The 57,016-nt window shown below is 63.1% G+C and carries 55 protein-coding genes, 2 tRNA genes and 1 riboswitch (1 of these 58 cut by a window edge); of the genes, 50 read left to right on the top strand and 7 right to left on the bottom strand.

Annotated features, from left to right (window positions below; all coding sequences use genetic code 11):
- Window positions 1-201 precede the first annotated feature (201 nt).
- The 5 genes from ACX80Q_RS05045 to ndk all read left to right on the top strand — a co-directional run bounded on the left by ACX80Q_RS05045 (window position 202) and on the right by ndk (window position 6,788).
- Complete coding sequence (locus ACX80Q_RS05045; protein ID WP_459329434.1) at window positions 202-957, top strand: SDR family oxidoreductase; 756 nt, start codon at window positions 202-204, stop codon at window positions 955-957.
- Between the two features lie 239 nt (window positions 958-1,196).
- Entirely contained in the window at window positions 1,197-4,487 is a 3,291-nt protein-coding gene (gene ileS / locus ACX80Q_RS05050; protein ID WP_459329568.1) for an isoleucine--tRNA ligase, read from the top strand.
- The gene (locus ACX80Q_RS05055; protein ID WP_459329435.1) at window positions 4,487-5,869 is read left to right on the top strand and encodes a bifunctional folylpolyglutamate synthase/dihydrofolate synthase; all 1,383 of its coding nucleotides are present in this window, start codon (window positions 4,487-4,489) and stop codon (window positions 5,867-5,869) included. The genes ileS and ACX80Q_RS05055 overlap by 1 nt, the downstream gene beginning before the upstream one ends.
- Before the next feature lie 3 nt (window positions 5,870-5,872).
- On the top strand, window positions 5,873-6,328 hold the full coding sequence (locus ACX80Q_RS05060) for a DUF4233 domain-containing protein (protein WP_459329436.1): 456 nt from the start codon (window positions 5,873-5,875) through the stop codon (window positions 6,326-6,328).
- Between the two features lie 43 nt (window positions 6,329-6,371).
- Window positions 6,372-6,788 carry a nucleoside-diphosphate kinase gene (ndk, locus tag ACX80Q_RS05065; protein WP_459329437.1) on the top strand — a complete coding sequence of 139 codons (417 nt, stop codon included), beginning with the start codon at window positions 6,372-6,374 and terminating at the stop codon, window positions 6,786-6,788.
- A 161-nt stretch (window positions 6,789-6,949) separates the two neighbouring features.
- Here ndk and ACX80Q_RS05070 read toward each other — a convergent pair whose 3' ends face one another.
- Window positions 6,950-7,585 carry a vitamin K epoxide reductase family protein gene (locus tag ACX80Q_RS05070; protein ID WP_459329438.1) on the bottom strand — a complete coding sequence of 212 codons (636 nt, stop codon included), beginning with the start codon at window positions 7,583-7,585 and terminating at the stop codon, window positions 6,950-6,952.
- Window positions 7,586-7,954: 369 nt separating this feature from the next.
- On the opposite strand from ACX80Q_RS05070, the gene ACX80Q_RS05075 reads away from it, so the two are divergent.
- The 18 genes from ACX80Q_RS05075 to ACX80Q_RS05160 all read left to right on the top strand — a co-directional run bounded on the left by ACX80Q_RS05075 (window position 7,955) and on the right by ACX80Q_RS05160 (window position 26,319).
- Complete coding sequence (locus tag ACX80Q_RS05075) at window positions 7,955-11,224, top strand: Rne/Rng family ribonuclease (protein ID WP_459329439.1); 3,270 nt, start codon at window positions 7,955-7,957, stop codon at window positions 11,222-11,224.
- A gap of 109 nt (window positions 11,225-11,333) precedes the next feature.
- Window positions 11,334-11,432, top strand: a riboswitch (TPP riboswitch).
- The gene (gene thiD / locus ACX80Q_RS05080; RefSeq protein WP_459329440.1) at window positions 11,415-13,019 is read left to right on the top strand and encodes a bifunctional hydroxymethylpyrimidine kinase/phosphomethylpyrimidine kinase; all 1,605 of its coding nucleotides are present in this window, start codon (window positions 11,415-11,417) and stop codon (window positions 13,017-13,019) included. It overlaps the preceding riboswitch by 18 nt.
- 397 nt (window positions 13,020-13,416) lie before the next feature.
- Window positions 13,417-13,725 (top strand): 50S ribosomal protein L21, encoded by a 309-nt coding sequence (rplU, locus tag ACX80Q_RS05085; RefSeq protein ID WP_044573640.1) that lies wholly within the window; start codon window positions 13,417-13,419, stop codon window positions 13,723-13,725.
- A 62-nt stretch (window positions 13,726-13,787) separates the two neighbouring features.
- Window positions 13,788-14,042, top strand: coding sequence for a 50S ribosomal protein L27 (gene rpmA / locus ACX80Q_RS05090; protein WP_103465521.1), 255 nt, complete (start codon window positions 13,788-13,790; stop codon window positions 14,040-14,042).
- A 146-nt stretch (window positions 14,043-14,188) separates the two neighbouring features.
- Window positions 14,189-15,802: a GTPase ObgE gene (gene obgE, locus ACX80Q_RS05095; RefSeq protein ID WP_459329441.1), complete on the top strand. Its 1,614-nt coding sequence runs from the start codon at window positions 14,189-14,191 to the stop codon at window positions 15,800-15,802.
- Window positions 15,802-16,953: a glutamate 5-kinase gene (proB, locus tag ACX80Q_RS05100; RefSeq protein ID WP_459329442.1), complete on the top strand. Its 1,152-nt coding sequence runs from the start codon at window positions 15,802-15,804 to the stop codon at window positions 16,951-16,953. The genes obgE and proB overlap by 1 nt, the downstream gene beginning before the upstream one ends.
- Window positions 16,954-16,992: 39 nt before the next feature.
- Window positions 16,993-18,273, top strand: coding sequence for a glutamate-5-semialdehyde dehydrogenase (locus ACX80Q_RS05105; protein WP_459329443.1), 1,281 nt, complete (start codon window positions 16,993-16,995; stop codon window positions 18,271-18,273).
- 170 nt (window positions 18,274-18,443) lie between these two features.
- Entirely contained in the window at window positions 18,444-18,695 is a 252-nt protein-coding gene (locus ACX80Q_RS05110) for a hypothetical protein (RefSeq protein ID WP_459329444.1), read from the top strand.
- 13 nt (window positions 18,696-18,708) lie between these two features.
- The gene (gene nadD, locus ACX80Q_RS05115; RefSeq protein WP_459329445.1) at window positions 18,709-19,362 is read left to right on the top strand and encodes a nicotinate-nucleotide adenylyltransferase; all 654 of its coding nucleotides are present in this window, start codon (window positions 18,709-18,711) and stop codon (window positions 19,360-19,362) included.
- Window positions 19,363-19,369: 7 nt separating this feature from the next.
- Window positions 19,370-20,881, top strand: a complete 1,512-nt coding sequence (locus ACX80Q_RS05120; protein WP_459329446.1) for a hypothetical protein — start codon at window positions 19,370-19,372, stop codon at window positions 20,879-20,881.
- A gap of 26 nt (window positions 20,882-20,907) precedes the next feature.
- Complete coding sequence (rsfS, locus tag ACX80Q_RS05125) at window positions 20,908-21,333, top strand: ribosome silencing factor (RefSeq protein ID WP_459329447.1); 426 nt, start codon at window positions 20,908-20,910, stop codon at window positions 21,331-21,333.
- Window positions 21,334-21,369: 36 nt separating this feature from the next.
- The gene (locus ACX80Q_RS05130) at window positions 21,370-22,131 is read left to right on the top strand and encodes a histidine phosphatase family protein (RefSeq protein ID WP_459329448.1); all 762 of its coding nucleotides are present in this window, start codon (window positions 21,370-21,372) and stop codon (window positions 22,129-22,131) included.
- A 99-nt stretch (window positions 22,132-22,230) separates the two neighbouring features.
- A tRNA-Ala gene (locus ACX80Q_RS05135) sits at window positions 22,231-22,303 on the top strand.
- A 52-nt stretch (window positions 22,304-22,355) separates the two neighbouring features.
- Window positions 22,356-22,431 (top strand) — tRNA-Ala (locus tag ACX80Q_RS05140).
- Between the two features lie 117 nt (window positions 22,432-22,548).
- Complete coding sequence (locus ACX80Q_RS05145) at window positions 22,549-23,277, top strand: FadR/GntR family transcriptional regulator (RefSeq protein ID WP_459329449.1); 729 nt, start codon at window positions 22,549-22,551, stop codon at window positions 23,275-23,277.
- Window positions 23,274-23,672 carry a YchJ family protein gene (locus tag ACX80Q_RS05150; protein ID WP_459329450.1) on the top strand — a complete coding sequence of 133 codons (399 nt, stop codon included), beginning with the start codon at window positions 23,274-23,276 and terminating at the stop codon, window positions 23,670-23,672. Before ACX80Q_RS05145 ends, ACX80Q_RS05150 begins: the two co-directional genes overlap by 4 nt.
- A gap of 75 nt (window positions 23,673-23,747) precedes the next feature.
- The gene (locus ACX80Q_RS05155; RefSeq protein ID WP_459329451.1) at window positions 23,748-24,932 is read left to right on the top strand and encodes a class I SAM-dependent methyltransferase; all 1,185 of its coding nucleotides are present in this window, start codon (window positions 23,748-23,750) and stop codon (window positions 24,930-24,932) included.
- Between the two features lie 121 nt (window positions 24,933-25,053).
- Window positions 25,054-26,319, top strand: a complete 1,266-nt coding sequence (locus ACX80Q_RS05160; protein ID WP_459329452.1) for an ROK family protein — start codon at window positions 25,054-25,056, stop codon at window positions 26,317-26,319.
- Window positions 26,320-26,345: 26 nt separating this feature from the next.
- Here the strand turns inward: ACX80Q_RS05160 and ACX80Q_RS05165 are convergent, their stop codons facing one another.
- Window positions 26,346-26,543 carry a hypothetical protein gene (locus ACX80Q_RS05165; protein ID WP_459329453.1) on the bottom strand — a complete coding sequence of 66 codons (198 nt, stop codon included), beginning with the start codon at window positions 26,541-26,543 and terminating at the stop codon, window positions 26,346-26,348.
- Window positions 26,544-26,680: 137 nt separating this feature from the next.
- Here ACX80Q_RS05165 and ACX80Q_RS05170 point away from each other — a divergent pair, with 137 nt between their 5' ends.
- The 10 genes from ACX80Q_RS05170 (at window position 26,681) to ACX80Q_RS05215 (ending at window position 38,849) form a co-directional block, all read left to right on the top strand.
- Window positions 26,681-27,688, top strand: a complete 1,008-nt coding sequence (locus ACX80Q_RS05170) for an AAA family ATPase (protein WP_459329454.1) — start codon at window positions 26,681-26,683, stop codon at window positions 27,686-27,688.
- A 6-nt stretch (window positions 27,689-27,694) separates the two neighbouring features.
- Window positions 27,695-28,576, top strand: a complete 882-nt coding sequence (locus ACX80Q_RS05175) for a DUF58 domain-containing protein (RefSeq protein WP_459329455.1) — start codon at window positions 27,695-27,697, stop codon at window positions 28,574-28,576.
- Window positions 28,566-29,036, top strand: coding sequence for a hypothetical protein (locus ACX80Q_RS05180; RefSeq protein ID WP_459329456.1), 471 nt, complete (start codon window positions 28,566-28,568; stop codon window positions 29,034-29,036). The genes ACX80Q_RS05175 and ACX80Q_RS05180 overlap by 11 nt, the downstream gene beginning before the upstream one ends.
- Complete coding sequence (locus ACX80Q_RS05185) at window positions 29,027-30,010, top strand: vWA domain-containing protein (protein ID WP_459329457.1); 984 nt, start codon at window positions 29,027-29,029, stop codon at window positions 30,008-30,010. Before ACX80Q_RS05180 ends, ACX80Q_RS05185 begins: the two co-directional genes overlap by 10 nt.
- Window positions 30,007-31,005 (top strand): VWA domain-containing protein, encoded by a 999-nt coding sequence (locus tag ACX80Q_RS05190; RefSeq protein ID WP_459329458.1) that lies wholly within the window; start codon window positions 30,007-30,009, stop codon window positions 31,003-31,005. The genes ACX80Q_RS05185 and ACX80Q_RS05190 overlap by 4 nt, the downstream gene beginning before the upstream one ends.
- A complete protein-coding gene (locus ACX80Q_RS05195) occupies window positions 31,002-31,754 on the top strand; it encodes a hypothetical protein (protein ID WP_459329459.1) in 753 nt (250 codons plus the stop codon). Before ACX80Q_RS05190 ends, ACX80Q_RS05195 begins: the two co-directional genes overlap by 4 nt.
- Window positions 31,755-32,124: 370 nt before the next feature.
- On the top strand, window positions 32,125-33,111 hold the full coding sequence (locus tag ACX80Q_RS05200) for a methylenetetrahydrofolate reductase (protein WP_459329460.1): 987 nt from the start codon (window positions 32,125-32,127) through the stop codon (window positions 33,109-33,111).
- A 60-nt stretch (window positions 33,112-33,171) separates the two neighbouring features.
- Complete coding sequence (gene metE, locus ACX80Q_RS05205) at window positions 33,172-35,487, top strand: 5-methyltetrahydropteroyltriglutamate--homocysteine S-methyltransferase (RefSeq protein ID WP_459329461.1); 2,316 nt, start codon at window positions 33,172-33,174, stop codon at window positions 35,485-35,487.
- A 263-nt stretch (window positions 35,488-35,750) separates the two neighbouring features.
- Complete coding sequence (locus ACX80Q_RS05210; RefSeq protein ID WP_459329462.1) at window positions 35,751-37,379, top strand: HNH endonuclease; 1,629 nt, start codon at window positions 35,751-35,753, stop codon at window positions 37,377-37,379.
- Window positions 37,380-37,388: 9 nt separating this feature from the next.
- Window positions 37,389-38,849 (top strand): aldehyde dehydrogenase family protein, encoded by a 1,461-nt coding sequence (locus ACX80Q_RS05215; RefSeq protein WP_459329463.1) that lies wholly within the window; start codon window positions 37,389-37,391, stop codon window positions 38,847-38,849.
- Here ACX80Q_RS05215 and ACX80Q_RS05220 read toward each other — a convergent pair.
- Entirely contained in the window at window positions 38,846-39,790 is a 945-nt protein-coding gene (locus ACX80Q_RS05220; protein ID WP_459329464.1) for a LysR family transcriptional regulator, read from the bottom strand. The genes ACX80Q_RS05215 and ACX80Q_RS05220 overlap by 4 nt on opposite strands.
- A gap of 139 nt (window positions 39,791-39,929) precedes the next feature.
- Between ACX80Q_RS05220 and ACX80Q_RS05225 the strand changes: the two genes are divergently transcribed.
- From ACX80Q_RS05225 to ACX80Q_RS05285, 13 genes are all read left to right on the top strand, one after another.
- A complete protein-coding gene (locus ACX80Q_RS05225) occupies window positions 39,930-40,514 on the top strand; it encodes a sugar O-acetyltransferase (protein WP_459329465.1) in 585 nt (194 codons plus the stop codon).
- The gene (locus ACX80Q_RS05230; RefSeq protein ID WP_459329466.1) at window positions 40,511-41,086 is read left to right on the top strand and encodes a TetR/AcrR family transcriptional regulator; all 576 of its coding nucleotides are present in this window, start codon (window positions 40,511-40,513) and stop codon (window positions 41,084-41,086) included. Before ACX80Q_RS05225 ends, ACX80Q_RS05230 begins: the two co-directional genes overlap by 4 nt.
- A gap of 412 nt (window positions 41,087-41,498) precedes the next feature.
- Window positions 41,499-41,945 carry a hypothetical protein gene (locus ACX80Q_RS05235; protein ID WP_459329467.1) on the top strand — a complete coding sequence of 149 codons (447 nt, stop codon included), beginning with the start codon at window positions 41,499-41,501 and terminating at the stop codon, window positions 41,943-41,945.
- A complete protein-coding gene (locus ACX80Q_RS05240; protein WP_459329468.1) occupies window positions 41,929-42,321 on the top strand; it encodes a hypothetical protein in 393 nt (130 codons plus the stop codon). Before ACX80Q_RS05235 ends, ACX80Q_RS05240 begins: the two co-directional genes overlap by 17 nt.
- 420 nt (window positions 42,322-42,741) lie before the next feature.
- On the top strand, window positions 42,742-42,987 hold the full coding sequence (nrdH, locus tag ACX80Q_RS05245; RefSeq protein ID WP_459329469.1) for a glutaredoxin-like protein NrdH: 246 nt from the start codon (window positions 42,742-42,744) through the stop codon (window positions 42,985-42,987).
- 114 nt (window positions 42,988-43,101) lie between these two features.
- Window positions 43,102-43,578 (top strand): class Ib ribonucleoside-diphosphate reductase assembly flavoprotein NrdI, encoded by a 477-nt coding sequence (gene nrdI / locus ACX80Q_RS05250; protein ID WP_459329470.1) that lies wholly within the window; start codon window positions 43,102-43,104, stop codon window positions 43,576-43,578.
- A 14-nt stretch (window positions 43,579-43,592) separates the two neighbouring features.
- Window positions 43,593-45,713 (top strand): class 1b ribonucleoside-diphosphate reductase subunit alpha, encoded by a 2,121-nt coding sequence (nrdE, locus tag ACX80Q_RS05255; protein ID WP_459329471.1) that lies wholly within the window; start codon window positions 43,593-43,595, stop codon window positions 45,711-45,713.
- Window positions 45,714-45,824: 111 nt separating this feature from the next.
- Complete coding sequence (gene nrdF, locus ACX80Q_RS05260) at window positions 45,825-46,802, top strand: class 1b ribonucleoside-diphosphate reductase subunit beta (RefSeq protein WP_459329472.1); 978 nt, start codon at window positions 45,825-45,827, stop codon at window positions 46,800-46,802.
- 232 nt (window positions 46,803-47,034) lie between these two features.
- Window positions 47,035-47,235, top strand: coding sequence for a helix-turn-helix transcriptional regulator (locus ACX80Q_RS05265; RefSeq protein ID WP_459329473.1), 201 nt, complete (start codon window positions 47,035-47,037; stop codon window positions 47,233-47,235).
- Window positions 47,232-48,428, top strand: a complete 1,197-nt coding sequence (locus tag ACX80Q_RS05270) for a type II toxin-antitoxin system HipA family toxin (RefSeq protein ID WP_459329474.1) — start codon at window positions 47,232-47,234, stop codon at window positions 48,426-48,428. Before ACX80Q_RS05265 ends, ACX80Q_RS05270 begins: the two co-directional genes overlap by 4 nt.
- A gap of 51 nt (window positions 48,429-48,479) precedes the next feature.
- On the top strand, window positions 48,480-49,031 hold the full coding sequence (locus tag ACX80Q_RS05275; protein ID WP_459329475.1) for an NUDIX domain-containing protein: 552 nt from the start codon (window positions 48,480-48,482) through the stop codon (window positions 49,029-49,031).
- Window positions 49,032-49,097: 66 nt separating this feature from the next.
- The gene (locus tag ACX80Q_RS05280; RefSeq protein WP_459329476.1) at window positions 49,098-49,406 is read left to right on the top strand and encodes a hypothetical protein; all 309 of its coding nucleotides are present in this window, start codon (window positions 49,098-49,100) and stop codon (window positions 49,404-49,406) included.
- 188 nt (window positions 49,407-49,594) lie between these two features.
- Window positions 49,595-50,260: a GNAT family N-acetyltransferase gene (locus ACX80Q_RS05285; RefSeq protein WP_459329477.1), complete on the top strand. Its 666-nt coding sequence runs from the start codon at window positions 49,595-49,597 to the stop codon at window positions 50,258-50,260.
- A 117-nt stretch (window positions 50,261-50,377) separates the two neighbouring features.
- On the opposite strand, the gene ACX80Q_RS05290 is transcribed toward ACX80Q_RS05285, so the two are convergent.
- Window positions 50,378-52,006 (bottom strand): AMP-binding protein, encoded by a 1,629-nt coding sequence (locus tag ACX80Q_RS05290; protein WP_459329478.1) that lies wholly within the window; start codon window positions 52,004-52,006, stop codon window positions 50,378-50,380.
- A 23-nt stretch (window positions 52,007-52,029) separates the two neighbouring features.
- Here ACX80Q_RS05290 and ACX80Q_RS05295 point away from each other — a divergent pair, with 23 nt between their 5' ends.
- The 4 genes from ACX80Q_RS05295 (at window position 52,030) to ACX80Q_RS05310 (ending at window position 54,890) form a co-directional block, all read left to right on the top strand.
- The gene (locus tag ACX80Q_RS05295) at window positions 52,030-52,662 is read left to right on the top strand and encodes a DUF6226 family protein (RefSeq protein ID WP_459329479.1); all 633 of its coding nucleotides are present in this window, start codon (window positions 52,030-52,032) and stop codon (window positions 52,660-52,662) included.
- A 107-nt stretch (window positions 52,663-52,769) separates the two neighbouring features.
- Complete coding sequence (locus ACX80Q_RS05300; RefSeq protein WP_459329480.1) at window positions 52,770-53,312, top strand: DedA family protein; 543 nt, start codon at window positions 52,770-52,772, stop codon at window positions 53,310-53,312.
- Between the two features lie 46 nt (window positions 53,313-53,358).
- Complete coding sequence (locus ACX80Q_RS05305) at window positions 53,359-54,180, top strand: thioesterase family protein (RefSeq protein ID WP_459329481.1); 822 nt, start codon at window positions 53,359-53,361, stop codon at window positions 54,178-54,180.
- Window positions 54,177-54,890 (top strand): lipoate--protein ligase family protein, encoded by a 714-nt coding sequence (locus ACX80Q_RS05310; RefSeq protein WP_459329482.1) that lies wholly within the window; start codon window positions 54,177-54,179, stop codon window positions 54,888-54,890. The genes ACX80Q_RS05305 and ACX80Q_RS05310 overlap by 4 nt, the downstream gene beginning before the upstream one ends.
- Window positions 54,891-54,984: 94 nt before the next feature.
- Here ACX80Q_RS05310 and ACX80Q_RS05315 read toward each other — a convergent pair whose 3' ends face one another.
- The 3 genes from ACX80Q_RS05315 to ACX80Q_RS05325 form a co-directional block, all read right to left on the bottom strand.
- Window positions 54,985-55,608 (bottom strand): MBL fold metallo-hydrolase, encoded by a 624-nt coding sequence (locus ACX80Q_RS05315; protein WP_459329483.1) that lies wholly within the window; start codon window positions 55,606-55,608, stop codon window positions 54,985-54,987.
- Window positions 55,605-56,693, bottom strand: coding sequence for an S-(hydroxymethyl)mycothiol dehydrogenase (locus ACX80Q_RS05320; protein ID WP_459329484.1), 1,089 nt, complete (start codon window positions 56,691-56,693; stop codon window positions 55,605-55,607). The genes ACX80Q_RS05315 and ACX80Q_RS05320 overlap by 4 nt, the downstream gene beginning before the upstream one ends.
- An 89-nt stretch (window positions 56,694-56,782) precedes the next feature.
- Window positions 56,783-57,016, bottom strand: partial view of a mycoredoxin gene (locus tag ACX80Q_RS05325; RefSeq protein ID WP_459329485.1) — the 3' portion only. Its footprint extends 24 nt past the window's final position; only the last 234 of its 258 coding nucleotides appear in the window; its start codon lies beyond the right edge, outside the window; it ends in the stop codon at window positions 56,783-56,785.

Below are 57,016 nucleotides of genomic sequence, written 5' to 3' on the forward strand. Positions count from 1 at the left end.
ACACCAGCCCCAGCCAAGCACGTCGGAATCAACCTGCCCAAACCAAAAACACCACAAAAACTAGCCAAGTGACTCAACACAGCTTGACAATTTTCGTGGCGCCACATACACGGCAAATGATGCGCAGGCGTCAGAGTATGGATATTGCGTGTTGATGAGGACCTGATCCGGGGGGAGCACAGTGCACGCTACATTTAATACATGGCTGAAAACACTTCCAAGCATGCAGTTGTCACCGGCGCCAGTTCCGGCATTGGCGAGGCAACCGTCCGTAAACTTCGCGCCGACGGCTGGACCGTGGTCGCGGTGGCCCGCCGCGCCGACCGCCTTGAAAAGCTGGCCCAGGAAACTGGGGCCCTGGCTTTTGCCGCGGATGTGACCAAGGACCACGACGTTGCGGCCCTCGTGGACTTCGTGGCAGCCAACGGCGGCCTGGACACCCTGATCAACATTGCCGGCGGCGCCCGCGGTGCGGACCACGTGGCCAGCGCCAAGGCAGAAGACTGGGACTGGATGTACCAGGTCAACGTGCTGGGCACCATGAAAATGGTCCAAGCCTTCCTGCCGGCCCTGCGCGCCCACGGCAACGGCACGGTCTTGAATCTGACGTCCACCGCAGCACTGTCCGCCTACGAGGGCGGTGCCGGTTACAACGCTGCCAAGTTTGCCCAGCACGCCATCACGAGTGCCTTGCGTCTGGAGGAAGTGGCCAACAACCTGCGCGTCATCGAGGTGGTGCCCGGCCTGGTGCAGACCGAGGAATTCGCCCTCAACCGTTTGGCTGGCGACGCCGAGGCCGCCAAGAAAGTGTATGAAGGCGTGGCAGCGCCGCTGACGGGCGACGACGTGGCAGATGTGGTGAGCTACGCCGTCGGGCTTCCCCACCACATCAACCTGGACCAGATTGTGGTGCGTCCTGTGGCGCAGGCCGCCAACCACAAGCTGATCCGCAGCTAGGAAACACGCCAGGCGGCCGCATCTAGTAGACTTGCCAGCAAAGCGTTGACCCGGCCATCACCGGTGAGCTTCCGGAAGAACACCCCGCGCACCAGGGGGTTAGTAGAACCGGACGGGTAAGCCCGTCACAGCAGCTAATGAGCGGCCGTCTTTGGCAACAAATGCGGTAAGCGAGGTGGTACCGCGGCGCAAGCCGTCCTTGCATCCTGAACATGAACACCCACAACCAGGATGATGTGATGACCCACTTCCCGAAGGCCTCTGCAGCCGCCGGCCTCCACGCCGAATCCAAGCACGTTCCCTCCTCCGTGAATTTCCCGAAGGTGGAAGAACTCGTCCTGAAGTACTGGGATGAGGATGGCACCTTCCAGGCCAGCATTGATGCGCGCGACGCCGGCGAAAATGGGTCCAACGAGTTCGTCTTCTATGACGGCCCTCCCTTCGCCAACGGCCTGCCGCACTACGGCCACCTGCTCACCGGCTACGCCAAGGACCTGGTGGCCCGCTACCAGACCCAGCGCGGGCGCCGCGTTGAGCGCCGCTTCGGCTGGGACACGCACGGCCTGCCCGCCGAGCTGGAAGCCATGAAGCAGCTGGGCATGACGGACAAGGCCCAGATCGAGGCCATGGGCATCGACAAGTTCAACGACGCCTGCCGCTCCTCCGTCATGAAGTACGCCGGCGAATGGCAGGAATACGTCACCCGCCAGGCCCGCTGGGTTGACTTCGACAACGACTACAAGACCCTCAATGTTGAGTACATGGAGTCCGTTCTCTGGGCGTTCAAGCAGCTCCACACCAAGGGCCTGACGTACAACGGTTACCGCGTGCTGCCCTACTGCTGGAAGGATGAGACACCCCTCTCCAACCACGAGCTGCGCATGGATGACGACGTCTACAAGGACCGCCAGGACCAGACCGTCACTGTCACCTTCCCGATCCTCGCCGGCGAATCTGCACTGTCCCAGGAGCTGGCCGGCGTCGGCGCCATCGCCTGGACCACCACGCCCTGGACCCTGCCCACCAACCAGGCCCTCGCTGTGGGGCCGAAGGTGAGCTACGCCGTCGTGCCGGCGGGTCCCAACGGGGTCGCCACGGGCGCAACGACTGAGAAGTTCCTGCTGGCGGCTGACCTAGTGGGTGCCCACGCCAAGGACCTGGGGTACGACGACGCTGCTGCCGCGACGGCCGCCGTCACCGCCACGTACGCGGGCGCCGAGCTTGAGGGCCTGAAGTACGAGCCACTGTGGGACTACTTTGCCGACGATGAAAAGTACGGCACGGCCAAGTCCTGGCAGTTCCTGCTGGCCGATTACGTCACCACCACCGACGGTACCGGTATTGTCCACCAGGCCCCTGCCTATGGTGAGGAGGATCAAAAGGTCTGCGAGCAGTACGGCATCCCCGTGGTCCTCTCCGTCGATGAGGGCGCCAACTTCCTGCCGCTCTTTGCCGAAGGCCCGCTGAGCGAGATCGCCGGCGTGCAGGTCTTTGACGCCAACAAGGCCATCACCCGCGTAGTCAAGGACGCCGGCCGCCTGGTCCGCCAGGCCAGCTACGTGCACAGCTACCCGCATTGCTGGCGCTGCCGCACACCCCTGATCTACCGCGCCATCTCCTCCTGGTACGTGGAAGTCACAGCCTTCAAGGACCGCATGGTGGAACTGAACCAGGACATCAACTGGATCCCCGGCAACGTCAAGGACGGCCAGTTCGGCAAGTGGCTGGCCAACGCCCGCGACTGGTCCATCAGCCGCAACCGGTACTGGGGTTCACCCATCCCGGTATGGCAGTCCGATGACCCCGAGTACCCGCGCACCGACGTGTACGGCTCCATCGCTGAGATGCAGGCCGACTTTGGCCGCCTGCCACTGAACAACGAGGGCGAGGTGGACCTGCACCGCCCGTTCATCGACGAGCTGACCCGGCCCAACCCGGATGACCCGCGCACGCCTGAGCAGGGACAGTCCACCATGCGCCGCGTGGAGGACGTGCTGGATGTCTGGTTCGACTCCGGCTCCATGCCGTACGGCCAGGTTCACTACCCGTTCGAGAACGAGGAATGGTTCAACACCCACAACCCGGCGGACTTCATTGTCGAGTACATTGGGCAGACCCGTGGCTGGTTCTACATGCTGCACATCCTCTCCACGGCACTCTTTGACCGGCCGGCGTTCAGGAACGTCATCAGCCACGGCATTGTGTTGGGTTCCGACGGGCAGAAAATGTCCAAGAGCCTGCGCAACTACCCGGACGTGTCCGAGGTCCTGGACCGCGACGGCTCCGACGCCATGCGCTGGTTCCTGATGGCCAGCCCCATCCTGCGCGGCGGCAACCTGGTGGTGACCGAGCAGGGCATCCGTGACGGCGTTCGCCAGGTCATCCTGCCCCTGTGGAATGTGTACAGTTTCTTCACCCTGTATGCGAACACGGCCAACGGTGGCAAGGGCTACGACGCCAAGCTCCGCTACGACGACTACTCCGATCCCATGGACCAATACCTGCTGGCCAACACCGGCGACCTAGTCCGCGAACTGACAGCCAAGCTGGACGACTACGACGTCTCCGGCGCGTGTGAATCCCTGCGCGTCTACTTCGACATGCTCACCAACTGGTATGTCCGCCGCAGCCGCACCCGCTTCTTCGATGAGAACCAGGACGCCTTCGACGCCCTCTACACGGCGCTGGAAACCGTGTGCCGCGTGGCAGCGTCCCTGCTGCCGCTGGTCACCGAGGAAATCTGGCGCGGCCTGACGGGCGGGCGTTCCGTGCACCTGACCGACTGGCCCAACGCCGACCTCTTCGTGCCCAACGCCGACCTGGTGGAGCAGATGGACCGGATCCAGCAGATCTGCTCCACCGGTTCCAGCCTGCGCAAGGCCGCCAAGCTGCGCGTCCGCCTGCCCCTGCAGGAGCTGACGGTGGTGGCCCCCAACGCCGCCCTGCTCAACGACGGCGCCAACGTGGTGGCGGACGAACTGAACATCCGCTCGGTGCGCTTTGTTGATGCTGCGGACGCCACGCCGGAGGAATTTGGCATCTCGCAGAAGCTGGTTGTCAACGCCCGCGCCGCCGGCCCGCGTCTGGGCAAGAATGTCCAGCTCGCCATCAAGGGTTCCAAGTCCGGCGACTGGTCGGTCACCGACGGTGTTGTCACAGCCGGTGGGCTTGCGCTGGAACCGTCCGAGTACACGTTGGAGACTGTAGTTTCTGACGCGGTCGACGGCGGCGCCAGTGCCGTTGCGATGCTGCCGGGCGGCGGCTTCGTGGTGCTCAACACCGAGCTGACCGACGAGCTCGAGGCCGAAGGCACAGCCCGGGACATGGTCCGCGCCATCCAGCAGGCCCGCAAGGACACCGGCCTGCAGGTCAGCGACAGGATCCGTACCATTATCAGCGCCCCGCAGGACATTGTTGACGCCCTGCACGCGAACGCCGAACTGGTCAAGACCGAGACCCTGACGCTGAAGCTTGAACTCATCCCCGGTGACGTTGAAACCACCATCACTGTTGAACGGACCGTAGCCTAATGACTGCCAATCACGACGAATTCTCTGTGGAAAGTGTCTACGCCGAACTGCTGGGCCGCGCCCCGGAGAACAAGATGGAGCCGCGGCTTGCCCCGCTGTTCCGGGCCATGGACATCCTGGGTGAACCCAACAAGGCTTTCCCCATCATCCACATCACCGGCACCAATGGAAAAACCTCCACTGCCCGCATGATCGAGGCCGGCCTGCTGGCCCACGACCTGCGCACGGGCCGTTACACCAGCCCGCACCTGACCCGCGTGACCGAGCGCATCAGCATTGATGGCGCCCCCGTCAACGATGCCACGTTCGTGCGGATCTGGGACGAGATCCGCCCCTACCTGGACATTGTTGACGCCGAACTCACAGCTGCCGGTGAGCAGCGACTGACGTACTTTGAATGCCTCACCATCCTGGCGTTCGCCATTTTTGCCGACGAACCGGTGGATGTTGCCGTGATGGAAGTTGGCTTGGGCGGCATCACCGACGCCACCAATGTGGGCGACGGACAGGTAGCCGTGATCACGCCCATCTCGCTGGACCATGTGGAGTTGCTTGGTGACACCACTGCCCTCATCGCCACGGAAAAGGCCGGCATCATCAAGGAAGGCGCGTTCCTCATCAGTGCCGCCCAGCCGGCCGATGCCGCGCAGGTCCTGCTGGACAAGGCCCGCGAGATGCACGCCGACTTCCGCTTTGAGGGCATTGAATTTGGTGTTGAAGCACGCACCATCGCCGTGGGCGGCCAAATGCTGGACCTGCAGGGCCTGGCCGGCCGTTACCCAGGCATCCTGCTCCCGCTGCACGGCGAGCACCAGGCCCAGAATGCCGCCGTCGCACTTGCAGCGTTGGAGGCATTCCTTGGCGGGGGCGAGAAGGAGTTGAGCCACGAGCTGGTTCAGGAAGGCTTCGCCGCCGTCACGTCCCCGGGGCGTCTTGAAGTCATGCGCACCTCGCCCACCATTGTGGTGGATGCGGCCCACAACCCGGCGGGCATTGCCGCCAGTGCCAAATCCCTGCAGGAATCGTTTGCGTTCAGCAAGCTGGTGGTGGTCCTGGGCGTCCTGGTTGAAAAGGATGCGGAGGAGATTCTGCGCACCATCAAGGAGTCCTATGGCGATGAGGCTGCTGAGATTTGCCTGACCCAGTCCAATTCACCGCGCGCCATTCCGGCCGCCGAACTGGCGGAGATGGCAGCGGACCTGGGCTGGCTGGATGAGGACATCCACATTGCCGAGAAGCTCGACGACGCCATTGAGTGGGCTGTTGAACGCGCCGAGTCCAACAATGACCTGGCCGGCGGGGTGCTGATCACCGGATCCATCACACTGGTGGGGGAGGCCCGCATCCTGTTGGGCCGACCCGGTGAAAAGGAAGGTGCCTAAGCCATGGCGAAGTTGACCAAGGCGCAGCGCGAGTGGAAACCCAACACACCCAAAAAACTCCGCTCCACTCGCCTGATGTTTGCCTCTGTGGTGCTCATGCTGGAGGCCTTCGTGGCCCTCTTCCTCGGCTTGGGGCTGTTCGGGCTCAAGGATAAGAACCCCATCTATCTGCTGGTGGCGGCTGTCCTGGCCGTCCTGTTCATTGCGGCCTGCGGGGTGGTCCGCAAGCCGTGGGGGCCCGCCTTCGGCTGGGCCCTGCAGCTGGCGCTCATTGCCGGCGGCTTCTGGGAGCCGTCCATGTTTGTTGTGGGTGCCCTGTTCGCAGCCGCCTGGTGGTTCGCCCTGTACGCCGGTGCCAGGATTGACCGGGAAAACGTTCAGCGGGCCAAGGCCCAGGCCCGCTGGGACAGCGAACACCCCGAAGCCGGCGGCGACGGTTCCGCGGCTGCGGCCAAGTAAACTGAATCTGAAAACGCTTTTACCTATTTTATTTGGAGTTACTGTGAGCATTGAGCGCACTCTTGTCCTGGTCAAGCCCGACGGCGTGGCACGCAACCTCTCCGGTGCCATCCTGGCCCGCGTTGAGGCCAAGGGATACGCCCTGGCAGAACTGAAGAAGGTCACTGCCACCCGTGAGCAGCTCGAGGCGCACTACGCAGAGCACGAAGGCAAGCCGTTCTACGAGCCCCTGGTTGAATTCATGCTCTCCGGTCCCGTGGTGGCCGCCATCTTTGAAGGCAACCGTGTGATCGAGGGCTTCCGCGCCGTGGCCGGCACCACCGATCCCACCACCGCAGCTCCGGGCACCATCCGTGGCGATCTGGGCCGCGACTGGGGCCTGAAGGTTCAGCAGAACCTGGTCCACGGCTCCGATTCGGTGGAGTCCGCCGAGCGCGAGATCGGCATCTGGTTCGCCTAAGGCATAGTTCGCCGGTCGAGCTTGTCGAGACCAAGGTACTTACAACGAAGGGCACCTCCCAGCTGGGAGGTGCCCTTCGTCGCAAGTACTTGAAAATCTGTGGCGCAGTTGTTGCATCAAATGGCCCGGAAAGCGCATCTACTGCGTCATAGATGGGAGGGTTAGGCGTTGGAGGGGATGATCAGGTGCATGAACCGGAAGAAGATCGAGGCAATGACGGCCACGTAGAGCAGGCCCATAATCACCCAGGCCCACTCGTTGATGAACTTGGTCAGGGCCGGTGTCGCGGGAATGACCCCGGCATTGATGTTCCGCACTGTGGTCCAGACGAAGAGGGGGATCATCATGGCCCAGACGATCATGCAGTAGGGGCACAGGACTGCCAAGGTGTAGAGGGCCGTGAACCAGAACCAGCACACCAGTGCCATGCCGGCGGTGATGCCCACCTGTAGGCAGAGCCAAAACCAGCGCTGCATGTGTGCCCCGGCGAGCAGGACCACTCCCACGGTGATGACCACGGCAAAGGCCACGACGCCGATGAAGGGGTTGGGGAAGCCCAGAATGGCGGCTTCGGGGGTCTTCATGACGTCGCTGCAGGAGATCCATGCGTTGAAGTCGCAGCTGGCGTTGGCGTTGGGATTTTTGTAGAGCTCTAAGCGTTCAAGCACCAGGGTGAACGACGCCAGCCAGGCAATGGCACCGGTGATGATCAGGAACCATCCGAACGGTTTGGCACGTACCAAGGCGGGCTTGTCGATGTCCGCCGGATCGCCGGTGGAAACTTTGGTGCTAGGCATTGTGTCCTTTTCATCGAGATGAGGTGAATGTGTCCTGATTGTAGCTTGAGTTTCTTGGCGCGCCATGGAGGAAACTGCTCCATGACAGGGCTCGTATGAGACAATGGTTTCGGCTGACTGGCGATCCACATGCGTCTTTCAGTCCAATGGCACGCCCACGGGCTGCCGGTGACGACGCTGCCAGTGTGTGCAGCCATCCACCGGACAGTTTCCGTAAACCATTGGCTTATCAGAGCTTGCGCACCCAGAAGTTGGTGCCGCCTGAGAAGTAATTAGACGACTTCCGTCGACGCCTGCGGGTGTTGGCACATCAGCCGATTTCGGCGCTCGATGTGGGTGCGCTGTTTTGGCGCGAAAGTAACGCCCACTATGAATAATGAACAGCCCACATTTGATGCCACAGAGGCAGCGGCGGTCCCCGCCAAGGCCAAGGCTCCCCGTTCGCGCCGTGCCACGGCCGCAGTGACCAGCCCGGCAGAGGTTCCTGCCGTTGAAATGGCAGCGGAGTCAGCGCCGGCCAAGAAGGCGCCGGTCCGCCGCAGCCGTGCCAAAAAGGAAGCCGCTCCCGCCGAGCAGCCAGCCGCTCTGCTCGACGCCGTTGAGCTCGACTCCGTTGAAGCAGCAGCCCCCGAGGCGGCGCCCGTCAAAAAGGCTGCCCGCCGCCGTGCAACGGCACCTGTTACTGCACCCGCTGCTGTCCAGGGTGAATTGAACATTCCCGCCGAGGAAGCCGCCGAGGCCCCCGTGGCCAAGGCGCCCGCCCGGCGGACCCGCACCACCAAGGCAGCGCCCGCCAAGGCCGCCGAAGAAGTAGTTGCAGCAGACGTGGTTGACGCGGCAGAGCCCGCGCCCGCTGCCAAGGCCCCCCGCCGCGCCACCCGGAAGGCAGCAGCCCCGGCACCTGAGCTGCTCGAGGCAATTGTGGAGCCCGCAGCTGAGCCTGCGGCACAGGAAGCAGCAGCCGAGGCCGCCCCGAAGACCACGCGGAGCCGTCGCAAGCCCGCAGTAAAGAAGGATGTCCCCGCCGAAGCCCCGGCCGAGGAGGCAGCCGCAGCGCAGCCGGCGCCCGTCGAGGCGTCCGTGGCGGAGGAAGTGGCGGAGGCCCCCGCCGCACCCGAGGCCTTGTTCATGGCCCCGAGCAGCGGCATGTCCACGCTTTTCCTGGCTCCCGACATGAGCATGGCTGTGCCTGCCGTTGTTGCCCAGGATGACAACGACGACCGCGACGACGAGCAAGACGGCAACGACGGCGAACGCCGCGGCCGGAACCGCGGCCGCAACCGCCGCACCCGCCCCGCAGAGACCGAAGCCGCCCAGTCAGAGGACGAAGCGGACGCTGAGCAGGACAATGAGGTGCCCGACGACGGCGTGACCTCACGTCGCCGTCGTCGTCGCCGCCGTGGCGATGCCGATCTGGAGCTGACGGGCGGCAGCGACGAGGACCCGCCCAACACGGTGACCCGCGTCCGCGCCCCCCGCACCCCCGCCGAGCCCAGTGCCAGCGCCTCCAACCGCGTGACGAGCCTGCGCGGCTCCACCCGTTTGGAAGCGAAGAAGCAGCGCCGCCGCGACTCCCGTGACTCCGGCCGGCGCCGCACGGTCATCACGGAAGCCGAATTCCTGGCCCGCCGCGAATCCGTGGACCGGGTCATGGTTGTTCGCCAGTCGGACGACAGGATCCAGATCGGTGTCCTGGAGGACGGCATCTTGGCCGAGCACTTTGTTTCCAAGACGCAGCAGGATTCCCTCATTGGCAACGTGTACCTGGGCAAGGTCCAGAACGTGCTGCCCAGCATGGAAGCTGCCTTCGTTGACATTGGACGCGGCCGAAACGCCGTGCTGTACGCGGGTGAAGTTGATTGGGACGCCGCCAACCTCAACGGCCAGCCGCGCCGCATTGAGAACGCACTGAAGTCCGGCGATTCCGTCCTGGTGCAGGTGTCCAAGGACCCCGTGGGCCACAAGGGCGCCCGCCTGACGAGCCAGATTTCCCTGCCCGGGCGCTACCTGGTGTTTGTGCCGGGTGGTTCCATGACAGGCATCTCCCGCAAGCTGCCCGACGTCGAACGCAACCGCCTCAAGCGCGTCCTGAAGGACCACCTGCCCGAAAATGCTGGCGTCATTGTGCGCACGGCTGCCGAAGGTGCCTCCGAGGAGGAGCTCACCAATGACATCAACAGGCTCCGCGCCCAGTGGGAAGGCATCAACGACCGCGCATCCTCCCACAAGACGCTGGCCCCTGAGATGCTCTACGGCGAGCCCGATTTGACCATCAAGGTGGTCCGCGACGTCTTCAACGAGGACTTCTCCAAGCTGGTTGTTTCCGGCGAGGACGCCTGGGACACCATTGAGGCCTATGTGACCTATGTTGCCCCGGATCTGCTGGACCGCCTGGAAAAGTGGAGCAAGAGCGAGGACATCTTTGCCGCGCACAGGATCGACGAGCAAATCTCCAAGGCACTGGAACGCAAGGTCTTCCTGCCGTCGGGCGGTTCGCTGGTCATTGACCGCACCGAAGCCATGACTGTGGTTGACGTCAACACGGGCAAGTTCACCGGCTCCGGCGGCAACCTGGAAGAAACGGTCACCAAGAATAACCTGGAAGCTGCCGAAGAAGTGGTGCGCCAGCTGCGCCTGCGCGACATCGGCGGCATCATTGTCATTGACTTTATCGACATGGTGCTCGAATCCAACCGGGACTTGGTGCTACGCCGCCTGGTTGAGTGCCTGGGCCGTGACAGGACCAAGCATCAGGTTGCTGAAGTGACCAGCCTGGGCCTGGTGCAGATGACGCGCAAGCGCATGGGCACGGGCCTGCTGGAGGTCTTCGGCGAGCAGTGCGGCACCTGCCTGGGCCGCGGCATGGTCACGCATGAGATCCCGGTTGAGCACCGCCGCGTGCACACAGTTGCTGTGGAGTCCCCGCAGGCCCATGCGGCCAAGGTGGCGGCGGACCAGCGCGACGGCGACCGCACGGCCAACAGGTCCACGCGCAGCGAACGCAAGCGCAACCGCAACCGTTCCAAGCCCGAGTCGGAGCAGGCTGAGCACGCCCCGGTGGAGGCCCACCACGAGGAACCCACCGACGCCCAGAAGGCCCAAAAGGCCCATGAGGCCCGCGCTGCCTTGGCGAACATTGCCGCAGCCGCTGCAGCGTCGCACCATGAGCACGATGCTCCCGCAGCTCCCGTTGCTGAGCAGCGGGTGCAGCAAGACAATGATGCGTCCGACGCCGCAACACTCACCCTGGGCGGGGAAGCCATTGAGCTGCCCCGCGGCCACCGCAGCGAAAGCTCCGGATTCGCCGAGACCAGCAATGCCGACCAGGCTGCGGCCTTGGCCGGGCTGACTCAGGCGCTGGACCAGCTGGCCAGCCCGGGACAGGAGCAGTCGGCGCCGGACACCGCCGAGGCAGGCGGCAACAACCGCTCACGCTCACGCCGTGGACGCCGCAACCGCAGCGCCCGCAGCGCGCAGGGTGGGGCGGACATGGCAGTGGAAACCGGTGAGTCGCAGGCGCCCGCACAGGGTTCGGTGCAGCACAGCAGTGCTGCCGTGGACCTTCCGGTTGCTGCCAAGCCGGCCAGGAATTCCGAGCCGATCATCTTAGGTGTTGGAGTTCCCGCCTCGGAGCTGTAACCCTCATCAACTGACCCGCAGAAAACGCCGAAAAATCGCTCCTTGAGCCTGTTTTTCGCCGTTTATTGCGGGTCAGTTTCGTTTAAGCGGCAAGGCGGGGTTTAGGGTGGGGAGCGACACGGGGTGCCTGGACAAGAGGTCCGGCTGAGAAAAGACCCGTTGAACCTGCCCGGCTAGCACCGGCGAAGGGATGTCCATGGAAACCTTGCTTTCTGCCCCGCCATTTTTGGCTTCACCCACCCCGGACGCCAGGCCCGGCTCCCGGCAACCACTGGGCGTCAGGCACCCGCGCGTGCTCAGCATTGCCGGCTCAGACCCCTCAGGGGGTGCCGGCATCCAGGCGGACATCAAGGCCATCAGCGCCCACGGCGGCTACGCCATGGCGGCACTGACAGCCTTGACGGCCCAGAACACGCGCGGTGTGGGCAGCGTCCATGTGCCGCCGGTTGCTTTCCTGGTAGAACAGCTGGACGCCATTTCTGCCGACATTGTGATTGATGCCGTGAAGATCGGGATGCTCGGCACTGCCGAGGTCATGGCGGCCGTGGGCGCCTGGCTGGCCAGGACGCGGCCAGCCGTGGTGGTTCTGGATCCGGTCATGGTGGCCACCAGTGGCGATGCTCTCATGGCCCCGGCGGCCCGCCAGGCCCTGTTGGACTTGCTGGAAAGTACCCACCTGGTCACGCCCAACATTGTTGAATTGGCGGTTTTGTTGGGGCAGCCGGAGGCCAAGAACTTCAACGAAGCCCTGGCACAGGGCCGCCAACTGGCGGCTGCCTACAGTGTGGCCGTTCTAGTCAAGGGCGGGCACCTGCCGGGGGAGGAGTGCCTGGACGCACTCGTGCAAGGTGACGGCACCGTTGAAGTGTTCACGGCACCGCGAGTGGATACCACCAACACTCACGGCACAGGCTGTTCGCTTTCTGCCGCCGTGGCCACCCTACAGGCGCGGACGGGGGACTGGGCAGCCAGTGTGCGCCACGCCAAAGCCTGGCTAAGTGGCGCCCTGGAAACCGCCAACGAGTTGGCGGTGGGTGCCGGGGCGGGCCCCATTAACCACTTCCATGCCTTGTGGGACAGTGCGGCGCCGAGCCTGGATGCGTTCAGTCGGCAGCTCTGGCACGAATGCCAGGAGCAGCGAGAAGCCATTTTTGGCCTCGACTTCATCAAGGAGCTCGCCGCCGGCACCTTGCACCATGACCACTTTGCCTACTACCTTGCCCAGGACGCGCTGTACCTGAGCACCTATTCGCGTGTCCTTGCCCGGGCCAGCGCCCTGGCGCCCACCGAGGCGGAACAAAAGTTCTGGGCTGGCGGAGCGCAGAACTGCCTGGACGTTGAACTGGCCTTGCACCGCGACTGGCTCAGCCAGTACCCCACGGAGCTGCGTCAGGGCCCCGTCACCAAGCACTATGTTGACCATCTTCAAGGGGTGGCCTTCTCGGGCAGCTACGGCGAAGTGGTGGCAGCCGTGCTGCCCTGCTACTGGCTGTACGCAGAAGTTGGCCGGGTACTGCACCAGGACTACGTGTCCTTCCCGGGCAAGCACCCCTACGGGAGCTGGTTGGAGACCTATGCCGACGAAGCCTTTGCCGAGGCCACGGAAACTGCCTTAGCCATCATGGACGCAGCTGCGCGGCGCGGCTCGGCGCAGGAACGCGAAGGCATGCGGGCCGCTTTTGCCCACTCGGCCCAGTATGAGGTGGACTTTTTTGCCGCCCCACACAGCATCCTAGGTAGCACCGTGGACAGTTCAGCCCGCAAATCCGCGCCAATGGGGGCCTTGGGTGATTAACACCACCAGCTCTGGGGCACAATCGCGGCGAGTCTTGGGGCAAAATGGCAAAATCTCGCCACATCCACGCTAAAGTTGGTGAGTACGGTTTCCCGCTCCTCTATGGCAGGCGAACAAATTTAGCTTTGTTCTTTCGTCCACCAGAAATGCGGGTAATCAGTGTCATTTGCGCCCGGAGACAGAGTTAGCGTATTCTTGATCTTCGGTGCTTACGCCAACACCTAGGGCAACCACTCCATGGCAGAACTCCATTGAGGTCCACGGCGTTGAGGCACGTAGTATGCACCCCGTGCCCGTTCTATTCTGAACAGCGGGCGCATACGGTTGGTAGATGTCAATCATGATTCCTACCGGCACAAAAACTTTGTAATAAACGTCGAGAGAAGTGAGTTCCCCAGTGGTGTACGCGATTGTCCGCGCAGGCGGCCGTCAAGAAAAGGTTTCCGTCGGAGACCACGTGACCATGAACCGCGTCCCCGGTGGAGTTGGCAGCACGCTTGAGCTGCCCGCTTTGCTCTTGGTTGATGGTGACAAGCTCACCACAGCCGCGAAGGACCTGGCTAATGTGAAGGTTACGGCTGAGAAGTTGGAGGATCTTCGTGGACCGAAGATCGTCATCCAGAAGTTCAAGAACAAGACCGGCTACAAGAAGCGCCAGGGTCACCGTCAGGAACTGTCCAAGGTCAAGATCACTTCAATCGCTTAATCAAGCGCTTTTGAAGTTCGATCCACTTTAGAATCTTTTAGTAAAAAGGCAGGCATTTTCAAATGGCACATAAAAAGGGTGCGAGTTCCTCTCGCAACGGTCGTGACTCCAACGCTCAGTACCTGGGCGTAAAGCGCTTCGGCGGTCAGGTTGTCAAGGCAGGCGAAATCATCGTTCGCCAGCGCGGCACACATTTCCACCCCGGTGAGGGTGTTGGTCGTGGCAAGGATGACACGCTGTTCGCATTGGATGCAGGCGCCGTCGAGTTCGGCACACGTCGTGGACGTCGTGTTGTGAACATCGTCGCTGCGGTCTAATACCAAAGCTTTTCCAGTGGAGCGGGCCGCATGGCTCGCTCCACTGGCTTTTAACACAGCTACACTTTTCGGCCGGTATCAGGCCCTAGTCCAGCATCGGACTATAATTGGTGCGCACAAACCAAGTTCTATTCAAGGAGATTTCAGTGGCCAGCTTTGTTGACCGGGTTGTTTTGCACGTATCCGGCGGGACTGGCGGCCACGGCTGCGTCTCAGTTCACAGTGAAAAATTCAAACCGTTGGGCGGGCCCGACGGCGGCAAGGGCGGCGATGGCGGTAGTGTCACCTTCCGTGTCAGCGACCAGACCACCACCTTGCTTGACTTCCACCATGCCCCCCACCGTCGCGGCGGCAACGGCCAGCCCGGCATGGGAGACTGGCGCGACGGCAAGGACGGCAATTCGCTGATCCTTGAAGTTCCCGATGGCACTGTCATCAAGGACAAGGAGGGCAATGTCCTCGCCGACCTCGTTGGCATCGGCACGGAGTACGTCGCTGCCGCGGGTGGCCTGGGCGGGCTCGGCAACAATGCCCTTTCCTCACTCAAACGCAAGGCCCCGGGCTTCGCCCTGTTGGGTATTGCAGGCTCAGAGGCCGACATTGTCCTTGAGCTGAAATCCATTGCCGACATCGCGTTGGTGGGTTTCCCGTCCGCCGGCAAGTCCAGCCTCATCGCTGCCATGTCTGCGGCCCGGCCCAAGATTGCCGACTACCCTTTCACCACCCTGATCCCCAACCTGGGCGTTGTCCAGGCTGGCGAGGTCCGCTTCACCATGGCCGACGTGCCCGGCCTCATCGAAGGCGCCAGCGAAGGCAAGGGCCTGGGCCACAACTTCCTGCGCCACGTGGAGCGTTGCGCCGCGATTGTGCACGTCCTTGACTGTGCAGCACTCGAGGCCGACCGCGATCCCATCAGCGACCTGGCCGTTATTGAGCGCGAACTCGACCAGTACGACGTCGACATGAGCTTCGCAGGAACCGACGGCGACGTGGTTCCCCTCAACGCCCGTCCCCGCCTGATTGCCCTGAACAAGGTTGACTCCCCGGACGGCCGGGACATGGCCGGTTTCGTCAAGGCTGACTTGGAAGCCCGCGGCTACCGTGTGTTCGAAGTCTCCGCGGCAAGCCATGAGGGCCTGAAGCAGCTTGGCTTCGCGATGGCAGAGATTGTCACGGCAGCACGCAAGACCCTCGCCGATGCTCCCGTCAAGGTCACCCCGGTGATTCTGCGCCCCCGCGCCGTCAACGAAACATCCTTCACCATTCGCCGTGAGGAGCGCAACCTGTCCCCGCTGTTCCGTGTTCGCGGTGAAAAGCCCGAGCGTTGGGTTGAGCAGACCGATTTCCAGAACGAGGAAGCCATCGGCTACCTGGCAGACCGGCTGGCGAAGGCCGGCGTCGAGAAGGAACTCTTCAGGATCGGTGCCACACCCGGGGACACCGTCGTCATTGGTGGCGAGCATGGCATGATCTTCGACTGGGAGCCCACCATGATGGGTGGCGCCGAGCACCTGGCCGCCCCGCGCGGCACCGACCTGCGCCTGCTGGATCTTGGTGACCGCCCCACCCGTGCACAAAAGCGTGAGGAACAGCAGGACCGCCGCGACGCGAAGGCTGCCGCCCGTGCCGAGCTGGAAGCCGAGCGCAAGGCAGGCATCTGGACCGAGACAAGCACCCGCAAGGCCGCCGAGGCCCGCGTCATTGCAGCGGACATTGCTGCAGAAGGCGGCTCCGACAGCACGGGTGCAGCGCAGAACTAATGGGAGATAAGGGGCAGGATCAGGTGACCTCGCTGAGCTCGCGGCAAGAGATTGCCACCGCGGCGCGCATAGTTGTCAAGGTCGGTTCGTCATCACTGACATCAGTGGCGGGCGGCATCTCTGAAGATGCCCTCACCCAACTGGTGGCCGTGCTGGCGGAGCGCCGATTGGCTGGCACGGAGATCATCCTGGTCTCCTCCGGTGCCATCTCTGCGGGCTTGTTGCCGCTGGGCCTGAGCCGCCGCCCCAAGGATCTTGCCACCCAGCAAGCCGCAGCCAGTGTGGGCCAGGGCCTGCTCATGGCGCATTACAACCGTGCCTTCACCTCCCACGGTGTCACGGCCTCGCAGGTCCTGCTCACGGCGGAGGACCTGACGCGGCGCCACCAATACGTCAACGCGCACCGTGCCCTGGAACGGTTGCTGCTGCTGGGTGTTGTCCCCATTGTCAATGAAAACGACACGGTGGCCACGCATGAGATCCGATTTGGTGACAACGACAGGCTGGCCGCCCTGGTAGCCCACCTGGTCAAGGCCGACGCCCTGGTGCTGCTCTCCGATGTGGACTCGCTCTACGACGGTCCGCCGTCCCAGGGAGCAAAGCGGATCAGCGAGATTGCCTCACCCGAAGACCTTGAGGGCATTGTCATTGGCAGCGCCGGCAAGGCAGGCGTCGGCACCGGTGGCATGGCCACCAAGGTGCAGGCTGCCCTGATCGCGGCCGAGACAGGAATCCCCGCACTCGTCACCTCCACCGGCCAGGCGGCTGCCGCCCTGGCGGGAGAAGATGTGGGCACCTGGTTTGGCATTAACGGCAACAAGCGACCCGTGCGCATGCTGTGGCTGGCGCACCTGGCCGACATTCGCGGCCGTTTGGTCCTGGACGACGGCGCCGTCAGGGCTGTGGGGGAGCGGCACAAATCGCTGCTCCCGGCCGGCATTACGGCCGTCAGCGGTGATTTCGACGCCGGGGATGCTGTGGAAATCAGCGATGCCGCAGGGAAGGTGTTCGCCCATGGCCTGGTCAACTACCGGCATTCGGACCTGCCCCAAATGTTGGGCCGCTCCACCAAGGAGCTGGCCAAGGAGCTGGGCCGGGAGTTTGAACGCGAAGTGGTCCACGTCGATGACCTGGTGCTGCTGAACGGTTAGCTCACAGCGCGATCTGCGCCCGTGCCATAGACTTGTGGCATGACCGAGCAGATTGTTGAACAAAATATTGCCGCCGAAGTTCGGGCCATCACCGACCGCGCCCGCAGGGCAGCGCGTCGCATGGCCGGAGCCAACCGGGCCTGGAAAGACAAGGGGCTGCGCGCGATTGCCAAGGCCCTGTTGGAAAACCAGGACAGGATCTTGGCCGCCAACGCCAAAGACCTGGCGGCAGGCAGGGAAAACGGCACCTCCGTGCCCATGCTCGACAGGCTCACACTGACCAAGCCGCGGGTCCAGGGCCTGGCCGACGCGCTGGAGAACCTCGCCACCCTGCCCGACCCCGTGGGCAATGTGGTGCGCGGCCAGACCCTTCCCAACGGCCTGCGCATGCGCCAGATCAACGTGCCCATGGGTGTGGTTGCCGCCATTTATGAGGCACGCCCCAACGTCACAGTGGACATTGCCGGACTGGCCCTCAAGAGCGGCAATGCGGTGATCCTGCGCGGCGGAACCGCCGCCGCACACACCAACCAGGCGCTACTGGGCATTCTCCGCGAGGCCCTGGAAACCGTGGGCCTGCCCGCCGACGCCGTGCAGTCCGTTGACCAGTTTGGCCGCGAAGGCGCCAACCTGATCATGAAGGCCCGCGGCGCCGTTGATGTGCTGATTCCCCGTGGCGGCCGCGAACTCATCCAAACTGTGGTCAACAACTCATCGGTGCCCGTCATTGAGACGGGTGAAGGCAACGTGCACATCTTCATTGACGCCAGCGCCAAGGAAGAGATGAGCGTGAACATCTTGCTGAACGCCAAAACCCAGCGCCCCAGTGTCTGCAATACCGTGGAGACGCTTTTGGTCCACAAGGACGCCACGGTGCTTGCCGCGGTGCTGAAGGCACTAAGCAAGGCAGGCGTCCGCCTGCACGTGGATGAGCGGGTGCAGGCTGTGCTGCCCGCAGGTGTCACAGCAACGCCGGCCACCGATGAGGACTGGGCCACCGAATACATGGACCTGGACCTGGCCGTCAAGATGGTTGACTCCCTGCCCGAGGCCATCAAGCACATCCGCACCTGGAGCACGGGCCACACCGAGGCGATTCTGACCAACGATCTTTCCAACGCGGAGATTTTTGTGGCCGAGGTAGATTCGGCGGCCGTCATTGTCAACGCAAGCACCCGATTTACCGACGGCGGGGAGCTGGGCCTGGGCGCCGAGGTGGGCATTTCCACGCAGAAACTGCATGCCCGCGGGCCCATGGGCCTGACCGAGCTGACAACCACCAAATGGATTGTCCAGGGCGAGGGCCAAGTCCGGGGGTAACGTTGCCCGTCACGTGGGACCCTCGAGGATGTGGCCGCCACCAGGCCCTTCCTGACGGGCCGGTGTGCCACTGCGGGCAGATACCACGTACCATTAGAAGGAATTCAAGCCAATAATGGTCCGGAACCGGTGAATAGCTCACCCCGGCCACGCACCCTAGGGGAGAAATAATGCTGACCCAGCTTGCCGGCGTCGTACTAGCCGCTGCAGAGGAACACCATGAGGAACTGGCACCGCTGATCGCGCCGCCGTTTGTGATTGGTGGCATCATGCTCGCGGCCCTGCTGCTGCTCATGTTCGTTTGCGTGTCCTTCATGAACCTGGGCAACCGCCACGCAGCTGTTGAGACAACTGACGATCCCCACCGCCAGCACACCAACAAGCACCCGCTCGGCGACGGTCCGGCGTCCTCCAATCACTAAGGAAACGCGCCGGGTGCCGTCACTTGACGGCACCCGGGATCGTCTCCGTATTGGAGTCATGGGTGGAACATTCGATCCGATCCACCATGGTCACCTTGTTGCAGCCAGTGAGGTTGCGAGCGTTTTTGAACTTGATGAAGTCATTTTCGTCCCCACGGGCGAGCCCTGGCAAAAGGTAAAAGGCGAGGTCAGTGCTGCCGAGCACCGCTACCTGATGACAGTTATTGCCACAGCGGCGAATCCGCAGTTCACCGTGAGCCGGGTGGACATTGACCGCCCGGGACCCACGTTCACGATCGACACCCTGCGTGATTTGCGGCGCATGCGCCCGGATGCTGACTTGTTCTTCATCACAGGTGCCGATGCCATGGCCCAGATCATGTCGTGGAAAGACAGTGACGAATTGTGGAGCCTGGCCCATTTTGTGGGTGTGACACGCCCCGGCCATGTGCTCGATAACAGGGGCCGCAAGGACGTAAGTTTGTTGGAGGTGCCCGCCATGGCCATTTCCTCCACGGATTGCCGCAAGCGAGTGGCTGAGCACAACCCCGTCTGGTACCTGGTGCCCGACGGCGTGGTGCAATACATTGCCAAGTACGGCCTTTACGTTCAACCGAGCACTGATGCCAGTGCTGGCATTGTGCCGGTGACTTCGAGAACTGAATGAGTAATTGATGAGCAAGGAAAAGGAGCCGATTCGCAGCCGCAGGGAACTGCGCGAACAATCGGTACACGCCACAGGCGCCACGGAACAACCGTCGGTGCCCGTTCGCCCTGCCCCCAGCACGCCCCCAGGCAGCGCAGTTGCACCACGGGAACGGCAGTCGCAAACACGGGCCCGTGACAGGGCCGCCCTGCGTGCCTACAAGGAACTCATTGACCCTCCCGGACTGAGCCCGCTGCCGTCCCGGCGCACCCTGCGCCAGGCACAGCTCGACGCCGAACGGGCGCCCGTCACTGCCGTGAACCCGGTGGTCCAGGTGCCCAACAAGCCGGCCAAGCCTGTCCCGGCCGACGCAGCCCCGGCCGCCGCAGTAGCGCCCACTGAAGCGGCGCCGGTGACGGCCCAGGCGCCCAAGAACGCCAAGCCCGCAACGAAACCGGTCCGTGAACCGGCCGCCGCCCCCAAACAGGCCAACGCCACCGGGGGACGCAGCCGTGGGGGACGCCGGGCAGCAGCCCTGAACCCTGCAGCCACGTCGCAGCCAGCGGAAGAAGTAGTTGCCCCGGCGCACCCGGTTGAGGTGCAGGCCGACGCGCCAGCCGAGGTTGCACCCGAAAGCGCCGCCGAGGCAGAGGCGGCTTTGGTGCTGCCCGATGCCGCAGCAGTTGCCAACAGATTCCCGCCCTTGCCGGGGCTGGTCCCCGGCGGCAGCTACTACCCGGTCTCTGCCGGTCCGCCGCCCGTCACAACCCCTAGCACGGAAGAACTTGCCGTGCTGGCTGCGCAAAAAGCCGAGGACGAGCGCACAGCGGTGCTGGCCCTCCGGGCCCAGGCGCGCGAACGCTTGGCCCAGGAAAGCGCCAAGAGCAGGCGCCCTGCTGCCGATCCCACGGCAACCAACAACCTGGCCATGGTGACTCCCCTGGAGTTCATTGAGGTTCCGGGGGTGGGCCGGCCCGTGCTGCGTCCCCCCACCACCACGCACGTGCCCATCGTCACGCGGGCAACCCCGCGCCAGGGTGCCGCTGGGAAGAGCCGGACGGGCCAGGTGCGGCCAGCCGCTGCGGCTCCTGCCGCCAGCAATGGTGCTGTCAATGCTCCCGAGGCTGCTCCCGAGGCTGCAACACCCAACGCCCAGGGGCGCGGCAAGGGCCCGGCAACGGTACCCAGCGTCAGTGCCGAGCGCTTCGATGCGGCGCTGGCCGCCCGGGCCGTGCACAGGCCAGGACCTGGCAACAGGCCCTTGACCGGCGGACGCAGCAGCACGCTTAAGCGCGCCGAAGAGATGGCCACCGGGGGGCACCCAACCATTGCCTCCGGCGTCGAACAGGTAGAAGTGACACGCTCACAGATGCCGCCCATGCCGGCAGACTACGCCCACGGACTCGAGCCGCTGGATGCCATGACTGCCGGGCTGGGACGCACACAACGGAACATGCTGATCCAATGGGGCAGCATCATTGTTGGTGGGGCAGCATTCGTGGTTGGCGCCATCATGTTCATCACCACCCTTACACGCTAAATTTTCACCAATCAAAGGAAACAGCAGTGACAGCAACAGAACAGTCAATCGACCTTGCACGGGCAGCAGCCCGCGCGGCATCGGACAAGCTGGCCCAGAATGTAACAGCCATTGACGTCAGCGACCGCCTGGCCATCACGGATATCTTCTTCATCGCCTCGGCGGCCACCGAACGCCAAGTCAACTCCATTGCCGACGGCATCGAAGACGAACTCCACAAGTTCGATTTGCGCCCGGTCCGCCGCGAGGGACGCTCCAGCGGCCGCTGGGTGCTGCTGGACTACGCCGACATCGTCTTCCACATCCAGCACGAAGAGGACCGGGTGTTTTACGCGCTCGAACGCCTCTACGGCGACTGCCCCGTGGTCGACCTGCAGCTGGCAGCGTCGGACCCCTCGGCGAAGCCTGCCGATGTTGACGTTGAAACCGAAGAATCCGCTCACGAAGACTAATCCCTTTTAGGGCTCAGGAATGGAGAGTGTCTCTTGATGGCTTCCACCGAACCAGAGCGCTCAGTGTTGCAACCCGCCGGTTTACGCCGGCGGGTGATTTTTTGGCGGCACGGGCGCACTTCCTGGAATGCTGCACGGCGTTTCCAGGGTCAAAGCGACATTCCCCTGGATGAGGTGGGGTCCTCCCAGGCGAGCCGGGCCGCGTCCCTGCTGGCCGGGAAGCTGGTGCGCCACGGCCGGGGGGCCGGCGGCAGTGAGCCGGCGATTCAGATTCTCTCCTCCGACTTGTCCCGGGCCTTTGCCACTGCCCAGCAGCTGTCCACCTTGACCGGTGGCGGAGTACTGGTGGATCCGCGCCTGCGTGAAACGTATGGCGGGGATTGGGAGGGCAAAACCTTTGACGAGATCATCGAGCAGTTTCCGGAGCAGATCCAGAAATGGCAGCGCGATGAGCCCGGCATCCGGGCTGGCGGCGGGGAGACCCGCGTGGAGGTGGCCCATCGCATGGTGGCGGCTGTCCTGGAAAACGTTGATGCCCTGCCCGACGGCGGCACGCTGGTGGTGACCACCCATGGCGGGGCCACCCGGGTGGCCGTTGCCAGGATGCTGGGCCTGCCCGAGCATCTGTGGCGCACCCTGTCCGGGCTCTCCAACTGCCATTGGTCGGTGCTGGAGGCGTCCCAGTCGGCCGCCGCCGGCACCGGGATTGGCCACTGGCGGCTGCTGGAACATAATGTTGGCACGCTCCCGGAACCCTATGAATTGCCGGAAGATTTGGCCGAACCCGTGGAGGATTAGGCCCGTGAAAACCGCCGATTTGTAAGTTCGGCAAATCGTGTTCTAGTATAGTCAAGTTGTTCCGGCCAAGACCGATTGGTCAGGCTGGGAAAACGGTTTGGGGCTGTGGCGCAGCTGGTAGCGCACCTGCATGGCATGCAGGGGGTCAGGGGTTCGAGTCCCCTCAGCTCCACGAAACACACCAGTGTTTTGTGGTGGTTTTCAAAGTGAATAAACAAGGTTTTGGGGCTGTGGCGCAGCTGGTAGCGCACCTGCATGGCATGCAGGGGGTCAGGGGTTCGAGTCCCCTCAGCTCCACCAAAACAACAAAGATCCGCTCATCCGCACAACGGGTGGGCGGATTTTTTGCGCCCCGGGCGGAGAATCCGGCCCAGCCCGGAGTCACGCGGCCCGGCTCAAAAATGGGACAATGGTGGGGTGTCCACGCCAGATTCCCCCCACATCCCCGCCACCCGCAGCTACGAGGCGGTGCTGAACCGTATTGAGGCCGAGCTCCGCGATGGCAGGCTCAAAGTGGGCGACCACCTCCCCGGAGAACGCGCCATGGCGCTGGCGCACGGGATCTCCCGTGCCTCCGTGCGGGACGCCATCAGGATCCTGGACGTCATGGGTGTGGTGCGGACCTCCGTAGGCTCCGGCCCCACATCGGGTGCCGTGGTCATCGCCAACCCCAGTGCCGGCCTGGCGTCAACGCTCCGCCTGCACATGGCCACCAACCATTTCCCGGTGGCAGACATTGTCCAGACACGCGTCATGATGGAAACCTGGGCCGCCGTGGAGGCCGCCCGCCACATCCACGACGACGCCAAGGTGGCCCAGCTGCAACAGTTGCTGGCAGCCATGAACGCCCCGGAGCTGGGCCGGGAGGAATTCCACGTCCTGGACGCCGCCTTCCACGTGCTGCTGAGCTCCCTGGCCGGCAACGCCGTGGTCACGGCCATGATGGAGTCCCTGCGCTCAGCCATCCAAAGCTACGTCAGCGCAGCCATTGACAGCCAGGAGCGCTGGGACGCTATTGTGCCCTCCCTGCGCCAGCAACACGAAGGGATCGTCGCTGCCGTGCTGGCCCACGACGGCGGCGGGGCGGCCCAGGCACTGCGGGAACACATTGAATGGTTCCATGCACAGACGCACCCGTTGCCATGAGGTGCCCCTGCCAAAGCGGCGAGCTCTTCGAAAGCTGCTGCGCCAAGTACCTCAACGCTGCCGAGAGCCAACCCGGCTACCCTCCAACGGCCGAGGCATTGATGCGCTCACGATTCAGCGCATTTGCGCTCGGCGATGCGGGCTACCTGCTGCGCACCTGGCATCCCGCAACGCGTCCGGAATCCCTTGTGCTGGACCCCGACCAGCAGTGGTACCTGCTGGAGATCCTGAGCACGCAACAAGGCGGATATTTTGACCATGATGGTGTGGTGACCTTCAGGGCCCATTACAGGTCTGCCGCCAACCGGAAACTGAAGGATTCGCTGACGGAGACCAGCAGCTTTGTCCGGGACGGCAAGCAGTGGCTGTACGTTGACGCCCTGGAGTTTCACTAGCCGCCGCTTGTGAAACTGGGCACATGGATGCAGGTGGCCGGCCAGGCTCAAATTCCGGCACTGTAGAGTTGCCCGGTGGAGGAAATTAGCGAGAACCAGGCCAGTGACTTTGATTTTGCACAGCTGCGGCGGTTTCCAGACATTGAGGCGGAGAATCTCTTTGCCTACGACGCCACGGACGAGCTAATACTGCGTGACGCCGCGCAGGCACTGGCACTGGCCGGCGACGGCGAGGTGGCCATTGTGGGGGAGCGCTACGGTGCCATGACCCTGGCCACCGCCACGGTCCACGGCTTGCGCGGGCTGCGGGTGCAGCAGGACGGCCTCTCCGGTGAACACGCCCTGGCCGCCAACGCGCTCCGGGCCGGGCTGGACGGGGCATATTCCTCCCTGCCACTGACAGCTGAGCTCTTTGCCGGCGTCAAGGTGGTGCTGTGGCAATTGCCGCGCAGCCTGGACGAGGTGGCCGAGGTTGGCGAACTCATTGCCGCCCATGCGGACCCGCGGGTGCAAATTTTTGCCGGCGGGCGCATCAAACACATGACCCTGGCCATGAACACAGTGCTGGGCCAACATTTTTCCGCCGTGGCCGCTGGCCGCGCGTGGCGCAAGTCCCGCCCGCTCAGGCTTGGCGGCCCCCTGGGCAGCGGGACGGCGCCGAGCTTTCCGCGCAGCGAGTTCCACGAAGACCTTAACCTCTGGTTGTGCGCCCACGGCGCCACCTTTGGCGGCAGCAAGGTGGATGTGGGCACCCGGTACCTGCTGGACTTCCTGCCGCAGATGCGCCCGCACGCCGGCTCCGCGATCGACCTGGGCTCCGGCAATGGCACCATCGCTGCAGCGTTGGCCAAGGCCCGTCCGCACATTGTTGTCACGGCAACCGACCAATCGGCCGCGGCTGTGGCCTCCACGGCCGCAACGGCCGCGGCCAACGGCCTGGAGGGGCGCATCAACGTTGTCCGCGATGACGCGCTGGGCACCTTTGCCGATGGGTCGGCGGAACTCATCCTCCTGAACCCGCCGTTCCACATCGGTGCCACAGTCCACGCGGGCATTGCGCACAAACTCTTTGCCGCTGCAGCCCGGGTCCTGGCTCCCGGGGGCGAACTCTGGTGTGTGTACAACCGTCACTTGGACTACAGGTCAGCCCTGGACAAACAGGTGGGCCCCACCGAGATTGTGGGGCGCAACAGCAAGTTCACAGTGAGTGTTTCACACAAATCTTCAGGAAAACTTGAGGGAACCTTGCGGAAGTCTTAAGCGCAAGATCGCCCTGCACGTCGTGGCGGTCACACCCAGCCGCCCCGTGCGGGGTAATCTGACAGCTGGGTATTGGGGGATAGCTTGGCCCAAATCCGAAAGAAAACGCCTCGAGGAGATAATGTTGGCTGTTCCTGATATTGGCTTGCCGCAGCGGCGCCGCGGCACCAATCTCCCCAAAATGGGCGATTTCAACCAAGCAGTCATCCTGGACTCCATCCGCCGCTCCGAGGAAGGCCTCAGCCGTGTGGAGCTGGCAGCCTCCGCAGGCCTCGCCGCGCAAACCGTTTCCAATATTTGCCGGCGCCTCCTTGACACCGAACTGATTGTTGAAGCCGGCAAGGAAACCTCCGGCCCGGGCAAGCCCAGAACCATCCTGCGCCTGAACCCGCGCGGCATGTACGCCATTGGGCTCCACATTGACCCCGCCCTGACCAGCTACGCGCTGGTGGATGCCGTGGGCGCGGTTCTCGTCTCCGTTGATGAAGCCACTGACGTCAGTAGCCGCCCCGCCGACGCCGTGGCCGCCATGGGCGCCAAGATCCGGCGCATCATTGCGGACTCAGGCGTTGACGAGCAGCGCATAGCAGGGGTTGGCGTTGCCACCCCTGGACCTGTTGACGCCGCCAGCGGCACCGTGGTGGAACCGCCCCACATGCCCGGCTGGACGCGGGTCCCACTGCGGGAAATTCTGAGCCACACCACGGGTCTGCCGGTTGTGGTGGACAAGGACGTGACGGCCGCCGCCGTGGCAGAGTTGTGGGCGGGATCGGCCGCCAGCGCCACCGACTTTGTGTTTGTCTACATTGGTACGGGCATTGGTGCCGGCCTGGTCCTCAATGACGAGGTGGTCCGCGGGGCCTCCGGCAACGTGGGCGAGATTGGGCACATCATCACCGATCCCGCGGGCCCCGAGTGCGACTGCGGCCGCCGCGGCTGCGTCAAGGTCACCTGCATGCCTGAAACGTTGGTGGCACAGGCCCGCGAGGCCGGTGCCCTGGCCCCGGCTGATCCGCACAAGCCACTTTCCCTGCCCGACGACGTCGCAGCCCTCGCCCAAGCTGCTGCCGACGGCAACCGCGCGGCGCAGGAAATCCTGGCCAATTCAGCCAGGCTCATGGCCGGGGCGGTATCAGTTTTGACCAACCTGCTCGACGTGGAGCGGGTGGTCTTTGGTGGCCCGTTCTGGCCGCAGCTGGCACCCACCTACCTGGCCCAAATGCCCGCTCTGCTGGCACGGTTGAGCGTCACCACCAGCGTCCACTCGGTGGATGTGGTGGGAACCATTGTGAACTCGGGTGAAGAGGCCTTCGGTGCGGCCTGCCTGGTCATGGAGAAGACCTTCAGCCCCAAGGCGGCGCAGCTGCTGCTGGACGCAAAGGTTTAGCAGGCGCAAAGGCCAACCGCAAAGGTTTAGTCCACGCCCTCGTGGATCTCCCCAAAAGGCACCGTACTGTCCGTCCTGGCCTGGACCACATGCGGATTGATGATGACGCGCACCCCGTGGTCCTTCTCGGCCACTGATTGCTGCAAGACTGGCAGGACAGTTGCAATAAAGTCCTCGTCGCGGCCTTGCAAGTACTCTTCGTAAGCTGCTGGCAACTGGTTCATGAACCATACTGTAGTCCCCGGTCCGCGTCAGGAACAGGGAAAAAGGGAAGTTCTCCCCATTGCGGTCCAGCCCGGCATGGGATGGGCTGGGCGGGAGGATTTTGCCGCCAGCCGTGCCATCGAAAGGCCCAGACACCGTGTTGCCCACAACAGTCACTTCCCGGATAGAACCCGCAGAGTTGGCGCGCGCCCAACACGTTGTGGGCAGCATTTCGCGCAGCTTTGAGTCCAAGGTGGTGGGCCAGGACCGGCTGCGCGAAACCCTGCTGATCTCGCTCATGACGGGCGGGCACGTGCTGTTGGAATCTGTTCCCGGCCTGGCGAAGACCACGGCCGCCCAAACCCTGGCGGACTCCATCAGCGCCCACTTTCGCCGGATCCAGTGCACGCCGGACCTTTTGCCCAGCGACATTGTGGGCACCCAGATTTACGACGCCGCCAAGGGAACCTTTGTGACCGTGTTGGGGCCCGTCCACGCCAACATTGTGCTGCTCGATGAGATCAACCGGTCCAGCGCCAAAACCCAGTCAGCCATGCTGGAAGCCATGCAGGAGCGCCAAACTACCATTGGCGGCCAGGTGCACCCCCTGCCGCAGCCGTTCATGGTCATGGCCACGCAGAACCCCATCGAGCAGGAAGGCACCTACCAGCTGCCCGAGGCGCAGATGGACAGGTTCATGCTCAAGGACGTGCTGGACTATCCCAGCCCCGTGGAAGAGGCGGAGGTGATCCGGCGCATTGACGCGGGAGTCTTCCTAGCCGGCGCCACCCCCGCCCCCGTGGCAACACTTGAGCAGGTGTGCGCCCTGCAGGCCACGGCGCGGAAGATCTACCTGGACCCGGCACTGGTGAACTACATTGTGGGACTTGTCTACGTGACCCGCCATGCCGGCGCGTACATTGACCCGAAGCTGGCCGGGCTGATTGAGTTTGGTGCCAGCCCCCGTGCAAGCATTGCCTTCACCCAGGCGGCGCGTGCCTTGGCCCTGCTGCAGGGCCGGGACCATGTCATCCCCGAGGATGTGAAGGCGCTGGCGGAACGGGTGCTGCGGCACAGGATCATCCTGGGTTTCGAGGCGGTGGCGGAGAACATCCGGGTGGAAAAAATCATCGCCGCCATCGTTGACTCAGTGCAGACCCCGTAGGGATACGTGGCAACCCTCCTGACCGCGGTCAAATCAAAGATGTACATCTTTGCCCACCGCCGGGCCCGCGGCATGCTCGACGGCGAATATGCCGCCATTTTTCGTGGCCGCAGCCTGGACTTTGACGACCTCCGTGACTATGTCCCGGGAGACGAGGTGCGCGACATTGACTGGAAGGCCACGGCCAGGGTTGGCACGCCCCTAATCAAGCGCTACGTTGCCACCCGCAGGCAGCAGCTGCTCTTTGTTGCCGACACCGGACGGAACATGGCTGCCACAGCCCTCGGCGGGGAAATCAAGAAGGACGTTGCCGTCATGGCCATGGGAGTCATGGGTTCCCTTGCCATCCGGCACGGGGATGCCGTGGCGCTGGTCCACGGCGACGGCGCATCCTCGCTGGCGCTCCCCGCCAAGGGGACCGAGAGCCACCTGGAACAGCTGCTGCGGCGGATGGACGCAGCAGGCCTCCATAGTGGACCCAGTGACCTGTGTGCCAGGCTGGAATACGTTGCCGCCCACTACAAGCAACGCCTGCTCCTCGTGGTCATGGCTGATGACGTGGTTGCCGATGAACGCCTGGCCGCTGTGCTCCGCCGCCTCCGCGCCCAGCACGAGATCCTCTGGGTCCAGGTGGCCGATGCGGCGCTCGCAGGGCCGAACGCAGTGGAAGGTGCCGGAAGGGACGTGGCAGGGCTGGAAACCGTCCTGATGCTGCTGGCCCAGGACCCGGTGCTTGCCAACAGCTACGTGGAGGCCACCGCCGCGCGCGCCCTGGCCCTGGCGGAGCTCTTGCAGCGCAACGGCATAGCCGCCACTCACATTGGCTCTACTGCTGAGGTCCTGAGCAAGGTCTTCGCCCTGCTGGAAAGGCACCGCCGTGCCCACTGACGCAACGTTCTACGCCCCCATGGGCTACTCGCCGTGGTGGCCGCTGGCCGGTGCCGGGCTGCTGGTCCTCTGCCTGGGCTGGTTCGCCTGGGTATGGATCTCCACCCGGGCCGGCGCCCAGGCGGCCGTGCCCGGTTTTGTGGCGCCCAGAAACCCGGATTCCGTGCGGGAAAAATACTGGACGCTCATCACGGAAATAGAACAAATGTTCGATTCGGGACATCTTGATGCCCGTGCCGCCCACCTGGAGCTGAGCCTGGCCGTGCGCACCTTTGTCCATGAAATGACGGGCCTGAAGGCCCAGCGCATGACACTGGCCCAACTGCGTGAGCACCAGCTGCCCCTCGCGGCGGACGCCGTCGAACTTTACTACCCGGCGGAGTTTGCCGCACAGAGCGAGCACCCCACCGTGGCCGGCTCCGCCCAAACCGCCCGAAACGTGGTGGGCTCGTGGCGTTGAAATATTGGTGGCTGGTGCCCCTGGGCCTGGCCTTGCTGGCAACTGTTGTGGTGGTGCTGTGGCGCCGCCCCCGGGCAGTACGGGACCTCATCCCGGTGGCGCACGCAGACAGGCTGACAGCCCTGCCCGTGTACCAGCAGGCCTTGGCGCGGCACAGAACGTGGCTCGTGACGGCGCTCGCGGCGCTCGCAGTCCTGGCAGTGTCCTTGCTTGTGGCTGCAGCCCGCCCAGTGAGTGAAAGCACCAGCGTTCCCGAACAGCGCAACAGGGACATCATGCTGTGCCTGGACGTGTCGGGCTCCATGCTGGACACCGACGAGGCTCTTGTGGGCGTCTTTGCTGAGCTGGTGGGCAATTTCAAGGGCGAACGCATGGGGATGACCATTTTTGATTCCAGCGCCGTCACGGTGTTCCCCCTGACGGACGACTACGACTTCGTGGCCGAAGAACTCGCCGTGGCCAAGAAGGCCCTGAGTGCCGACGCCACCACGTTCGAATACCTGGCTGGCACCTATGAGGCGGCAGGCTCATCCTTGATCGGCGATGGCCTGGCCAGCTGCGTCAACGGCTTCCCGGCAACAACTGACACAAAAAGGTCCCGGTCCATTATTTTTGCCACCGACAACATGCTCTCCGGCAAGCCCCTCTTCACCCTGGCGCAGGCCGCCGCCCTGGCAAAAAACGCCAATGCCCGCGTCTATGCCTTGAACCCCAATGACTACGGCGCTATACCGGCTTTTGCCTCCGCAGCCCAGGGGTTGGCGGACACGGCTCACGCCACAGGCGGCGCCTACTACCCGCTGGAATCCGAGGCGGCCGTTGCCGCCATAGTGAATAAGGTGCAGGCCACCGAGGCGTCACTGCTCAAGGGCGCCCCGCGCCTGACGATCGTGGACCACCCGGGGCTTGCCTTGGGTAGTGCGCTGCTGGCCTTGCTGGTCTTTGGTGCAGCTGGCTGGAGGCTGCGCCGATGACGTTCCTGCCCATCCTCACGCCCTGGGTCTTTTGGCCCCTGGCCGTGCTGCTTCTGGCAGCTACCGCGTATTTGCTGTTGACGAGCCGCAGTGCCGCGCGGTGGCGCTACGCCCTGCTGGTGGTGTTGGTGCTCCTGGCCGGAGCACGGCCGGGCCTGGTGGGCGCCTCGGCCCCTGTGGCCACCACCGATCTGAATGTGTTCTTTGTGCTGGATGTGACCCCCAGCTCCTCCGCGGAGGACTACAACGGCAACGATCCGCGGCTGGAGGGCATGAAAGCCGACATCAACGCCCTGGCCACCGAACTGGCGGGAGCACGATATTCGCTCATCACCTTTGACAGCAACGCCAAGGTGGTGCTGCCGCTGACCACTGACGCCACCGCACTGCAAACGCTGACCCAGGTCCTCACCCCCAAATCCTCGTATGCGTCCCAAGGCAGCAGCATCAGCGTGGCCGCCCCCTTGCTGGCCGACCGTCTAGCCGCATCCCAAAAGTCGCACCCCACCCGGCCGCGGCTGGTGTTTTACTTGGGCGACGGCGAACAAACAGCCAGCAAGGCCCCCGCACCTTTTGCCCAGGGCACAGACTTGATCGACGGCGGAGCCGTGCTGGGCTATGGCACCGCAGCAGGAGGCAAAATGCGTGACCACACCTTCGGTGCGGACGCGCCAGGGAACTACATCCTGGACAAGTCCGCCGCCTACGAGCCAGCCATCTCCCGGATTGATGAAAAAGCGCTCGGCAGCATTGCCCAACAACTCCACCTGCCTTACGTCCACCGGGGCACCCCTGCCAACATTGCTGCCGCGCTAAGCGATTCGGCACCCAAGGCTGCCATGCAGTCGGCAGGCTTCGGTGAGCAGGCTGGTGCCGGACGGCGGGAAACTTATTGGCTTCTTGCACTGGCAGCCTTTGGTGTTGTGGTGTGGGAAGTGCTTCTTCTGAGCGCGGCCTACCGCCAGCTGCAGCGTCCCCGACAGGAGACGCCATGAACATTGACAGCGACCGGGCAAGGTCCATGATGCTGACTCGGGCCCCCCGGCTGCGCAGGCGTAGGAAGCTGCTGCTGGCCTCTGCCCCCGTGGCGCTCGCGGTTGTGGTGGTGGCCGTCAAGCTCCTCTCGCTGCCCATCTCCGCCGGCCAGGCGCAGCAAGCCTTCGACGGCGGCCGGGGTGACGGCACGCTCCGGGCAGGCCAGGCCATGGGTGTGCTGAACGTGGTGGAACGCTACAAGGCGCACTTTGCCCAGGGCGACGGCCACGTTTTGCGCGGTGACTTCCTTGCGGCCCAGGAGCAGTTTGCTGCCGCGCTGGAACTGGTGCCGGCCCAGGAGTCCTGCAAGGTGCGCGTCAATCTTGTGCTGAGCCTGGAAAAGTTGGGTGAGGCGAAAGAAGCGGCCGGGGACCCGGCGTCGGCCCAGGCCTTGTTTGACCAGGGCAGCGAGGTGGTTGCCCAGGCGCCACGGGACTGTTTTACGCCCCGCAGCGAGAACAACAAGGACGGCGAGGGTGAGGCCCTCAAGGCAGCCCAAAAGCGCTTGGAAGAACAGCAGGCGGCCGGCAAGGGTGATGGGCCGGAGCGGCCACAAAATGGGGGAGCGGCTCAGGATCCGGCCCCGGCGGGCAAGCTGGAGCAGCTTCAAAAGAATGGCCAGCAGGCCCAGAAGGAACGCAGCAAGAGCGACACGCTCAGCGATGAGCTTTCCGGCGATGAGCCGGAGCAGCACGCCAAGCCCTGGTAGTGTCCGGCTGCGGCATTAATTCGGCCAGAGCGCTGGTTGGGGTGAATTGGCCGAACTAATCTAAGGAAATATTCCGTAAAGTTGCGTCGTAATTCGGCGCCAACTTGGTACTGCAAAAAAATAATGCCTAGTATTGGAGAAACGTTAGTTCATCAACGTGTGTCAGCGACCCTTGGCAGATCAAGGGTGTGGGTGCCCCCATGTGGGCCTGACATTTGCTGGCGGATCGAAGCGCCCCTGAATGCTGCAGCCTTTGCAGCGTTTCATGGCCGCGTCCGCCCCACCTTTTACGAAAACGTGACTGTTGCTGCTTTTCGGTGTTCTAGACACCAAGGCGGCGGCGGCCGACACATCCTCAAGGACCAAGCAAATGTCTCCTCCGAGCCTTATACAGGCATCGGCGCCGTCGACACACAGTGCGCCGATAGCCCTTTCCTATGAACTTTTTCCGCCCCGCAACGAATCGGCCTCAGCCTCGCTGTGGGACACCATTCGCGAGCTGGAGTGCACCAACCCGGACTATGTCTCGGTCACCTATGGCGCCAACGGCAGCAACCGGGACACGGCCGTGGAGCTGCTCAACCGCCTGCTGACGGAAACCTCGCTGCGCCCGCTGGCACACCTGACCTGTGTGGGCAATACGGCCGATGAGCTGGCCGAGATCATCTCCGAACTCCTGGACCACGGGGTGCGCGGAATTTTGGCACTGCGCGGTGACTTGCCCCAGGACGGCCCGTCGCAGCCGCGGGCGGGATCGCTGTCCTATGCGCAGGACTTGATTGAATTGATCCGCCGTGTGGAGCAGCGCCGTTCAGCGTTGTTGTGCGCCGGCAAGGTGGCCATTGGTGTGGCCGCCTACCCGGCCCAGCATCCCGAATCGCCGTCCATTGAGCATGATGTTGAGGTCCTTTTGGCCAAGCAGCGCTCGGGCGCCGACTTCGCCATCACCCAGGTGTTCTTCCACGCCGACCAGTACAAGGACCTGGTCAACCGGGCCCGCCGGGCAGGTGTCAGCATCCCCATCATTCCCGGTGTGATGCCGCTGACCAGTCTGCGCCGGGTCCAGCGCCTGGGCGATCTGACGGGAGTTGCGCCCTCGACCAAGCTTCTTGACGCCCTGGGCAGGGCCGACGGCGCCGCCGAAAGCCGCCGCATTGGCGTTGCCGCCACTGTGGACCTGGCCCGCGCAGCTCTTGACGCCGGCGCTCCCGGCATCCACCTCTACACCTTCAACGAGCATGCGGCCGCCTTGGACGTTTTGGACAAGCTGCAACTGCTCCGCCCCGGCCGCCCGCAACTGGGACTCCGCGGCGCCTCCAGCCCCATCGCCAACACAGCACGCCTGGTCAGGGCCTGAACACTTCCTGACTGCTCCGTTTTGACTAATCTTCGCTTCAACATATCTAAGGAACTCTCCATGTCAAACACACCCGTTTTCCCCGCCGCGTCCCTGTTGGGCTACCCGCGCATTGGCCGCCGTCGCGAATTGAAGAAGGCCATTGAAGCTTTCTGGGCCGGCAAGATCGACGCCGTTGAGCTCGACGCTGCCGCCAAGGAAATTCAGTTGGGCACCGCCCGCCGCCTGGCCGAGTTGGGCCTGACCGAGGCAGCTGCCATCCCTGGCACGTTCTCCTACTACGACCAGGTGCTCGACGCCGCAACCCACATCGGTGCCGTGCCGGCCCGTTTCGGCGATCTGCGCAACGCCGACGGCCAGCTGGACATCAACGCCTACTTCACCCTGGCCCGCGGCACAGTTGAGCAGCAGCCGCTGGAAATGACCAAGTGGTTCGACACCAACTACCACTACCTGGTGCCGGAAATCGGTCCGGAGACCAACTTCTCCCTGACCTCCAACCGCATTGTTGAGCAGTTCGAATACGCCCTGGCCAACGGCTTTGAAACCCGCCCCTACTTGGTAGGTCCGGTGACGTTCCTGCTGTTGAGCAAGGCCAGCGACGACGCCCCCGCCGGCTTCTCGCCGCTGTCCCGCCTGGAGGATGTTCTTCCTGTCTACGCCGAACTGCTGACCCGCCTGGGTGCTGCCGGTGCCAGCTGGGTCCAGCTGGACGAGCCGGCCCTGGTTGCCGATCAGGACGTTTCGGTTGCTGAGATCCAGGCGGCCGTTGCCCGCAGCTACGAGGTCCTCGGCGCTGCAGAGGGCCGCCCCGCCATCCTGGTGTCCACACCATTTGGCGCCCTGAGCGACTTGCTGCCCACCCTCGCCGCCGCCCCGATCGAGGCCCTGCACATTGACGCCTTCAAGGGTGCTGTGCCGTCCGCTGCGGAATTGGCACTGCTGGCCGGCAAGACCGTTGTTGCGGGTGTGGTTGATGGCCACAACATCTGGCGCAATGACCTGGCCGAGTCCGCTGCCCGGCTCGATGCCCTCAAGGCTGCCGGGCTGAGCATCACAGTCTCCACCTCCACCTCCACCCAGCACGTCCCGCACGACGTCACCCAGGAAACCCAGCTCTCCGCCGAGCTGCGCAGCTGGTTGGCGTTTGCCGACCAGAAAGTCACCGAAGTGGTGACGCTAGCCGCTCACCTGGTGGACCCGGCGTCGTCCGCTGCCGCCATTGCCGAAGCCTCCGCCATCATCGCCTCCCGCGCGGTGGCTCCCGGCGTCAAGCGCCCCGAAGTTCGCGACCGCTTGGCAGCCCTGACCCCGGCCGACTTCAACCGCTCGGCGTACTCGGTCCGCGAAGCTGCACAGGAGGCAGCGCTTGACCTGCCGCCGCTGCCCACCACCACGATCGGTTCCTTCCCGCAGACCAGCGAGATCCGCTCAGCCCGTGCCCGCGCCAACAAGGGCGCCATCACGGGGGAGGAATACTCACAGCTCATGAAGGATGAGATCAAGCGCGTTGTGGAGCTGCAGGAAGAGCTCGACTTCGACGTTCTGGTGCACGGCGAGCCCGAGCGCAACGACATGGTCCAGTACTTTGCCGAGAACCTGGAAGGCTTCGACGTCACCGTCCACGGCTGGGTCCAGTCCTACGGCAGCCGCTGCACCCGCCCGTCCATCCTGTGGGGCGATGTGACCCGTGAGAAGGCCATCACCGTTGAGTGGGCCGAATACGCCCAGTCACTGACCAACAAGCCCATGAAAGGCATGCTCACGGGTCCCGTCACCATCCTGGCCTGGAGCTTTGTGCGTGACGACCAGCCCCTGGGCGACACCGCCAACCAGGTTGGCCTGGCCCTGCGCGATGAGATCGCCGATCTGGAAGCCGCCGGCATTCAGATCATCCAGGTTGATGAGCCCGCCCTGCGCGAGCTGCTGCCCCTGCGCAAGGCAGACCAGGCTGCATACCTTGACTGGTCCGTGAACTCCTTCCGTCTCTCCACCGCCGGTGCGGTGGACGGCACCCAGATCCACACCCACCTGTGCTACTCCGAATTTGGTGTCATCATCGACGCCATTGACGGTCTGGACGCCGACGTGACCTCCATTGAGGCGGCCCGCTCCCGCATGGACGTTGTCAACGACCTCGAAGCTCACGGCTTTGGCCGCGGCGTCGGCCCAGGCGTGTACGACATCCACAGCCCCCGCGTCCCCGGCCAGGCCGAGGTCTCCGAGCTGTTGGGTACTGCCGTCAAGCACGTTCCGGCCCGCCAGCTCTGGGTCAACCCGGACTGTGGCCTGAAGACCCGCGGCTACGCCGAGACTGAAGAGTCCCTGCGCAACCTGGTCAACGCCACCAAGGAAGTTCGCGCCCAGCTGGTCTAGTCCCCAGCTGGTCTACCCCAGCTGCTCCCAGCTGCTGCACCCTCCCGGTGCCTGTAAGAAGGCGTTCCTTGTCTCCCTCACGGGAGGCAGGGGGCGCCTTCTTCGTTTCTGATTCCCGCTTGTTCATACACAGGCACAGCTGGCCGCCGGTTGGTCCACAGTTGCCCGGTGTGCGGCTGCAATGTCAGACCCCACCACTAAAATTGGCTATAAGGCGGAACAAAGTAGATCCGCCAGCTATGCGGATTCTTGAGGTGGCCAGGGTGAACGTACCGGATTGGTTGCAAGGAAGTGGCGTTTCCACCAACGCTGCTTCCCGCCATGGTGCCAGCCCCGCCGAGAAGCCGCCAGAGCGGCCTCCCGTGTACCCACACCCGGGGGTGTCCGGCCGTGAAGAAAACACCGGCTCCTCCGCAATGACCGCAGCACTAAAGGTGGCGGACTCCTCCACCGCCTTCATCGAAGCCATTGCCCGGATGTTTGGCCCCCACGTGTTCAGCGACGTTGATGCGGCCCTCGCCGCGGCCCAAACACATTTCTCCCCCAGCTGGCCGCATGATGAGTTGCCCGGTGGTGGATCCGGCGATGATGCAGTGGCAGCCCTGACGCAGGCGGGTGCGTCATTGATTACAGCGATCCGGGAGCTGGAGAACGCCAAGAATGCCGCAGCCGCAGCCCAAGCCCAGGCCGAGGTCCTCTTTGCTGCCGTGGAACGTGCCCGTCAACTGGGCAAGGGTGTCACTGGCGTTGCCCTAGGTAGGGGGACAGGTGCCCAAATAGCGCTGGCCAGGCGCGAGTCGCCCTTTGTTGGCCTCCGGCGGTTGAAGTGGGCCACACGCCTGGTGCGCGAATTTCCGCAAGTTTCGAATATGTGTTCTAACGGCGTGTTGTCTGAATATCGCGCACAAATAATCGTGACGGAGGCGGAATTTCTCTCTTCGGAGCAACGCCGGCACATCGACGCGGCACTCACCAGCGGCGATGGAGAGTTGGAATCCCTGGGGAACAAGCAACTTGCCGCCGCCGTCAGGACCATGGCCTACGCCATGGAGCCAGCCGCCTTCGTGAAACGTTTGGACAAGGCGGAATCGGAACGCTGCGTCACGCTGCGCCCGGCGGCAGACGGGATGACGTACCTGTCTGCACTATTGCCCTTGCGGCAAGGCGTCACAGTGCTTAAGACGCTGACCCAGATAGCAGACTCTGCCCGAGCCAAGGGGGAGGCCCGGGGCAAAGGCCAGATCATGGCTGATGCGCTGGTTCACAGACTCACAAGCCACCGCCCCTGCGCCAGCCCGTCTGGGCAAGGCGATGGGGAAGAGCTAGGCAGTGATGCGGGAACCCAAGGGCAGGGAGGGGCCGGCTGCCTCTCCGCAGGGGAACAAGAGATTCACCTGGATCTCATCATGACTGACAGGGCCCTTTTCGACGGAGCCAGTGATCCGGCACTTCTCACCGGATACCAGCCAATACCGGCGCCCACGGCACGGCAGATGATCATTAACACCGCTGGAGCGGCACGGGTGTGGCTCAGGCGCCTCTATACGCATCCAGACACCGGCGAGCTACTTACCATGGACTCCAAGGCAAGGCTCTTTCCCGACGGAATGAAGAGATTCCTCTTCGATCAAGACCAACTCTGCGCCACAGCGTATTGTGATGCACCCATTAGGGAATACGACCACATCAAGTCCTATGCGGCGGGAGGGCCCACAAGCATCAGCAACGGGCAAGGGCTCTGTCAAGGGTGCAACCAGAACAAGGAAGCGCAAGGGTGGTCAAGCCAGCCGGGCGGAACCATCACCACACCTACGGGACACCGGTACGCCTCCGTCAGGCCAACCCTCCCGGGAGGCAACCAGGAAAAACGAAAAACCGTGCTGGGGGAGTAGATTGGGGCCATGAGCGCACAGCACCTGGACACCTTGATACATTCCACCCCGGCACCAAAAAACATTGAGGTAACCGTTGAAACGGCCCGGCAACTCTTCAACACGGGCGCTACCAAACCACTCGACTGGCGACTGGCGCAACTCACGGCAATGAACCAGATGCTGCTCGACCACAAGGACGACTTCACGGGTGCGCTCGCAGCCGATCTCGGAAAGCACCCCGCCGAGGCCTGGTTGACAGAGATCGGCTTCCTCACCGCAGAGCTAGCCCACACAATCAAACATCTGCAAGGCTGGCTGAAACCCCGCAAGGCCTCGGTACCGCTTGCGCTGCAACCGGCCACAGCAACCACAGTGCTGGAACCATTGGGCGTCGTCTTGGTCATTGCGCCCTGGAACTACCCCATCCAACTTCTCCTGGCACCAATCATCGGTGCGCTCGCAGCCGGGAACACTGTGGTGGCCAAGCCTAGCGAGATGGCCCCAGCCAGTTCGGCCGTGCTGGCCCGGTGGATTCCGGAGTACCTTGCCGGTGCGGTCAGCATCGTGGAGGGTGGTGTGCCGGAAACCACCGCGCTCCTTGACCAGCGCTTTGACCACATCTTCTACACAGGCAACGGCCGGGTGGGGCGGATTGTCATGAGCGCGGCCGCCAAGAACCTGACGCCGGTGACGTTGGAGTTGGGCGGGAAGTCACCTGTCTACATTGACGACACCGTGGACATGATCACCGCGGCGCGCAGGATCGCCTGGGGCAAGTTCATGAACGCAGGCCAGACCTGTGTGGCCCCTGACTATGTCCTGGGCACGGACGCCGCCCTGGCCAAGCTTGCCAAGGAGCTTCCCGAGGCCATCGAGGAACTCTATGGCGCGGAACCCGCCCACAGCCTGGCCTATGGCCGCCTGATCAATGACGGCGCATTCTCCCGCGTGGCGGGCCTCCTGGCGTCCGATCTGCAGGAAGAAAGCGGTTCGGCGCTTGTGGCTGGCGGTTCAACGGATGCCGCCACGCGGTACATTGCACCCACCGTGGTCCATGTTGATGCAGAAGCTGCGCTGATGGAAGACGAGATCTTTGGGCCGGTCCTTCCCCTGGTGACTGTGGAGTCGGCACAGGCCGCCATTGAGTTCATCAACCAGCGGGACAAACCCCTGGCGCTGTATGTCTTCACCGAGGACGCAGGGGTGCGGGAGGCATTCACACAACAAACGTCGTCGGGCGCCCTGAACTTTGGCGTGCCGGTGGCGCACCTGAGCGTCCCCGGTTTGCCGTTCGGCGGGGTGGGCGAGAGCGGCATGGGAGGCTACCATGGGCAGCACTCCATTGATACGTTCTCGCACCACAAGGCGATTTTGGCCAAGCCGCTGTCTCCTGACACCTTGGGCCTGATCTACCCGCCGTTTGGTGCCATCAAGAAACAGATCATCAAGCGCTTCGTGGCACCGGCCAAGAAGTTCCGCAAGGGCTAACGCGGCGGCGCCGCGGATTCGCCCAGATGGCTGGTGCGGTTCAACTCCGCCATGATGCCCGCCAGCTTGTCCACGAACACCTCGATGCGGGCGGTTCGCTTGTCATTGATGAGCAAGGCAAAAATGTTCCGGGCCAGCCGAATTTCCGGCACGTCCAAAACCACCACGTTCTCCGGCTTGTTTTGCAGGGCAAGCTCAGGGACAAGGGCCGCGCCCAGGCCCACGCTGGCCAGTTGCAAGCTGGCGTTGAAGTCGTCGCTGTAGGCTGCCACGCGCGGGTGCAGATTGCAGCTGGCAAAAAGCCTTTCAATCACGGCAGCGTCACTGGTTCCGGGGTGGTGCATGATCCACGGCATGTCGGAGAGGTGCTGAGCCTCCATGACGGAGCCGGCACGAATTCCCCAGGCCTTGGGCAGCACCACCCGGAAGTTGTCGTCCCCAATCCATTGCCGGTTGATGGTGTGCGGCCACGCCAGGCCGGACTGGCCCACCTGGTACACCAGCGCAACGTCCAATTCGCCACCGCTGCGCAAGCCGCCAATGGTCTGTTGCGGCTCACCCACCGACACGTGCAAGTTGATGCCAAGGCCCGGCCACTCGGGACTGCGCAACAACCGGGGCAGTGCATAGGTCGCCAGTGACGGGAAGATGCCGAGCCGTAGCTCTTGACTGGTGCCTTCCTCCGTGCGGGAGCTGGCCGCCAGTAGTGCATCGATGTCAGTGAGCACCTTGGCTGCGTGCCGGGACATGACCAGTGCCGCGTCAGTGGGCAGCACGCTGCGGGCCGAGCGCTTAAACAAGGTGACCCCGCTGTCCCGCTCAAGCGTGGACATTTGCTGTGAAACGGCCGACGCCGTGTACCCCAGCTGGGTAGCCGCCGCCGCAAAAGACCCGCGCCGGACCACCTCCAGCAGTGTTTGCAAATGCACGGGGTTGATCACGTGGGTCTTCCTTCACTTGGCAGGGCTCGTTCCTAGCAAGCATAAGTGTCCGCGTGCTGTAACGCGGCGGTGACACAGCCGCGAGAGTTGTTATGTACATTTGTACATAACGACTCTTGACTCAAGAATGGAACCAGCCATGACGCACCCATATTTTGCCAACGATCCCCGCAGCATGCGCCAACGCATGGAAGCCGGAGACCTCTACCTGGCCGAGGATGTGGAACTGGCTGTGGCATCACAGCGCGCCATCACCGCGGCCCACCGCTATGGACAGCTGTGGCCCGAGGATCGCGAGGCGGCCGAGGCGATCCTGGCGGACCTCATTGGCTCGCTGGGGGAGGGAGTGGAAATCCGCCCGCCACTGTTCGTGGACTATGGCCGGTACATCACCATTGGCCCCGGCACGTTCATCAACTACAACCTCACGGCCTTGGACGTTGCCCCCATCACCATCGGCGCCGACGTCATGATCGGGCCCAACGTCCAGCTCCTGACACCCACGCACCCACTCGAGTCCTGGTTGCGCCGCGACAAACTCGAGGCGGCCAAGCCCATCACCATTGGCGACAATGTGTGGCTGGGCGGCGGCGTCATTGTGCTGCCCGGCGTCACGATCGGCGAGAACACGGTGGTGGGTGCGGGCTCCGTTGTGACCAAGGATCTTCCCGCCAATGTGGTGGCCGTGGGAAACCCGGCCCGCATCAGCAAGACGCTGGCGTGAGTGCGCAGCAGGGGGAAAGCAAGCCGCGCCGCCGCTATGATCCGGACCGCCGGGCCAATATCAGTGACGCGGCCCTGGACGTTGTGGCGGAGCACGGAGTGGCCGGGACAACGTACCGCAAGATTGCCGAACGCGCGGGCGTTCCCTTGGGCTCATTGACGTACCACTTCGGGTCCCTGGATGAACTGCTTGGCGAGGCGTTCACCAAAATGGCCAATCACACAGCCGACGGTTTTGACACGGCCATGGCCCAGGTAGGCGACGAGACGGCGGCCCGCTCCGCCGTCGTCAGTCTCATCATGGGAGAACTCCTGAATGACCCCCGCACCATGGTGCTCTCCTACGAGCTCTATGCGCTGGCCACCCGCCGCCCGGACATGCGGCGCGTGACAGATGCCTGGATGGCGCGCAGCCGGGTGGCGCTCGGCAAATTCTTTGACCCGGAGACCACGCTCATGCTGGACGCCCTGATTGAGGGCCTGTCCATGCACCGGGCGCTGTCCCTGGCCCCCATGCCCAGAAGCACTGTTGTTGCAGCTGTTGAACGAATCGTGAGAATCCCTCGAGCCTGAGAATGGCAAAAGCTCCCACGATTCCCCTCCACGTCCCCGCGCCATTCTGGATGGTGGTGCCCGAGCCTGCACCGCATCGGCAGTGGCGGGTCCAGCTGTCATAAAGCGGGCCCGGGCTATTATCAGGGCGGGGCGCTGAGAGTAAAGTGGGGGCCAAACTCGTCCCTTTACTGGAAGAGGTCAGCGATGCCTGATACCGCCAGTGCCCGCGCGGGGGAAGAGGGTGGTGGGCCGCGCCGCGCCGGCCGACATGTCTCCACAGCCACCCCCGCCTGCTGGTGCGGCGAGGTCTGAGCTGTCGAAACCGTGGGGCGGAGTCCCGCCAGCGCCACTGGGCTCGGGTCCTGCGTTTCAAGCCGTCGGCGAGGTGGCAGCGCCGCTTCTTGCTGGTTTCTCCATAACTCTCATTGGCGTGATCGCCCAGAGTCCCGGCTCGTTCCGGTGGGCGGGACTGAGCCTGCTGCTGCTTTCCTTCGCTGTTGGTTTGCTCTTGTTCGCTGTGCAGGCAGGATTCCACGCACGGCAGGTGTACTGGACCCGCGATGACCTCCTGGCGTGGTTCAGGGGACCACTGACGCAAAAGAGCGAGGAGATCTTCGGCTCCATGCACAACAGCGACCGCCAGCGGTGGGAGACGTGGAAGAACCGGACCAGACGGTGCTACAACGTCGGGATCATCATGCTCTTGCTGGCGGTGGCTGTCATGCTCGCGCCGCGCACGGCCGGCGGACCCGACCTGATCTCCGCCGCTGATGACCTCTTTCGGTGGGCAGCGGCTGCGTTCGCGGCCGTGCTTGCTGTTGCCGAGATTATTTGGTGGCGGACAACTATTAAGAGGAGAAATGATCGTGATGGCTAACGGCTTTGACGATGAATTCGGGACACAGTCCGTGGCGGGCTGGCGTGGGGGAACCCGGCACATCCAGGTTTCGAAGCTGCCGTTTGACCTGCACCTCACCAGCGGGCCGGAACCGGCGTTGGTGGATCTGACCGAGGCCTGTGGTTCCGCGGAACCGTTGTTTCTGCGGCTGCTTCCAGCCACCACGGTGCGATTCCGTGAAAAGGGCATCGAGGTTCGCAGCCCGCACTTTCAGAACCCCATGATCCTCCGGGCCACTGTTCGGCTGGGTACTGAGATCATCATTGGTCCCGAAGCGATCGCGCCGGGAACCTTGCTGACCTGCTCCCATGGCTTCTCACCACCGGCCCTGTGCCCGGAGTACCCGCACCAATGATCGGCGGGCATCGCCGGCGGTGCCCGTACCATCGGTCTTGTGGTGCTGTGCTCACAGGCGCCGACCACCAGGGCCGACACGCCAGAAAACCAGACACGCCGCTGCAATTTTTGTGATTAACTCTTCCACAGCCTGTGGACATCTTGGGTTAAACCTTGAGTTCTGGCGCTTTTAAATGGAGCAGCCTGTGGATGAGCGGTGCATAAAATGACAAACGTGTAATACATCATGTTGGGGTCATTTACTGGCGGGTGCACTAGATGTAGTATTGAAACATCAAATAAAGCAGTTTGGGCCAACGCTTAAAACGCTGGCGAGGCCGTAGCTGAAAGCTCTCAGGCCCCACCTACGGCGAGTGGGCCCCTGCGGAATGTGAACGCTAATTTAGAGAATAGTTTTTTCGACAAGGGGAACCCGATCATGACCGTTACGGTTTACACCAAGCCTGCGTGTGTTCAGTGCAACGCAACCTACCGCGCCTTGGACAAGAAGGGGATCGAGTACAAGAGTGTGGATATCTCCACCGATCCGCAGGCGCTGGAGCACGTTCTCAGTCTCGGCTACCAGCAGGCACCGGTTGTCATTACCGACGCTGATCACTGGTCAGGATTCCGTCCGGACAAGATCGCCGAGATCAACCAGAATGCAGCCGTCAGCGTCGCCTGATAGTCGGCGGGATATCCCGCCACCAAATTGCTGTGCACAGGTGCGCGGGCGATGGGGCTGGCCATTGAAGGCTGGCCCCATCACCCGCAAGTAAGTAGTTGGAAAGCGATTGTCATGTCAGCCGTAGCAGCACAACCCGCTGTTGGTCAGCTAACCTCTCGAACCACCAGTAGCCGGTTGATTTACTTCTCGTCAACGTCTGAAAACACCCACCGCTTCGTTGAAAAACTTCGACTGGACGCGGCGCGGCTGCCGGTTTACACCTATGAAGACACGCTTTTAGCTCAAGAACCCTATGTCCTTGTCCTTCCCACCTATGGGGGCGACGAAGGGCACGGGGCAGTACCAAAACAGGTCATCAAGTTCCTCAACGTGGCGGAAAATCGCGATCTGATTCGCGGCGTCATTGGCGCCGGGAACACAAATTTTGGCGAAACCTATTGCCTAGCCGGAGACATTGTTGCTGCGAAGTGCAATGTCACCCATTTATACCGTTTTGAACTGATGGGCACGTCGGAAGACGTGGACCGCGTTCACGAAGGATTGGAAGAATTTTGGACACGATTGCCGCAGAGCCAGGCACAGCAGTGAAGGCCTCAAAGAGCATGCCCGCAGCATGGGAAGGCATGGGCTATCACGAGCTCAATGCCATGCTGAATCTCTACAACGCCGACGGCGAGATCCAGTTCGACGCCGACCGCGCCGCTGCCCGCCAGTACTTCCTGCAGCACGTGAACAACAACACCGTGTTCTTCCATGACCTGGAAGAAAAGCTGGATTACCTGGTGAAGAACGAGTACTACGAGCGCGAGACGCTTGACCAGTACACGATGAACTTCATTCGTGAGCTGTACAACCATGCGTACAAGAAGAAGTTCCGCTTTGAGACCTTCCTGGGCGCGTTCAAGTTCTACACGTCCTACACGCTGAAGACGTTCGACGGTAACCGCTACCTGGAGCGCTACGAAGACCGTGTCTGCATGGTTGCCCTGCACCTGGCCCGCGGTGACGAGGCCCTGGCCATGAAGATGGTTGATGAGATCATCGGCGGACGCTTCCAGCCTGCCACCCCCACGTTCCTGAACGCCGGCAAGCGCCAGCGCGGCGAGCTGGTCTCCTGCTTCCTGCTCCGCATCGAAGACAACATGGAGTCCATTGGCCGCTCCATCAACTCCGCCTTGCAGCTGTCCAAGCGTGGCGGCGGTGTGGCGTTCGCGCTGACCAACATCCGCGAGGTGGGCGCGCCCATCAAGCAGATCGAGAACCAGTCCTCCGGCGTCATCCCCGTGATGAAGCTTCTCGAGGACAGCTTCTCCTACGCCAACCAGCTCGGTGCCCGCCAGGGTGCGGGGGCCGTGTACCTGCACGCCCACCACCCGGATATCAACCGCTTCCTGGACACCAAGCGTGAAAACGCCGATGAAAAGGTTCGCATCAAGACCCTTTCCTTGGGTGTTGTGGTTCCGGACATCACCTTTGAGCTGGCCAAGCGCGACGAGGACATGTACCTGTTCTCCCCGTACGACGTCGAAAAGGTTTACGGCATGCCGTTCTCCGACATCTCGGTCACCGAGAAGTACTACGAGATGGTTGACGACGCCCGCATCAAGAAGACGAAGATCAAGGCCCGCGAGTTCTTCCAGACCCTCGCCGAGATCCAGTTCGAGTCCGGCTACCCGTACATCATGTTTGAAGACACGGTGAACCGTGCCAACCCGATCGACGGCAAGATCATCATGAGCAACCTGTGCTCCGAGATCCTGCAGGTTTCTGCTCCCACCACGTACAACGATGACTTGTCCTACGCTGATACCGGCAAGGACATCTCCTGCAACCTGGGCTCGTTGAACATTGCCAAGGCCATGGACTCACCGGACTTCGCCAGCACCATTGAGACCTCCATCCGTACGCTGACGGCTGTCTCCGACATGTCCAACATCACCAGTGTTCCCTCCATCGCCAAGGGCAACGACCAGTCGCACGCCATTGGCCTGGGGCAGATGAACCTGCACGGTTACTTGGCTCGCGAGCGGGTCCACTACGGCTCCGAAGAGGGCCTGGACTTCACCAACATCTACTTCTACTCAGTGGTCTACCACTGCATCCGGGCGTCCAACCTGATCGCCATGGAGACCGGCACAACGTTTGCCGGCTTCGAAAAGTCCAAGTACGCCAGCGGCGAGTTCTTTGACAAGTACACGGATCAGGAATGGGTTCCGCAGACAGCCAAGGTTGTGGAGATGTTTGATGGCATCCACATCCCCACCCAGGAAGACTGGCGTGCGCTGAAGGCTTCCGTCATGGAGCACGGCATCTACAACCAGAACCTGCAGGCCGTCCCGCCCACAGGCTCCATCAGCTACATCAACAACTCCACGTCCTCGATCCACCCGGTGGCATCGCGCATTGAAATCCGCAAGGAAGGCAAGCTGGGCCGCGTCTACTACCCGGCCCCGTACCTGACCAACGACAACCTTGAGTACTACAAGGATGCCTATGAGCTGGGTTTCGAAGCGACCATTGACACCTACGCCGCCGCAACGCAGCACGTGGATCAGGGCCTGTCGCTGACATTGTTCTTCAAGGACACCGCCACCACGCGTGACATCAACAAGGCCCAGATTTATGCCTGGAAGAAGGGCATCAAGACCATTTACTACATTCGTCTCCGCCAGCTCGCGCTGGAAGGGACCGAGGTGGAAAATTGTGTTTCTTGCATGTTGTAGCACCACATAACTGAAGAGTACGACGGCGGGTGCGTCCCGCCGTCGTACCTTTGGCTTAAGATTGATCTGGCCCATGCGGCTACCAGGATTTTTACAAGGAGAGAAGCAGTCATGACACCGGAGAAGCTGAAGTTGGCGAGCCATGTAACGGCCATCAACTGGAATCGGATTGAGGACGAGAAGGACGTAGACGTCTGGAACCGCCTGGTCAACAACTTCTGGCTGCCGGAAAAAGTGCCGCTGTCCAATGACATCCAGTCCTGGGCCACGCTGACACCGGACGAGCAGCTGCTCACCATGCGCGTGTTCACGGGCCTGACCTTGCTGGACACCCTGCAGGGCACCGTTGGCGCCGTTTCGCTGATCCCGGACGCCATCACCCCGCATGAGGAAGCCGTCTACACGAACATTGCGTTCATGGAATCGGTGCACGCCAAGAGCTACTCCTCGATCTTCTCCACGCTGTGCTCCACGAAGGAAATCGACGAGGCCTTCCGCTGGTCGGTGGAGAACGTGAACCTGCAGAAGAAGGCTCAGATCATTGAGTCCTACTACTACGGCGACGATCCCCTCAAGCGCAAGATTGCCTCCACCCTGCTGGAATCCTTCCTGTTCTATTCGGGCTTCTACCTGCCCATGTACTGGTCTTCACGGGCCAAGCTGACAAACACCGCAGACCTGATCCGCCTGATCATCCGCGATGAGGCCGTGCACGGCTACTACATTGGCTACAAGTACCAGAAGGGTCTTGAGGGCCTCTCCGAAGAGCGCAAGGAAGAACTGAAGGCTTACACCTTCGAGCTCATGTTTGAGCTGTACGAGAACGAGGTTCAGTACACGCACGACCTTTACGACTCCGTCGGCCTGGCCGAGGACGTTAAGAAGTTCCTGCACTACAACGCCAACAAGGCGCTCATGAACCTGGGCTACGAAGCCATGTTCCCGGCCGCCGTGACGGACGTGAACCCGGCCATCCTGTCCGCGCTCTCACCGAATGCCGACGAGAACCACGACTTCTTCTCCGGCTCCGGTTCCTCCTACGTGATTGGCAAGGCTGTCAACACCGAGGACGACGACTGGGACTTCTAACTCCTCGCAACCAATGCGCGCAGCCTCACCGATTCGGTGGGGTTGCGCGCATTGTGCGTTAAGCCCAACGCGGTTCCGAAACCGGCAATATTTTACCGATTTTGCCTCACCTCTGCCCCTGTGCGCTGCGTTCGGCTATTTTCGGCAAAATATTGCCGAAATGACAATTGTGGTGCACGATTGCAAGTAGAGATGCCGAAATCGGCATTATCTTGCCGTTCGGAGGAGCGTCGTGGATAGTATTACCGCCGTAGCTGCCAGCATTCGCAGTGCCCGCAAGGCTGCAGGGCTGACCCAGGAAGACCTGGCCAACCTCGCCGAGACCTCGGAGCGCACCATCCGGGCCATCGAAACGGGGACCGGTAATCCTTCGCTGCGGGCGGTGGTGGCTGCGGCCAACGTTCTGGGGCTACGTCTGACGGTGACCCGATGACTCAGGATCTCCAGCACCTCAAGCTCATTCGCGAAGCCGACGTCTACAAAGGTGGAGCCTTAGCTGGCTATCTCTCGCGCACCCAACAAGGCGGCGTGCGTTTCGTCTACCGGGATAGCTACCTGGCTGGCGGTGATTTGCCTGTGGCGTTCTCCCTGCCCCTGTCACCAGTGGCGGTCGAGACCCAAAACGGGGCGCTGCCGCCGTTCTTCGCGGGCCTTTTGCCCGAGGGCCACCGCCTGACCGTCTTGAAGAACGCTGCCAAGACAAGTTTCGACGACGAGCTCTCCCTCCTGCTGGCCGTCGGGGCTGATGTGCCCGGCAATGTTCAAGTGGTCCCCGCCGGAGAAACGCCCGCCGAGCCCGAACCGCTTGCCGACAGCTCGCATCCGGAGGAACTGGACTTCGCCGTGCTGGCTAATGCCGTGGATCTCCACGGCCTGCCTGGCGTCCAGGACAAGGCCAGTGCGTCCATGCTGACCACACCTCTGGCCCTGCGCGGAATGCGCTACCTGCTCAAACTGGATCCCGCCGAAAACCCGCACCTGGTGGTCAATGAGGCTGTCCATCTGGATGGAGCCAAGAAGCTCAAGGTTCCGGTGGCCGCGAGCAGGGTCATCAGTGACAGGAACGGTCTTGCCGGCCTGCTCGTGGAACGTTTCGACCGGGTCAAGGGTGCGGGGGAGGCCTGGGTGCGGTTGCCTCTAGAGGACGGAACGCAGGTGCTCGGGCTGCCCCCGGCCTCCAAGTACAGTGTCACCTCCGAGGAGGTAGTTATGGCGCTGGCCCGTCAGTGCCAAGCCCCGGTTGTGGCCCAACGCAATATGTATCTGCAATTCGCCTTCGCATGGTTGACCGGAAACGGAGACCTCCACGCCAAGAATCTGTCGGTCTTGGGCAACGCCGGGGGGGCATTCGGCATGGCCCCCATCTACGATGTGCCCTGCACGCTCGTCTACGGCGACACCACTATGGCGCTGTCCATTGCTGGCAGGTACAAGAACCTCAAGGCACGCCACTGGGCAGAATTTGCGCAGTCCCTTGGCCTGCCCCAGAAGGCTGCAGCGGCTGCCAACACGTTGGCCTTGAATGCAGCCTGCTCCGTGTCTCTGGAGGACCTGCCGTTCAGCGGCTCCCCGCTCCGCGGCGCACAGCGGGAACTGCGGTTCAGGCGCGCGGAATTCATGGACTAGCGGCCACGGTTCGGCAGGGCGCGGAGCTGCGTTGTTGGTACCGTAGACGCCATGGACCAGGACAATTCCCCCACACGCCCGACGTCAGCGGCAGCCCGATTTGTTCGTGATGCCGCTGCGCTGGTGCGTCCAGGCAGGCTTGGCAGCAACCGCGACCCCGGCGATGCCTGGGTTGAGGGGGCGCAGGGCAAGTTCTGGGGGAGGTTTGGCTCTGCCGGATTGCTGGTGTTCGACGCCGGCCGCGGCGTCCTGCTCCAGCACCGGGCCATCTGGTCCCACCATGGCGGCACCTGGGGACTGCCCGGTGGAGCCCTGCACCAAGGGGAAACTGCCGTGGACGGCGCACTGCGCGAGGCCTGGGAAGAAGCCGGCGTGCCGTGGGAGAACGTGGAACTCCTGTTCACCTCTGTTTTTGACGTGGGGTACTGGAGCTACACCACAGTGGCCGTTGAGGCTGTGGTGCCATTCGAACCTGTCATCAGCGACCCCGAGAGTCTGGCCCTGGAGTGGGTGCCCCTTGAAGCCGTCTCCACATTGCCGCTGCACCCGGGTTTCGGAACAGCGTGGCAGGGGCTGCGGCACCGCCTTGAGGGTAGACGCTAAGGACAACTGTTCACCCGCTTCCGAATAGCCTCAGTCACGCGGTCCAAGACAAGCTAGGATTCGGTCATGTCAGATCAATACGTCCGTCGCGTCATCCGCATGTTTCCCGACTACGGTCATCGGTGGCCGTTGTGGGAGAACACCACTGCTCAGGGACAGACGAAATACACCATGGAACCGTCAGACTTTGGCCTGTCGGAGAGTCTCACGCTCCGACTACGCACGTGGTACGACGCTTGGGATGCTGAGAACTTGGATGACAGTGAGTGGAGTTCGCCGGAAAATGAAATCGCGTGGAACATAGAGGGTGTCAGTATTGCTGAGCAACTTCGCGAAGAAGTCAAAGCCTTCGCTGACGTGGAATACGACGTGTAGGGTCACCGCCTGCAAACGACATCATCAAGGCCATCCAAAGGTTTCGTTAACGGAAATTCGCAGTCATCTGACGCGCACTGTATGGCGGAATTACGGGCCGAAGTCATGCGGCCCGACCTTGATTGACTTGGCCGCCGGAGAAGACATCGGACTTGTGGCACTACGCCCCGAGCACGACGCCGTGTGGCTTGAACACTTCTACCTCGCCACGCAATACCAAGGCCTGGGCATCGGCGGCGAAGTCCTCACCGGCATTATGGCGGAGTACGATTCCTCAAAGCCCTTCCGCCTCAATGTTCTCCAAGGCGCCGCTCGGCCGCAACGTGCCGAAGTGGGATGCTTGTTGTGTGTATCCGAAAAAAAACACCAATGCGCCAATAGTCGCCATTCGCCCTTACCGTTTCGCGGATGCTGCAGATACCTTGGCGATTTTCCTTGCCGCTGTCACCGTAACCGCTGCCGCAGATTACTCGATGGAACAGATTCAGGCGTGGGCGCGGCCTGAAACGCGCGAAATCTCCACCTGGCACGCCGCTATGCACGCGAGGAACAGCTATGTGGCGGCCGTGGATGGACAGCCAGCAGGCTTCTCCGACGTGGGCCCACAAGGGTACATAGACATGTTGTTCGTGGCCCCGCGCTATCTGCGGCTCGGGGTTGCGCGGCAACTGCTCGGCCACGTGGAATCCCACGCGCGTGCCCATCGGCTGACTGAGTTGACCGCCAACGTCAGCATCACGGCCCGTCCCTTCTTCGAGCGCCACGGTTTCGTTGTCAAGGCAGAACAACACCCTGTGATGGTCGGCGTGCAGCTAACCAACTACGCAATGAAGAAGGCCCTCCTCGGCAACTGATCTGCGCAGGAGCCAACAAGTGAGGGCTCACCCTCGGCCCGGGATCGATTAATCCGCGGTGGTGTGCCAAGAGGTGGACTTTGACGGACTCAATCGTCAGGGGTAGCAGCCACGCCACTAGAGCCCCAACAGCTCCACGGTGGCGGCGCGCATGTCCATCTTGCGCACCTTGCCCGTCACTGTCATGGGGAACTCGTTGACCACCATGACGTAGCGCGGCACCTTGTGGCGGGACAGCTGGCCCTCGCAGTATGCTGCCACGGCGGCTTGGTCCAGCAGCGCGGCGCCCGGTTTCATCATGATCCAGGCGCACAGTTCCTCGCCGTACACCTCATCCGGCACCCCAATGACCTGGACGTCGGCAACATCCGGGTGATGGTAGAGGAACTCCTCAATTTCTCTCGGGTACAGATTCTCCCCTCCCCGAATCACCATGTCCTTGATCCGTCCCACGATGTTGACGTAGCCGTCGCTGAACATGACTGCCAGATCGCCCGTGTGCATCCACCGGTCAGCATCAATGGCGGTGGCGGTCTTCTCCGGATCATTCCAGTACCCCAGCATGACCGAGTAGCCGCGGGTGCAAAATTCGCCGGGCGTGCCGCGTGGAACCGTAAGTCCGGTGGCCGGATCCACAATTTTGACCTCCAGATGCGGGTGCGCCCGGCCCACCGTCTCGGTCCGGTGCGCCACGTCGTCGTCAGTCTGTGTCTGCATGGACACCGGCGACGTCTCCGTCATGCCATACGCAATGGACACCTGCGCCATGTGCATCTGGCCCATGCACCGCTTCATAACCTCCACGGGGCAGGGGGAGCCAGCCATGATGCCTGTGCGCAAGCTGGAGAGGTCATAGCTGTCAAAGCTGGGCAGATTCAGCTCCGCGATGAACATGGTGGGCACCCCGTACAGGGCCGTGCAGCGCTCCTCCTGCACGGCCGCCAGGGTGGCTGCAGGGTCAAAGGACACGGCCGGAATGATGATGGCGGCACCGTGCGTGGTGGCGCCCAGGTTCCCCATGACCATGCCGAAGCAGTGGTAAAACGGCACCGGTACGCAGAGCCTGTCCTGCTCGGTGAACTTGATGGTCTCCGTCACGAAGTAGCCGTTGTTCAGGATGTTGCGGTGGCTCAACGTGGCACCCTTGGGGTAGCCCGTGGTGCCCGAGGTGTACTGGATGTTGATGGGATCGTTCGGATCCAACCCCTTCATGACATCTTCGACGGCGTCAACCGCCACCACTGACCCGCCCGCCACGAGTGCGTCCCAGGAATCGGTGCCGATGTACACAACGTCTACCAGCGCCGCGCATTCGGGCAGGACGGCCTCGATCATGGCGACATAGTCCGAGCTGCGGAACGTGGGCATTGCCACCAGCATGCGCAGGCCCGACTGCTGCACGGCATACTTGAGTTCGTGGGTCCGGTAGGAGGGGTTGACGTTGACCAGAATGGCGCCGATCGTGGCCGTGGCGTACTGGATGAGCACCCATTCGGGCACATTGGGCGCCCAGATGCCCACCCGGTCTCCCTTGCCCACCCCGGCGGCGAGCAGGCCGCGGGCCAGGGCATCGACGTCGTGCTTCAACTGCGCATATGTCCACCGGCGCCCGGACGGGACGTCAACCAGGGCCTCCCTGTCCGGGAAGCGGCTGGCTGTGCGGGCAAAGTTGGCTCCTATTGTCTCGGTCAGAAGTGGAGTGGAGGACGGGCCGGACGTGTGGGACAGCTGAGCATCGTTGGTCATGCTTTCGATGCTAGCCCCGAACCGTGCAACTGTGCGTTACCTCACGCAGCTGGCTAGGGTGGTGGGATGGAAGAAAGCTGCAGGCGGCTGTGCCCGATGCGGCGTACAGCCGGGTGAGTCATCCCGAACGGTTCGGGGGCCTGCATGAGGTGGCCGATGCGCTCGTGGAGCATCTTCTCAGTCACTACGACTGTGTGCGCCAGGACGGGCTGGCGTTGCTGCCCCAACAGGGTGGCATGGAGAACCAGGAGGTGGCAGCACTTCGAGCCGTGAAGGTGACCCCGGCAAACGCGCATGCTGCCCCGCTCATCTTTGAATACCTGGATTTTCCATCCGTTCAAATTCACGCTGGACTGCTGCATGCCGCTCCGGGTCCGAACTGCGGCTGCGACGCCTGCGATGAAACGCTGGACACGGCCGCCGAAGAATTGGAGCGGCTGGTTTTTGCCATTGCTGCGGGCGAATACAAGGAGTGGATCACGGGCGGGTTGAGCCCGGCCCTACACATGAGCATGGCGTTCCCGGGAGGCAGCAGCAGTTCGTCGCTGCCGCTGCGCCACAGCCGCCTCCCCAAGGGAAGGATCAAGGCGGCACAAGGGGTCTTCAAGAACCTGCCCGGCGGCTGGCAGTCGTGGCCCAAGCGAGCAACGTCATGACGCCAAAATTAGGGCATCCTCGCCTATATTCGTTAGGATAGGTATGACTAATAGCTCAGCATTCTGTGGCTATATTATTTTGATTACCCAGGGGGTAGCGCGCGCTCATGATGGACAGCATCGTCTCCCTACCTTTCATCTGGGCCTTTCTGATCTTGTTCGGCATCGTCATGCTGCGTTCCAACGCCACCTACTGGGCGGGCCGCGGTCTTGCCGCCGGCGGACGCAAGACGAAGCTGCAAAAGCATCTGGACTCCCCGGCCGTGTTGCGGGCAGAAAAAATCATTGCCCGCTGGGGTGCCCCTGCCGTGAGTGTGAGCTTTTTGACCATCGGCGTGCAAACAGCCATCAACACCTCCGCCGGCCTGGGCCGCATGCCCCTGCGCCGCTACATCCCGGCCACAGTAGTTGGGTCCATTGCCTGGGCCACCATCTACGCAACCATCGGCCTTGCCGCCTTTGACGCGGCCATTGCCGCTGCCGCAGGATCGCCCCTGGCCCTCATCGGGCTGGTGCTGGTGGTTGGCGTGGCCGCCCTGAGCGTCCACTTGTTCCGCGTGTCCCGGAATCGCAAGCTGGACAAGAGCGCCCTGGATGACTGCCCCGTCATGACCCCGGACGTTGCAAGCCCTTCCACCCAGCAGGCCTAACCTCCCGTTTGGATTACCCGGTGCTGCTCCCGGTAGAGTCATAGCCATGCCGGAGAACACAACGCAGTGCGCCGCAGAGGCGACGTCGTATTACCACCATCTGGGTGGAGACCGTTACGCGTCCACCATTCACGCCCAGGGCGCCTGGAATACGCACGAACAGCACATGGCCCCCGTCACGGGCATCATGGTTCACGCACTGGAGCACTTTGAGCCCCGCCCGGACATGCGCCTGGCCCGGCTGAGCTTTGACATTCTGGGACTTATTCCGGCCGGCGAGTTCACCATCGAAACAACGCTTTTGCGTCCCGGTAAAACCATTGAACTCCTACAGGCGGAGCTGGTGGCCGAGGGTCGCGTGGCGGTCCGTGTCACGGCCTGGCGTTTGCAAACCACTGACACCACAGCCGTTGAAGCCTATGAAGACGAACCCATGGAAAATCTGGACGCTGCCACCGCCTGGGATGGCATGACCAGCTGGCCCGGCGGCTTTATCAAGACCCTTGAAGGCCGTTCCAACCCCGATCACCGCCCCGGCCGAGGACGCGCCTGGCTGCACAGTCCCTACACCATGCTCGACGGCGGTGAGCACTCCTCGGCGCTGGTGCGCCTTTTGGGACTGGCCGACAGCGCCAATGGTGTGTCGGCACGCATGGCACCGGTTCCCGGCGGCTTCATGTTCCCCAACGTTGACCTGTCCATCCACATTTACCGCGAACCTGTGGGTGAATGGCTGGGGCTGGACACGCACGTGACCATTGCCGGTGACGGCATCGGCTTGACGTCCTCCGTGCTCAATGACATCAAGGGACCCTTTGCGCGCACGGAACAGATCCTGACCATCCGAGCCATCCCGCACCGCCCATGAGCGCCATGATGGCCCCGCTGCTTCAGGTCCACCGCCAGTTGCAGAATCGGGGCGCCGAAGCCGATTTGAACCACGCACTTGAACTGTTGGCGAGGGTGAAAACAGGCGAACAGTCGAACATGCTCCGGCTCTACCGCCCGGAACCCACAGTGGCCTTTGGACAGCGCGACACCAGGCTGGACGGCTTCGGCTATGCCGAACAGGTCTCCCGGGAGCACGGCTTTGTCCCTGCGGTGCGCAAAGCCGGCGGACGGGCTGCCGCCTACCACCAGGGCACACTTGTGGTGGACCACCTGCAACGCGAGGACGACGCCATCGCGGGGGCTAAGGCGAGGTTTGGCTTCTTCGGGGACCTCTTCACCGAAGCCCTGCAAAGCCTGGGCGTGGCTGCCGCCGTCGGTGAGATCCCCGGCGAATACTGTCCCGGCGAATACAGTGTCTACGGCAGTGGCCCGGCAGGCCGGATCAAACTGGTGGGCACAGCCCAGCGCGTGGTCTCCGGCGCCTGGCTGTTCAGTTCGGTGATTGTTGTTGAAGACTCGGCACCCATCCGCAGCGTCCTCACGGGCACCTATGCCGCCCTGGGGCTGGAGTGGGATCCGGCAACTGCCGGCGCCGCCCAGGACCTGGTTCCAGAGATCACAGTGGACGATGTGGAGGACGCCGTGTTGGCCGCCTATGCACAGCACACGGAACTGGTCCACCCCTAGCCGCCCAGGCCAGCGTCCATCCGTTAGACACATGATGTGGGTGTCACGCAACAACACCCACATCACGTGTCCAATGGAATCGGGCAGCCCGGATCTACTGCTGCGCGGCTGCCAGGATCCCCGGCGCCTCGGCCGCAATCGTGGTGGAGTCGCCGTGGCCGGTGTTGACCACCGTGTCCGCGGGTAGGGTCAGCAACCGCTCCTTAATGGAGGCAACAATGGTGGGGAAGTCACTGTAGGAGCGCCCTGTTGCCCCTGGCCCGCCGTTGAACAAGGTGTCTCCGGTGAAAACAGTACCCAGCGCCTCGGCGTAAAAGCACGTTGAGCCGGGGGAGTGCCCGGGCGTGTGCAACGCCCGCAGCACAGTGCCGGCCACCTCAAAGGTGTCGCCGTCCGCGATGGGGGAATCCGGTGAAGTGCCCGGGAAGAGGGATTCCCACAGCATCTGGTCTGCCGGGTTCATGAGCACTGGTGCCCCCACCAAGTCGGCAAAGTCCCGCGCGAAACGGATGTGGTCGTCGTGGCCGTGGGTCAGCAATACCGCTTTGACTGTACGTTCCCCCACGGCTTCCTTGATGGCGCCGGGGTTGTGGGCGGGGTCGATCACGTACACCTGGGTGTCGTCGCCAACGATCCAGACGTTGTTGTCCACGTCCCAGGTGCCGCCGTCGAGCGAGAATGTGCCTTTGGTCACCAGGCGTTCAATGCGGGCGCTCATACGAACTCCACCACCGAACGCAGCACGGAGCCCTGACCCATTTTGGTGAAGGCAGCCTCAATGTCGTTGATGGTGATGCGTTCGCTCACAAAGGCGTCCAAATCCAGTTTGCCCTGCTTGTAGAGCTCCACCAGCATGGGGAAATCGCGCGAGGGCAGGCAATCGCCATACCAGGAAGACTTCAGGGATCCGCCGCGGCCAAACACATCCAGCAACGGCAGGTCCAGCACCATCTCCGGGGTGGGCACACCCACCAGCACCACTGTGCCGGCAAGGTCGCGGGCGTAGAAGGCTTGCTTGTAGGTTTCGGGACGTCCGACGGCGTCAATCACCACATCTGCACCGAACCCGCCGGTGTGGTTCTGGATGGCGAGCACGGCATCCTCCTGCGAGGCATCCACCGTGTGCGTGGCGCCGAGTTTCACGGCCGCCGCAAGCTTCTGCGGATCGCGGTCAACGGCAACGATGGTGGTGGCGCCGGCAAGTGCCGCCCCGGCAATGGCCGCCGAGCCCACGCCGCCGCAGCCGATGACTGCCACGGAGTCCCCGCGCTTGACGTTGCCGGTGTTGATGGCCGCTCCAATGCCGGCCATGACGCCGCAGCCCAGCAGGCCCACGGCGCCCGGGTCAACGTCCGGGTCAACCTTGGTGCACTGGCCGGCCGCCACAAGTGTCTTCTCAATGAAGGCGCCGATGCCCAATGCGGGGGAGAGGACAGTGCCGTCCTCGAGGGTCATCTTCTGCGTGGCGTTGGCGGTGTTGAAACAGTACTGGCCCTGGCCCTTGCTGCAGGCGCGGCAGGTACCGCACACGGCACGCCAGTTCAGGATGACCCGGTCGCCCGGGACCACGTTGGTGACCCCGGCACCCACGGCACTCACAACACCTGTTGCCTCGTGTCCCAGCAGGAACGGGAAATCATCGCTGATCCCGCCCTGCTTGTAGTGCAGGTCGGTATGGCAAACACCGCTGGTCAAAATATCCACGAGTGCTTCGCCCGGGCCCGGGTCCGGGACCAGGATGGTTTCGATTGTGACGGCCGCGTCCTTGCTCAGGACTACTGCGCCTTTGACCTTATGCACCATGGAAGAGCTCCTAGAATCCGCTGTGTTCCCTGTCAGGAACATCAAATGAGGTTCCTGACAGGCTACACGGCTTCATGCACCGGCCCTGACTAGGCTGCGAGCCTGGCCACCACGTCCTTGAGGGAGGGGTTGGTTGCTGCCGTGCCGTCCGGGAACAGGATGGTGGGGACGGTCTGGTTGCCGTCGTTGAGGCTTTCCACGAGCTCTGCCGTGCCGGGAACATCTTCGATGTTGATCTCCGTGTAGCCAATGCCCTCGGCGTCCAGCTGCTTCTTCAGGCGTTTGCAATAGCCGCACCACGTGGTGGAAAACATGGTGATGCT

The sequence above is a fragment of the Arthrobacter sp. HLT1-20 genome, assembly GCF_054510895.1.

Bases quoted from the DNA above. Each gene is read 5' to 3' on its own strand.
- ACX80Q_RS05045 (WP_459329434.1), top strand. From the start codon at position 202: ATGGCTGAAAACACTTCCAAGCATGCAGTTGTCACCGGCGCCAGTTCC.
- ileS (WP_459329568.1), top strand. From the start codon at position 1,197: ATGACCCACTTCCCGAAGGCCTCTGCAGCCGCCGGCCTCCACGCCGAA.
- ACX80Q_RS05055 (WP_459329435.1), top strand. From the start codon at position 4,487: ATGACTGCCAATCACGACGAATTCTCTGTGGAAAGTGTCTACGCCGAA.
- ACX80Q_RS05060 (WP_459329436.1), top strand. From the start codon at position 5,873: ATGGCGAAGTTGACCAAGGCGCAGCGCGAGTGGAAACCCAACACACCC.
- ACX80Q_RS05070 (WP_459329438.1), bottom strand. From the start codon at position 7,585: ATGCCTAGCACCAAAGTTTCCACCGGCGATCCGGCGGACATCGACAAG.
- ACX80Q_RS05075 (WP_459329439.1), top strand. From the start codon at position 7,955: ATGAATAATGAACAGCCCACATTTGATGCCACAGAGGCAGCGGCGGTC.
- thiD (WP_459329440.1), top strand. From the start codon at position 11,415: ATGTCCATGGAAACCTTGCTTTCTGCCCCGCCATTTTTGGCTTCACCC.
- rpmA (WP_103465521.1), top strand. From the start codon at position 13,788: ATGGCACATAAAAAGGGTGCGAGTTCCTCTCGCAACGGTCGTGACTCC.
- proB (WP_459329442.1), top strand. From the start codon at position 15,802: ATGGGAGATAAGGGGCAGGATCAGGTGACCTCGCTGAGCTCGCGGCAA.
- ACX80Q_RS05105 (WP_459329443.1), top strand. From the start codon at position 16,993: ATGACCGAGCAGATTGTTGAACAAAATATTGCCGCCGAAGTTCGGGCC.
- ACX80Q_RS05110 (WP_459329444.1), top strand. From the start codon at position 18,444: ATGCTGACCCAGCTTGCCGGCGTCGTACTAGCCGCTGCAGAGGAACAC.
- ACX80Q_RS05120 (WP_459329446.1), top strand. From the start codon at position 19,370: ATGAGCAAGGAAAAGGAGCCGATTCGCAGCCGCAGGGAACTGCGCGAA.
- ACX80Q_RS05130 (WP_459329448.1), top strand. From the start codon at position 21,370: ATGGCTTCCACCGAACCAGAGCGCTCAGTGTTGCAACCCGCCGGTTTA.
- ACX80Q_RS05150 (WP_459329450.1), top strand. From the start codon at position 23,274: ATGAGGTGCCCCTGCCAAAGCGGCGAGCTCTTCGAAAGCTGCTGCGCC.
- ACX80Q_RS05160 (WP_459329452.1), top strand. From the start codon at position 25,054: ATGTTGGCTGTTCCTGATATTGGCTTGCCGCAGCGGCGCCGCGGCACC.
- ACX80Q_RS05165 (WP_459329453.1), bottom strand. From the start codon at position 26,543: ATGAACCAGTTGCCAGCAGCTTACGAAGAGTACTTGCAAGGCCGCGAC.
- ACX80Q_RS05190 (WP_459329458.1), top strand. From the start codon at position 30,007: ATGACGTTCCTGCCCATCCTCACGCCCTGGGTCTTTTGGCCCCTGGCC.
- ACX80Q_RS05195 (WP_459329459.1), top strand. From the start codon at position 31,002: ATGAACATTGACAGCGACCGGGCAAGGTCCATGATGCTGACTCGGGCC.
- ACX80Q_RS05200 (WP_459329460.1), top strand. From the start codon at position 32,125: ATGTCTCCTCCGAGCCTTATACAGGCATCGGCGCCGTCGACACACAGT.
- metE (WP_459329461.1), top strand. From the start codon at position 33,172: ATGTCAAACACACCCGTTTTCCCCGCCGCGTCCCTGTTGGGCTACCCG.
- ACX80Q_RS05215 (WP_459329463.1), top strand. From the start codon at position 37,389: ATGAGCGCACAGCACCTGGACACCTTGATACATTCCACCCCGGCACCA.
- ACX80Q_RS05225 (WP_459329465.1), top strand. From the start codon at position 39,930: ATGACGCACCCATATTTTGCCAACGATCCCCGCAGCATGCGCCAACGC.
- ACX80Q_RS05240 (WP_459329468.1), top strand. From the start codon at position 41,929: ATGATCGTGATGGCTAACGGCTTTGACGATGAATTCGGGACACAGTCC.
- nrdH (WP_459329469.1), top strand. From the start codon at position 42,742: ATGACCGTTACGGTTTACACCAAGCCTGCGTGTGTTCAGTGCAACGCA.
- nrdI (WP_459329470.1), top strand. From the start codon at position 43,102: ATGTCAGCCGTAGCAGCACAACCCGCTGTTGGTCAGCTAACCTCTCGA.
- nrdE (WP_459329471.1), top strand. From the start codon at position 43,593: ATGCCCGCAGCATGGGAAGGCATGGGCTATCACGAGCTCAATGCCATG.
- nrdF (WP_459329472.1), top strand. From the start codon at position 45,825: ATGACACCGGAGAAGCTGAAGTTGGCGAGCCATGTAACGGCCATCAAC.
- ACX80Q_RS05270 (WP_459329474.1), top strand. From the start codon at position 47,232: ATGACTCAGGATCTCCAGCACCTCAAGCTCATTCGCGAAGCCGACGTC.
- ACX80Q_RS05275 (WP_459329475.1), top strand. From the start codon at position 48,480: ATGGACCAGGACAATTCCCCCACACGCCCGACGTCAGCGGCAGCCCGA.
- ACX80Q_RS05280 (WP_459329476.1), top strand. From the start codon at position 49,098: ATGTCAGATCAATACGTCCGTCGCGTCATCCGCATGTTTCCCGACTAC.
- ACX80Q_RS05290 (WP_459329478.1), bottom strand. From the start codon at position 52,006: ATGACCAACGATGCTCAGCTGTCCCACACGTCCGGCCCGTCCTCCACT.
- ACX80Q_RS05300 (WP_459329480.1), top strand. From the start codon at position 52,770: ATGATGGACAGCATCGTCTCCCTACCTTTCATCTGGGCCTTTCTGATC.
- ACX80Q_RS05305 (WP_459329481.1), top strand. From the start codon at position 53,359: ATGCCGGAGAACACAACGCAGTGCGCCGCAGAGGCGACGTCGTATTAC.
- ACX80Q_RS05310 (WP_459329482.1), top strand. From the start codon at position 54,177: ATGAGCGCCATGATGGCCCCGCTGCTTCAGGTCCACCGCCAGTTGCAG.
- ACX80Q_RS05315 (WP_459329483.1), bottom strand. From the start codon at position 55,608: ATGAGCGCCCGCATTGAACGCCTGGTGACCAAAGGCACATTCTCGCTC.
- ACX80Q_RS05320 (WP_459329484.1), bottom strand. From the start codon at position 56,693: ATGGTGCATAAGGTCAAAGGCGCAGTAGTCCTGAGCAAGGACGCGGCC.